This window comes from Bacteroides graminisolvens, from assembly GCF_963666085.1.
GTDB classification, from domain to species: Bacteria; Bacteroidota; Bacteroidia; order Bacteroidales; family Bacteroidaceae; genus Bacteroides; species Bacteroides graminisolvens.
On the sequence record NZ_OY762556.1, the window covers coordinates 2706996 to 2764064 of the forward strand.

The window sequence follows — 57069 nt, forward strand, 5'->3', positions numbered from 1 at the left end:
GAAAAGAGTTGCAGTTTCCATATCGACAGCCATGGCACGAGTTTTTTTAAGATAATCTTTAAAAGTTTCGTCGTGTTCCCAAATGCGTCGGTTGGTTGTATAAACTGTACCGGTCCAGTAATCGCGTGCATAGTCACGTATCGCTGATGACACAGCTCTTTGAAGCATAAATGCCGGTAGCGAAGGAACTTCGGGTGGAAAATAATCGTTTGATGTACCCTCACCCCTTATGGCAGCTATAGGTAGAATCAAATCGCCAATCTTATTTTTTTTATCAATACCTCCACATTTACCCAAGAATAAACATGCTTTTGGGTGAATAGCACCTAGTAAGTCCATAATAATGGCAGCATTGGGGCTACCCATGCCAAAGTTTATAATGGTTATTCCGTCAGCGGTAGCAGAAATCATGTTTGCATCGCGGCCGTAAATCGGTACATTGAATTGCTCTGCAAATATTTCAACATACTTATTAAAGTTGGTCAGTAAGATATATTCTCCGAAATCTTCCAGTTTACGTTTAGTGTAGCGGGGAAGCCAATTCTCTACAATTTCTTGCTTTGTTTTCATAAATTATCCATTAAATTTGTATTTCCATTAAACAGGAACCAATATTTAACATACAAAAATAGTAAATGTTATCATTAAACCTACCTGCTTTTGAAACAAAAATCACTTTGCGCGATGAAAAAAGGGTGATTTTTGATGTAATTCGTAAACGATATGTTGCATTGACCCCCGAAGAGTGGGTCAGACAACACTTTGTGCACTTTCTTATTGATCACAAACAGTATCCATCTGCTTTGTTGGCCAATGAAGTATTGCTGAATTTAAATGGAACAAAAAAAAGATGCGATACTGTATTATACACCCGAGATTTATCTGCTAAGATGATTATTGAATACAAAGCGCCGCATATAGAAATTACCCAATCGGTATTTGATCAAATAACCCGTTACAATATGGTGCTAAAGGTCGATTACCTGATTGTTAGTAATGGAATGCAACATTTCTGTTGCCGGATGGATTATGCCAGTGGGAAATACATCTTCTTGGAAGACATACCCGATTACCCACAGCTATAAAAAGACCCTTATTTAAACCGTTGTGAACAACAAATTTAAATAAGGGTCTAATACCTTATAGATCGGAATTTATTTCTTTCCGGTTTTTTCTATTTTCACTTCAAGATCAATACCTGCCAATTCAGGGTCAATCATGATGCGTCCGCAATATTCGCAAACAATAATTTTCTTACGAGAACGAATATCGAGTTGTCTCTGAGGCGGAATCTTGTTAAAACAACCTCCACAAGCATCACGCTGTACATAAACAACGCCCAAACCGTTACGCGAGTTTTTGCGGATTCTTTTGAAAGATTGAAGCAAGCGAGGTTCAATAATAGTTTCCAGGTTTTTGGCCTTATCTCTTAATTTTTCTTCCTCTTGTTTGGTTTCAGAAATGATCTCATCCAATTCGCTCTTTTTCTGTTCCAAATCTTTTTTTCTTTCATCAAGAACCAGTGAACTATTAGCTAATTCTTCGTTCTTATCTTTTTCTTCAGCAGTGAATTCTTTGATTCTCTTTTCGCAAAGTTCAATTTCAAGCGTTTGGAATTCAATTTCTTTGCTTAAGAAATCATACTCACGGTTGTTGCGTACATTGTCTTGTTGAGATTTGTATTTCTCAACTGCAACCTTAGCTGTTTCAATTTCAATTTTTTTAGCAGCAATAGAAGCTCTCAGTTCATCAATTTCAGACTTGATCTTGTCTATACGCGTACTTAAACCGGCTACCTCGTCTTCCAGATCTTGAACTTCCAGAGGAAGCTCCCCTCTCAATGTTTTGATCTTATCAATTTCAGACAACATAGTCTGCAGTTGAAACAACGTTTTCAATTTCTCTTCAACTGTCAACTCTTTCGGTTCGTTTTTTGCTTCTTTAGCCATATTACTATAAATATTTTATGGGATTTGTATTTACTTTACTAATAAATATCTGATTGTGAGGCATGACCCCTTTCAATATAGACTGAAAAATATCTTTTGTGAATTGCTCACTTTCATAGTGACCTATTTCAGCGATCAGCAAATCTGTTTCATGACCAAAATAATCATGATATTTCATTTCACCGGTTATAAAAACATCCGCTTTATTTTTGATTGCATCTTTTAGTAAAAATGCTCCTGATCCACCACATAACGCTACCGTTTGAATTTCTCTTCCTGCTAACTTGTTGTGCTTCAGGCAACCCACTTCAAATGTTTTCTTTATACGTTTCAAAAAGTCAAGCTCCGTTTCCGGACTAGGCAGCTCTCCTATCACCCCGGCTCCGGCTTGTTGCCAAGCATTGAGCAGTGGGTAAAAATCAAAAGCCGGTTCTTCATACGGGTGATTATTTACGAGTGCTTTTTTCACCTGTTCCATTTTAAAAGAAGGTAAAATAACTTCAATTCTCACCTCGCCTTCCCGATGCATTTCACCTATCGAACCACAGAAAGGATTCGCTCCCTCTTTCGCTCTGAAAGTGCCTTCGCCTTCCAGGTTAAAGCTGCACGAGTCATAATTTCCAATGTTACCACAACCCGCTTCAAATAAAGCATTTCGAAGATTGTCGGCTTTAGCAAATGGAACAAAAGTAACCAACTTAACTAACGAATTCTCTTTTTCAGATAGTATGCGAATGTTTTGTAGCCCTATTTTCTCAGCTATTTTATAATTTACTCCATTGGAGGCATTGTCTAAATTAGTATGAGCCGAATAGATGCAAATATCATTCTTTATTGCCTTCAAAACACAACGCTCCACATAATCCTTTCCCGTTAAAGATTTCAAGCCTTTAAACAACAAAGGATGATGAGAAATAATCAAGTTGCAATCAAAAGCAATAGCTTCGTCAATCACAGCTTCGGTTACGTCCAGACACAACAAAGCCCCTGTTGTTTCCGCATCTGTCAGTCCAATTTGCATGCCGGCATTATCCCATCCGTCTTGCAAAGGCAGAGGCGCGAACCTTTCAAGGGCGCTTACTACTTCCTTAATTTTCATTTTATGGAAAATTTGAAGCAAAGATAATACATATACTGTAATAAACCATCTTTTTGATCAATCATTTTTCTATTGTTAAGTAAAGTCGGCGCTCAATAAGCCGTTTTTAGTGCTTATGAATGAGTGATAACCATAAAAAAACTTATCTTTGCCCTGAAAAATAAATGAATAACAACGATGATACTGAATGAACGTGACACTCGCCATGAGCATGCATTGCAAATTGGCAGACAGATGATGACAGCTGCGCGAACGGCCCCCAAAGGAAAGGGTATTGATATTATTGAAACCGCCCTGATAGAAGGAGAACATATTAAGATCCTTTCGGATGTTATGATTGCTATGGTAGAAGAACATGGCATGAAGTTTTTTCTTCGTGACGCCGACAACATTCTGCAAGCCGAATGCGTTGTGCTTATTGGTACACACGAGAAAGCGCAAGGTTTGAATTGCGGTCATTGCGGTTATGCAACCTGCGAAAGTCGTGACAACGGCGTACCTTGTGCGTTGAACTCCATTGACGTGGGCATTGCAATTGGTTCGGCTTGTGCCACCGCGGCCGATATGCGCGTTGACACCCGAGTGATGTTTTCGGCCGGACTGGCAGCGCAACGGCTCGACTGGCTGAAGGGTTGTAAAATGGTAATGGCCATACCCGTCAGTGCATCGTCAAAGAATCCGTTTTTCGATCGTAAACCTAAAACAACATAATTATGGGCATATTAGTTGGCTATCCCAATATAGGCGGTACCGAAAAAGACTTGCAACTGAATTTCGGATTACCGATTAGTGAGCAAGTAGAAATGCGTACCCCTCACCTTCCCGCTGAGTGGTTTCCGCAGAGCGGAGTTCAGCTTACCTGGCCCCATGCAGGAACCGATTGGGCGTATATGCTGGAAGAAGTACAGCAATGTTTTGTGCAGATAGCCCGCGAAATAGCTTCGCGCGAAAAACTACTGATAGTGACACCTGAACCCGATGAAGTGTTGAAGCAGATTGAGAACCAAGTCAATATGGATCATGTAGTTTTCCTGCAAGCAGAAACGAACGATACCTGGGCTCGTGACCACGGAGCCATTACCATGCTCGATGGTAGTGCGGCTACCCTACTCGATTTTAAGTTTAATGGTTGGGGACTGAAGTTTGCATCCGATAAAGATAATCTGATTACTCTCAAAGCCGTTGAAAAAGGAGTGCTCAAGGGACAATACCAAAACAGACTGGGTTTTGTATTAGAAGGAGGTTCCCTGGAAAGTGACGGTATGGGTACCCTGCTAACTACCTCCGAATGTTTGCTGTCGCCCAATCGAAACGGTCAGATGAACAAGGTAGAAATAGAAGAATACCTTCGCTCCGTATTCCATTTGCAGCAAGTACTGTGGTTGGATCACGGCTATCTGGCAGGTGATGATACCGACAGCCACATTGACACGTTGGCTCGTTTATGCTCACCTACCACAATTGCCTATGTTAAATGCACCGATCCCGAAGATGAACATTTCGAAGCGTTGCAAAAAATGGAAGATCAGCTCAAAACGTTCCGCACATTAAGCGGTGAACCTTACCGGTTACTGGCGTTACCCATGGCCGATAAAATAGTTTTCGATGGCGAGCGCTTACCCGCTACCTATGCTAACTTCCTGATTCTCAATGATGCGGTGCTATACCCCACTTACAATCAGCCACAAAATGATGAATCGGCAGCCCGTGTGCTGCAGCAGGCATTTCCTCAACACGAAATAGTTGGAATTGATTGCACTGCGCTCATCAAACAACACGGTTCGCTTCACTGCGTAACCATGCAATACCCCAAAGGAGTTTTATAATTTCGTAAAAAGAAGACAATGAGAAAAATAGTAACTGGAATCATACAACAGTCAAATACAGCCGATTTACGCACCAATCTCAAAAATCTGGCAGCCAGCATAGCAGAGTGTGCCTCAAAAGGTGCTCAATTAATAGTGTTGCAGGAACTGCATAATTCACTTTACTTTTGCCAGACCGAAAATACGGATCTATTTAACCTGGCCGAACCCATACCCGGTCCGTCTACAGGCTTCTATTCCGAGCTGGCAGCCGCACACAAAGTCGTTCTTGTTACCTCACTTTTTGAGAAACGCGCCCCCGGACTGTATCACAATACGGCGGTTGTTTTTGACACGGATGGCAGCATAGCCGGTAAATATCGTAAAATGCACATCCCTGATGATCCTGCCTATTATGAAAAGTTTTATTTCACCCCCGGAGACATCGGTTTTGAACCCATTCAAACATCGCTGGGCAAGCTGGGCGTTTTGGTGTGCTGGGATCAGTGGTATCCGGAAGCTGCCCGCCTCATGGCATTGAAAGGAGCCGAAATATTGATTTACCCTACAGCCATCGGCTGGGAAAGTTCGGATACGGAAGATGAAAAGTCGCGTCAACTCAATGCGTGGATTATTTCTCAGCGAGCACACGCGGTAGCCAATGGCCTACCGGTTGTTTCGGTGAACCGTGTGGGGCATGAACCCGACCCGTCGGGCCAAACCAATGGCATTCAGTTTTGGGGAAATAGTTTCGTTGCCGGTCCTCAAGGTGAATTCCTGATTCAGGCATCGAATGACAAGAATGAAAACTTATTAGTGGAAATTGATTTGGAACGCTCAGAGAACGTGCGTCGTTGGTGGCCGTTCCTGCGCGACAGGCGTATAGATGAGTACGGTGGACTCACTAAGCGTTTTTTGGATTAAATATTCTCTTCGGTAATTTCCGAAGAAAACCATATTAAAAGAACTCCCGGTAATCAAGGCCTTCTTGAATTACCGGGAGTTTTTATCATTAATATGCTCTGGCAAAGATAACCCTGCAAGCAGACGGCTTGCCCGTTACCATACATTTGCCCGGCGTTTTATCACCATCTAAAGGTATGCAACGAATGGTTGCTTTGGTTTCCTCTTTGATTTTCTCTTCCGTTTCGGTAGTACCATCCCAGTGAGCCAAAATAAAGCCACCTTCTTCAATCTTTTCTTTGAATTCATCGTAAGAATCGACAGTGATAGTATGTGAAGTGCGATAGTCAAGAGCCTTTTGGTAGATATTAGCCTGAATTTCTTCCAGCAAATTCTTAACGTAAGTCTCAATTCCGTCGCAAGATACCGTTTCTTTTTCGAGTGTATCTCTACGCATTACCTCCATGGTATTGTTTTCCAGGTCGCGTGCACCCATTACCAAACGAACAGGTACCCCTTTCAACTCATAGTCGGCAAATTTGAATCCCGGACGCTTGTTATCAGCATTATCATATTTTACTGAAACACCCAATGCTTTCAGACTGCTTACAATACCGGCAACCTTCTCGTTAATCAGGTTCAGTTGTTCCTCGTTTTTGTAGATGGGAACAATAACCACCTGAATGGGTGCCAAGTGCGGAGGCAATACCAAACCGTTATCGTCAGAGTGAGTCATGATAAGTGCTCCCATCAAACGGGTAGAAACCCCCCATGAAGTAGCCCATACATACTCCATTTTATTTTCTTTGTTCACAAACTGAACATCAAAAGCTTTGGCGAAGTTTTGTCCCAAGAAGTGAGACGTACCACTTTGCAGAGCCTTTCCATCTTGCATCATAGCTTCAATGGTGTAAGTGTCTAAAGCGCCGGCAAAACGTTCGTTGGCCGATTTTACACCTTTAACAACCGGTACAGCCATGTATTTCTCAGCAAAATCTGAATAAACATTCAGCATTCTGATAGCTTCCTCTTCTGCCTCTTCGCGGGTAGCGTGTGCGGTGTGTCCTTCCTGCCACAAGAATTCGGACGTACGAAGGAATAAGCGGGTACGCATTTCCCAGCGCATTACATTGGCCCACTGATTACAAAGAATAGGCAGGTCACGGTAAGAGTTGATCCAATTTCTATACGTATTCCAGATAATGGTTTCAGAAGTAGGACGAATAATGAGTTCCTCCTCCAATTTAGCTTCCGGATCAACCACTACCCCTTTTCCGTCGGGAGAGTTTTTGAGACGGTGATGAGTAACCACTGCACATTCTTTGGCAAAACCTTCAACGTGTTCTGCTTCGCGACTCAGGAAAGATTTCGGTATCAGTAGCGGGAAATAAGCATTCACGTGTCCGGTTTCCTTGAACATATCGTCAAGCTGACGTTGAATTTTCTCCCAAATAGCATATCCGTAAGGCTTAATAACCATACATCCACGCACGGCCGACTGCTCTGCTAAGTCGGCTTTCACTACCAAATCATTGTACCACTGCGAATAATTTTCGCTGCGTTTGGTCAAATCTTTCAGTTCTTTTGCCATTTTAATATTGTTATTTCTATTCTTTCATTTTTAATGGATGCAAAAGTACTAAAAAAAGCCATATTAGTCATACTAATACGGCCTTTTTATTTCGTTTGCAAGGTGATAAAGAGCCCTATTAATCTGTTTTGCCAACCATTTTGTGCGGATTAACCCATGCATCGAATTCTTCCGATGTAACTTCGCCCGATTCCAAAGCAGCTTCTTTCAGCGTTTTTCCTTCAGCATAAGCCTTTTGCGCTATGGCGGCGGCTTTGTAATAACCAATTTTAGGGTTGAGAGCAGTAACCAGCATCAATGAATTCTCTAAATGCTTCTCAATGTTTTGCGGAATCGGTTCAATGCCAATGGCACAATGTTCGTTGAAGCTGCGGCACCCTTCTCCTATCAGGCGGGCACTGTGTAAAAAGTTATATATTATAAGCGGTTTGAATACGTTGAGTTCAAAATGTCCGCTGGCCCCTCCAATACTTATGGCCACATCGTTGCCCATTACCTGTGCGGCAATCATGGTAAGCGCTTCACACTGCGTGGGGTTCACTTTTCCGGGCATGATGGAAGAGCCCGGTTCGTTTTCGGGAATGTGTATTTCACCAATTCCACAACGCGGTCCCGAGCTCAGCATGCGGATGTCATTGGCTATTTTCATCAGGCTTACAGCTACCGTCTTCAGTGCTCCGTGCGTTTCGACCATTGCATCGTGACTGGCCAGCGATTCAAATTTGTTGGGTGCAGAAACAAACGGCAGTCGGGTGAGTCCGGCTATCTTTTCCGCTACTTTATCGGCATACCCCTCGGGCGTGTTGATGCCCGTTCCCACGGCTGTACCTCCCAAGGCCAGCTCCACTAAATGCTTCTGAGCATTTCTGATGGTCTGAAGTCCGTAATTTAGCTGAGCCACATAGCCGCTAAACTCCTGTCCCAATGTGATGGGAGTAGCATCCATGAAGTGCGTTCGGCCTATTTTGACTATCTTTTTGAACTCCTCACTCTTAGCCTGCAAAGTATCTCTGAGAGCCTCTATGCCCGGAATGGTAATTTCCTCCAGCATTTTGTAGGCTGCAATGTGCATGGCGGTGGGAAACGTGTCATTAGAAGACTGCGATTTGTTCACGTCGTCGTTGGGCGACAAAACCTTGTGTGCGTCCGTCAGTTGACCGCCCCCAAGCACATGCGCCCTGTTGGCAATCACCTCATTGACATTCATGTTGCTCTGCGTGCCGCTACCCGTTTGCCACACAACAAGTGGAAACTCATGGAGTAATTTACCTTCCATAATCTCGTCGCACACCCGTGCTATCAACTCGGTTTTCTCTACAGGAAGCACACCCAGTTCGCAATTGGTTAAGGCCGCCGCCTTTTTTAAATAGGCGAAAGCTTCAATGACTTCACGCGGCATACGATTGGTTTCTGTGGCAATCTTGAAGTTGTTCACGCTCCTTTGCGTTTGAGCTCCGTAATAAGCATTTACAGGAACCTCAACCTCTCCCATCGTATCTTTTTCTATTCTGTATTCCATACTGATTGATTTAATTTGTTTCTTTTAAGAACAAATTTGGCTTCCCGTTAGTTTTATGTAGAAATTGTTATTTGAATTGCATAAAGATTCATTACAGACCTTTTTATTTTGATTATCAACACGATTTCAAACTATTGCTTTTAAATGGTTTTTGGATACTTGTAAGAGCGATCGATTACATTTGCATCTTGTATATATCTATTGATTTAAACTTAAAATCAGATATTGTCCCGGAATAAGTAGAATGCGACATTTGAGTTTGTAACGCTCTCTCCTCACCCATCTCAAGGGAAGGTGAGTCGCTTAAATTGTATTTTATTTTCGTATCACCAATATGCTATCCATATCCAGCTCCTACCTATGTTACCTACAATAATATTAGAATAGAAACACATGATATAGATATATTTTCTCACTTTAGTTTCCTTTTTAATATTTCAAATATAATTATACACACAAGAATTGAAGCAGAAAATAGCCCCGTTTTCATATATGATGGTACATATTCATTGAAAAAAAATGATGATGTTAATTTTAGAAATCCCACAACATAAAATAAAGTCAGCAGAGTACTAATTATTTTACCACTTTGAATTTTCATCTAACATATCTTTTATAGGAGTTAGCATTATATTCTTTTTATTTTCAAAAATAAGAGGCGTATTACTGCCATCTATATAATAATCGCCATTAACAATATCCGCTTGAGGGTTGATGAGTCCGTTTACGCCTTTATAGATCACATTGCCAATGTAATCCGTTCGCTTGCTGTTCGTGCCGCTCAATTGTTGTACCGTCCCCAATTTACTACAGTTGGCAGTATACGTCTACGTATTTGTTGCCTGTTCCGCCGTATAAACAATTGTGACAGTCTGTGGCAAATTTAACAAATTATGAGTAATACTTGTTATTCTTTTATTTAAATCTCGCGCTAAATTGCCGTTTAAGTCGTAAAAATATTCTTTCGCAGCCGTAGAGTTATTTTTAAAGTTCATTGATGCGGACAAAGTGATGTTTGTTCCTGTATCATCTGTCTTGATAAGTTGATTACCCGGATAACTCATACTTATGTTATCAACTGTACCGAAAGTACTTGTTCCCGTACGACCATTACACATAAGGTTCGTCAGACTCCGATGAACAGAAAGAGAAATCGGAAGTGCCCATTTCATGAACGAATATCGCCTGAGAACCAACTTCTTCGTTGGAAATATTTTTGCGACATGTGCTGCACGGCATAATCTGAGAGGTGATTATTTACGACATTACCCTAAATGAGTTTGTCTGATTTATAATAACTGAAATCTTAAATATTGAAAAGGAATATAACATTTCCAGATATTGTACGTTATAGATACAAAGTGGAATAATAAAGCCACCGTCATAGTGTCAAAATGACAGCGGCTTTGAAAGGAACTCTTTATCGTGTTACTGTACGATGTGAGCCAGAGCATTCACATTTTACTCCACGAGTGTCTGATAAGGCATCCGTTTTATTTGGAGTTTAATCCCCCTTCTTATGAATATGGGGTTTCAAAGATGGTGTATTTCCTGGAGTCTGCTTGTTGTCTCGTTGACGACGGTCAGGTTTTCCTGTGGAAATAGCAGTTCTTTTTGGACCTGGTTTTATGCCCATAATGATTTTTTTATTGGTTAAACAAAGTTAGTTATCACTTATTCTCATTCGCTGTAGAGAATATCTATAAGAGCCAATCGTTTATCATTTCTGATTTTCAGCATAACGAATACCTATGACACCATTACAAATAATGACAAGGTGTATGCCAATGTCTTTATTTCGACAAAATGTCACCCATGTATCCTTCCTAAGTTTTTAAATATATAATAATGAAAATCTGCAGATATGAATAGGACAATTATTTGAATCGAAGTACAAGAGTACGGTGGTAAAGAGTCAAATATCATCAGAGGAGAACGGAACAATCAAATTATGTTTGAGGAGCAGTTTGATTATAAGGACGAAGAAAAGCACTCTTTGCGGTTACACTTGCTTTTAGAAAAATTTCATTGCAAATTTCCCCAATCAGGTCATAGTTTAGGCATTCTATGTATCCGTAAATTATTGAATGATATTACAGAACGCAGCCATATTAAAGCTAATTATCGGGTACGAGAAAAGTAGATATAATAAGAAAACTGGGAGGTGGGGAGCTACGATCAAATGTAGTACGCTACTAACATCCATGTGCCAGACGTAGTGCGCTCAAAACGTGAACCAATGAAAGTTAATCCTATCATATCAAACGTTTATTTATGGACATTTAAAGTGTCCGAATTGCTTTGAGCAGCTCTTTTAATATACCCTCCCAGTTTTTTATTCTTCCTTATTCAATTCATTAGCGCGTCCATCTGCTACTGCTTTCGTTAGATATATTTCTCCTTTAATCGGAATATAGTTACTGTTTTCTTCAGAATATTTAGCAACCTCATACATTCCTAATTGCGTATCAGATGGTTGAGATATATACATTTGAATTTTATTACTCGTAATCATTTTTATTTTGTTTGATGCAAAGATGCGAATTTTCTCACTATCTTTGCATAGTCTTTCGGGGCAAACTTTTGGAAATAATAAGGAAGTGCCTTATACTTGTTGAAATCGTAAAATTATCAAAGAAGTATATATAAGGCAGAGAGGACAGCACATACGGTGGGTTGCCCGTTCTGTGTATATATACGGGTGTTTGGCGATACCTAACGAGTATGTATGGACGGCAGCCCACTTCTTTTATAATAACATTGTCAAACTCTCCTATTGACTACCTGCGGAGAACTCGTTAAAAATTCGCCAAAAATGAAACGAATTTGTTTGTCTTTTGTGTTTCTATTTTTTTTAGGAATGCTGTGTGTGAATGATATGTATGCACAGAAACCACTTACAGCAATGACGAAAAAAGAAATTAATTCCCTTTCTGATGCTCAGATAAAGAAAGGTGTCATTAAGGAGTGGAGTGGTATTTTGACATTTATGATGCGTGGCGTTAAATTCGATGATAAGATTGTTAATGCATTTGCTAAAAACTTTAAAGATGGAGCTTTAACATGGACTAATAAAGGCAAATGGCCAACAGTAGATTATGTTTCAGCAGAGGACTTAGCATCATTTTATAAAATGTGGTATATAGGACGTAACAGCTGTTATAAAGCTGTTATGGAAATCCATAAAAGAACTCGTCCTACTTCTATTGATAGAACAATGTACGATATAATGAACTCTACAGATATTCTTTATCAAAAGCAGCAAGCGGGAGTACTTGACAAAACTCCTCCAGAATGGGTTGATGCTAAGACTATTATTGAATCTATTGAGCCATAGAGTTTAAGCATATTAATTACTAATGGGACAGGAATTTATTGCTGTCTTGTATTGTTATTTATTCCCGTCGATATTGTTCGTATAAGCACTTATTAGCCCCCAAATACGCGCTAAATTTGTTGTGCGCGGAAAGTTTATAGGATGTGCACAGAAAGCAAATACGCTGTGCACATCCTATTTTCTTTTTGTGCGGGGCTTGTCAATAATGGATGCCACGGTAGCATCGCCTGTTACGTTGACGGAAGTGCGAAGCATATCGAGCGGTCTGTCTACACCCAATATCAACGCCAACCCGTCGGCCGGAATACCCACGGACGACAGCACCATGGTTAGTATGACGTAGCTGCCTCCGGGAATGGCCGGTGTACCGATGGATGAAATGGTGGTGAGCAGCACAATGGCAATAAGTTCGCTCCAGCCCAGATGAATGTGCATAACCTGGGCGATGAATACAACCGCTATGGCCTGATAACAACTCGTTCCGTCCATGTTAATGGTTGTTCCAACGGGCAGAACGAAGGAGGTGATTTCTTTTGATATGCCCAAATCCCTTTCGGTTGTTTCCATGTTCAGCGGCAAAGTGGCAGCACTGGAACTGGTTGTAAAGGCCAGCAACTGAACCGGATACATACTGCGAATAAAATGTTTGGTTTGGATTCGTGTAAACAGATGAACCAACAAAGGATAAAACACAAAGATAAGCAGCAACAATCCCGCAATTACCGTAAGGGTGTACATGCCCAATGCTGCGAAAATGCTGAGATTACTTGAGTTATCGGCCACAAGTGCCGCCATGAGAGCAAACACGCCGTAAGGTGCAAAACGAATGATGTAATCCACCATTTTCAGAATAATATCATAAAGCGAATCAACGACTTTTAAGACAGCTTTGGTTTTCTCCTTAGGTAAACTGATGGCTGCTATCCCGAAAAAGATGGCGAAGAAGATAACTTGCAACATTTTACTGTTGTTGCTTGATGCGGCAAAAAGATTATCAGGAACTATGTCGTTTAAGAAAGATAAAGGTCCCTGTTCGCTCGTCGATTCGGCAGCCGACATTTTCTCATTCACCACATGCTGGAAACTTTCTTTCATTTGACTTGCCACGGCAGCATCAACAAAATTACCCGGCTTTACTGACAGCACCAAAGCTAGTCCCACTAATATGGCGCAAACGGTAGTGGTGATATATATAAGAAGAGCTTTCAGTCCGATTTGTGAAAACCGCCGTATGTCTTCAATACCTGTAACACCTTTGATGAGTGAAACCAATACCAGTGGCACGGCAATGAGTTGAAGCATTCGGATGAAGATGTTTCCCCAAGGTTTTATCCACAACTGAACCACCTCTCCTTGCCCGAATGAGATAAAAAGCATGCCGGTTGCTATTCCGGCTATCATGCCAACCAGTATTTTTATGTATAACGGAATGCTTGCTATATTTCCTTTTGGTTTTATTTTCATTCTTTTGCCGATTAAATTGATAGCTATTTATTTTATTGAAAAGCAAATATACACAAATAATGCTTTTTTTAGCAAAACTATCTATGAAAGAGATATTTCTTTTAGCTGCAATGCATTAGGCAATGCCTATTCTTACGCTTGGTAATGTTAATCGTTAACACAAATACCTTGTATTGTTAACAGGATGATAATAGATTTAAACCTTGTTATATTTCCATCTGAAAAGCATCTGTAATTTGCTGATAATCAAATTATGCCTATATTTGAATAGTTTTTTTTCATAGGATTAGATTTTAAGGTTAACAAAAGGATAAGCTGCCCGTGAGGGTGGCTTTTTCTTTTTCTAGTGCTTTATTTGATAATCAAGCATCTTATGTGCCTGGTTTTGGCTGTTTCACATTATAATGCTACATTTACGCCCAAAACAAAATACCATGAATTCTCTACCGGAAATAGAATCGACCTATCGGTCACAGCTGCTAGAAACGCAACAACGCATTGCCTCGGCCAAACAGCAGATATACCGCATTGCTCTTTTACGAATTTCGGTTTTTGCCGGAGGGGTCGTGGCTACAGTGTATGCATGGCCTTTGGGTGCCGTGGTAGTTGTGCCTGTTATGCTGCTTTTTCTTGTTGCCTTTTTATACCTTGTCAAGGTTCACAACCGTTGTTTCTATAAGAAAGATTACCTCGAAAAGAAAGCGGAAGTCAATGCGCAGGAGTTGCAGGCACTTGGCTACGACTTTTCAGCATTCAATGCGGGCGAAGAGTTTATTGACCCGGCGCACAGCTATTCATACGACCTCGATTTGTTTGGTAACTCCTCTCTTTTCCAGTCGCTTAACCGTACGGTGATTCGTCGCGGAGAACTGACTCTGGCCGAGTGGATGAAGCACCCGCTGCTAAAAAAAGAGGCCATCATTAATAGGCAGGAGGCTGTTCAGGAACTGACTGCCAATCGGGTTTTCCGACAGAAATTTCGCGTGCTGGGTTTGCTTTATAAAGGCAAGCTGGCCGATGAGGATGAAATCAGACAATGGGCGCAATCGCCTTCGCGGTATTACCAAAAAAGAGTGCCGAAGCTGCTTTCTGTTTTAATACCTGTGGCTAATGCAATCAGTCTGTCCCTACTCTTGCTAGATGTCATCCCTGCCAGTCTTTTTGTGTTGCAAGTCGTTATTTTTGCGTTGGCAAGTACTATTTATTCCAGAAACATCACCAAAATACAGTCGGTTTACGGTGCGAAGATGCAAATTCTGAACACCTATTCCAAACTGATAGAGCTCATTGAAAATCAATCGTTCCGTACTGCCAATCTTGGCCAACTGCAATTGCGTTTCAAACAAGGCAATCATTCGGCCTGCCTGGCGGTGCATAAATTGAGCAAACTGCTTAACGGACTTGATCAGCGCAACAATATCTTGGTTGCTTTTGTGCTCAACGGACTTATGTTCTGGGAGCTGCGACAGATGATGCGCATCGAGGCATGGAAAGAAGCTCACGCTTCGCAACTGCCCGACTGGCTCGATGCGCTGGGCGAGATGGATGCGTATTGTTCACTGGCCACTTTTGCCTACAATCATCCCGATTATGTGTACCCTCGCGTGGCTGTCGATACGTTTTGCATGAAGGCAACCGCTATGGGGCATCCGCTAATGCGCCGTGACAAATGCGTGCGAAATGATGTGTGCATCACCGCCCAGCCGGCTTTCCTGGTGGTAACAGGTGCCAACATGGCCGGCAAGAGTACGTATCTGCGCACGGTGGGCGTTAACTACCTGATGGCATGTGCCGGTTTCCCTGTGTGGGCCGATGAGATGGAGGTCTACCCCGCCCAACTGGCTACGAGTTTGCGAACAACCGATTCGCTGAATGAAAACGAATCTTATTTCTTTGCAGAGTTGAAGCGCCTGAAAAGCATCATTGATCGTAGGTTGGCGGGCGACGAACTGTTTATCATTCTCGATGAGATACTGAAAGGAACTAACTCTATCGATAAGCAGAAAGGTTCGCTGGCATTGATTAAACAATTTATGACTTTGCAGGTAAACGGCATCATTGCTACGCACGACCTTCAATTAGGGACGTTGGCCGATGTGTATCCGGGACAAATTAAGAACTATTGCTTTGAGGCCGACATAACCCATAATGAATTAACCTTCTCCTATCAAATAAGAGAAGGGGTTGCGCAAAACATGAATGCATGCTTTCTGATGAAAAAGATGGGTATTGCTATCGCTTAATGGACACGAAATGTGCCTTTTTTCGTGGTGCTTGAAAAAGTCCATTGTTGAAATAATGTTTTGCATAAACAGGTGCTTTGTGTTTATAAAATTGACGGTTTACAAATTCCGTATACACCCGGGTGTATACCTCTCCTACACCCGGATCTACAAACTTTATACACCCCCGTGTATAGTACCTGTACACCCGGATGTACACAGCTTTTCCGCACGAGCAAATAAATAGATTAAAACCGCCATTTTTGTTTATATATAATTTGCTATTTACTCTTTCTATATGTAATGTATACTTGAAAAATAAGTGTGATACTTGGTGATACTTGGTGACACTTTTTTTTAGCCAAGTGTCACACATAATAATCTGATTATCAAGTTGTTACAAGGTTGGTGATACTTGGTGATACTTCTTTTTATACTTTTTATGTAGGCGTTGGGCAGCGAAGAATGAAAAAAGGCACTTACAATCACTGTAAATGCCTGATAATCACTTGAGCGGCAAATGGGATTCGAACCCACGACCCTCAGCTTGGGAAGCTGATGCTCTGCCAACTGAGCTACTGCCGCAGCGCTATGTACTCTATTAAAACGATGCAAAGGTAAGTATATATTTGAATTAATACGCATTTTAACCAAAAAAATGCAAGTAAAAATACTACCTTTGCTTCCGATATTAGTAAGATAATACATGAAACAAATCATATTGATAACCGGTGGGGCACGCTCCGGAAAAAGTAAACACGCTGAGAAACTGGCACTTACGTTGTCTGATAATCCGGTCTACTTAGCCACGGCCCGTATTTGGGACGATGAATTCAAGCAACGTGTGCTTCGGCATCAGCGCGACAGGGGACCCGAGTGGACTAATCTGGAGGAGGAAAAGTGGCTCAGCAGTCATTCGCTGACTAACCGAGTGGTACTGATTGATTGTGTGACGCTGTGGTGTACCAATTTCTTTTTTGACCTGCAGGCTGATGTTGACAAGACTTTGCAAGCGGTGAAGGAGGAGTTCGATAAGCTGGTGAGCCAAGAGGCTACTTTTATTTTTGTGACCAACGAAATTGGCATGGGAGCTACTTCGGAAAATGAAATTCAACGGAAATTCACCGACCTGCAAGGGTGGGTAAATCAGTACATTGCTGCACGGGCAGATAAAGTGGTGCTTATGGTGTCGGGCATTCCGGTCAACGTGAAAGAATAATCTATGCAAACTCAAAATAGAACAAGAATGAAAACATTTCAAATTCATAAACCCGACGAAGCAATCCGTCCGCTTTTAATAGACAAAATCAACAACCTGACCAAACCTAAAGGGTCGCTGGGGCGACTGGAGGAACTGGCTTTGCAGGTGGGACTGATTCAGCAATCGCTCGAACCCGCATTACGTAATCCTCAAAATATTATTTTTGCTGCCGATCACGGCATTGTTGACGAAGGGGTGAGCTTTTCACCCAAAGAGGTTACCTGGCAACAAATCAGTAACTTCCTTCGCGGTGGTGCCGGGGTCAACTTCTTCTGTCGTCAGCATGGCTTCGAACTGAAGATTGTAGATGCAGGGGTCGATTATGATTTCCCTGCCGGAAAGGGAATCATCGATTTCAAGGTGCGCAAGGGAACCCGAAACTTTTTGTATGAAGCGGCTATGACTCGTGAGGAGGCCGATTTGTGTATAGAACGTGGTGCGGAAGTAGTGAGACTGTGCCACAGTGAAGGGTGCAATGTCATTAGCTTTGGCGAAATGGGCATTGGTAACACGTCTCCTTCTTCCATGTGGATGTCATGCCTCACGGGAATTCCGTTGGAGCAATGTGTGGGGGCCGGTAGCGGACTAAGCAGTGAGGGGGTGCAACGCAAGTACAGTGTGTTGAAGCAATCGCTTGAACGATATACGGGTAACGGTGCGGCAGAAGATGTGATGTGTTATTTCGGCGGACTGGAAATGGTCATGGCCGTGGGCGCTATGTTGCAGGCGGCGGAACTGAATATGGTTATTTTGGTGGATGGTTTCATTATGACTAACTGTATGCTGATGGCTTCCAAGTTTTATCCTGCCGTACTGAATTATGCCATATTTGGTCATCAGGGTGATGAAACAGGACATAAACTGTTACTTAATGCCATGAATGTTAACCCCTTAATAAACATGGGTTTACGTCTGGGTGAAGGTACTGGTGCTATTTGTGCTTATCCGCTTATTGATTCGGCGGTGAGGATGATTAATGAGATGGATAATTTTGCCCATGCGGCAGTGACTAAATACTTTGAATAATGGGCTATCGGATACTGGCGGCTTTTATCTTCTTCACTCGTTTACCTTTCTGGCGCTTGGCGCAGGTGCCGGCCGAATGTTATAAAACGGTGGTTAACTATTGGCCTTTGGCGGGCTGGTTAACGGGAGGGGTATTGGCGTCGGTGTTGTGGTTGTCGGCTCAAATACTTCCCTACTCCGTGGCTGTCATACTAGCCCTAGCGGGACGGCTATTGCTTACCGGTTGTTTGCATGAAGACGGACTGGCGGATTTCTTCGACGGCTTGGGTGGTGGCACTTCGCGTGAGCGGATTTTGGCCATCATGAAGGATTCGTTTATCGGGAGCTACGGGGTAACGGGGCTCGTTGTTTATTTCGCTTTGCTCTTTTCGCTGTTGCATGCATTACCTCTTCCGTTGGCTTGTGCGGCGGTGCTGGCTGGTGATCCGTGGGGAAAGTTCTCTGCGGCACAGCTCGTCAATTTCTTGCCTTATGCCCGGCGCGAGGAAGACAGTAAAGCGAAGGTGGTGTATAATAAAATGTCGGTAGGGACTTTTATCTTTGCTTTGCTGACCGGCGTCTTGCCCGCTGTTTTGTTTCTGCCTTATCAATATGTAGCAGCCGCACTGTTTTCACTTCTTACGATTGCCTTGCTCATTGTGTTCCTGAAACGGAAGTTACAAGGGTATACGGGCGATTGCTGTGGTGCGGCATTTTTGTTGTGCGAACTGAACTTTTATTTGGGAATAAACATTCTATATCATTACTACGTTGTTTAAGCATTATGGAAATATATCTAATCAGACATACCTCGGTGGATGTACCGCCACACACCTGTTACGGACAAACGGATGTTCCGTTGAAGGATAGTTTTCAAGAAGAGGCAGAAGTCGTTTCCCGGAAAATAAAGGATTTAACGTTCGACGGGGTGTACACCAGTCCGCTGTCTCGTTGTGTGCACTTGGCTAATTATTGCGGATATTCCTCTGCCCTGCGTGACGACCGACTGATGGAAATGAACTTCGGCGAATGGGAAATGAAGCATTACGATGAAATACGTGATCCGCGTTTGCAGGAATGGTATAAAGACTTTATGCACGTAACTGTTCCCGGTGGTGAATCTTTCAAGGATCAATACAAACGTGTAGCCGAGTTTCTGGATGAACTGCGCGTATTGCCTTACGAACGTGTTGCCTTATTTGCTCACGGAGGTGTGTTGATATGCGCACAGGTGTACGCCGGTGTGGTTCCGTTTGAAGAGGCATTCAGTTCTCTTACTCCTTATGGAGGCATTGTGCGTATTAACCTTTGATCACTCCTTTTATTCCTTGCAATTGCTCTCGTCGGACGTGCAACTGTCGCACGTGCCCGAACAGAGGTTACTGCTTTCCATGGCGTCAGTCACGGTGAATGGATGCAATTTGTTTTGCTTGTACAATAGCAGGTTTTGTGTTAAATCTGTTCCACTACTTTTATACACTTGTATGCCGTTCTCAACAAAAAGGTTGAGGGCAAGCAGCTGAATTTGTGAGGTTAGTACAGCCGCTATTCCCATTTCTTTCATCTGTTTGGTAATTTTGCTTCCGGGCGGTATAATGGTGCGCCAGGGAATAAAACAGCAGGTTTCTGCATCAGAGGCCTCGGGATCAAATATGCATACGTGGGTAGTCTTGTTAAATCCTTCGGCAATCAGTTTGTTATCGTATACAGGTATGATCAGTTTCATCTGTTTCTACTATTAGTCCGTTTTTAATTTTGATAATCTCATTGGCCATGCGCCGGGCTTCGGGCAGGTCATGTGTAACCATGATGCTGGTTGAGTTGAGGTATTCGTGCGCCTTGAGTATTTCGCTTTGCAATGCCTCACGCATTTCCTGATCAATGGATGACAGCGGCTCATCGAGCAGTAGTATCTGCGGGGAAGAAGCTAATGCTCTTGCCAATGCTACCCGTTGTTTTTGTCCGCCCGATAGTTTGCCGGGTTTCTGTGTTGCCAGTCCTTTCATTCCGAAAATATCCAGCAGTTCGTTTATATGACTTGGGTTGTGTGCATGTTGCGCATAGCCTATGTTTTGCGCCACCGTCATGTTGGGAAAGAGTGCCAGGTCTTGAAACATGTAGGCGATGCTTCGTTGTTGGGGTTTGAGGTTGATGCGGGCGGTGGAGTCAAACCAAGTTTTGCCGCCTACTCGTATCACTCCTTCGTCGGGTGTGAGTAGTCCGGAAAGTATTCGGAGTAATGTAGTTTTCCCTGATCCCGAATGCCCCACCAAGCAGATAAAGTCGCCGCCGGAAATTTCTCTCCGGATGTTCAGCATGTTTTTGCCTTCGGTAGTGGTCATTTCTTTTCGTACGTCAATGTAGATAGATTCTTTCATGTGTTCAGTTTGTTTTTTTGTTAATACTGTAGATTACCGTCAGTATGACAAATGAAATGAGAAATAGAATCAATGCGTATTGATTGGCGGCACTGTAGTTCAGCGCCTGCACTTCATCATACAGAGCGATAGAGGCTACCCGGGTTTCGCCGGGCATGTTACCGCCTACCATTAAAACGATGCCGAACTCGCCTATGCAATGGGCAAAGGTCATGGCAACTGCCGTGATTACGCTTCCTCGTATGTTGGGCAAAAGCACTTTGAAAAAAGTGGTTGTGGCCGATTTACCCATGGTATATGATGCTTCGCGCAAACTAACGGGTAGTGCGGACAGACCGTTTTGTAAGGGCTGTATCATGTAGGGTAATGAGCAGAGTATGCTGGCAATGAGTATACCGGTGAAGCTGAATGCCAGTCGCACATCAAACCATTCTTCCAGTGTTTTACCAAAGGCATGTTGCGGACTGTAGGCTACTAGTATATAAAATCCCAGTACGGTGGGGGGTAACACCATAGGCATAGAGATCAGGGCTTCTGCAACTGCCTTGAGCCGAAAACGCGAAAATGCCAGAAAATAAGCAATCGGCAGGCCTGTTACCAGCAGAATGATTGTGGTAAGACTTGCCAGTTTTCCGGTTGTAAGTAGTGTGCTTATAAACTCGTTCTCCATATTTGTTGTCGTTATAAATTGAAAAGATATCGACGGGTTAAAAAATTACCGATGTTTGTACAGCCCAAGTAACTCGGATTCGGTGAGGGAACGTTTTAGTTTGTCGGACGTCTTCTTTACTTCGTTGAGCATCTTGATGCTTTCGCGTTCCGTCAGGTTGCAGCCTTTTGATGATAGGAAACTGCACAAGGCCCTACTGCCGCTATGTTTACCGAAAACAAATGGTTCCTCGCTCCTGCCTACACTTAACGCATCAATAATTTGATAGGTGTTTCTGTCGGTTAGCAAGCATTGCGTGTGTATGCCCGATTCGTGACTGATGGCGTATTTGCCCGTAATGGGCTTCATATCAGACAGGCTGCGATTGGAAGCTTGCTGCACAAAAGACGATAGTTCCGTTAGGTATCGGGTTTGAATACCGGTTTCAATACGGGAGCTAAGTTGAAGTGCCATGATGACTTCTTCGAGTACGGCATTTCCCGATCTTTCGCCCAATCCGTTAACAGTTACGCTGGCTGCATCGGCACCCGACAATAAAGCGGCGACCGTATTGGCGGTTGCCATGCCCAAATCGTTGTGTCCGTGAAATTCAAAAGGAACCGCCGGATATTCTTTTTTTAGCTTGCCAAACAGCGATGCAACGCTTAGCGGGTTCAGAATGCCAACCGTATCGGCTATGCGGATGCGTGCTGCTCCGTAAAGCATGGCATGACCAATGAAATCGGTCAGAAAAGAGGGACCGCTTCGGGAAGCATCTTGTGCACCTATTGTTACGTAGTCAAATCGGCCGGCTGCGTAATTGAGCATTTCTTTGAGCTGTGTGATCACCCATATTTCGTTTTTTCCCAAAGCACGCAGGTGAATGGAAGAAACGGGAAACGAGATATGTACACCTTGTACTCCTGTTTCCGCCGCATGGTCAATGTCTTGCGGCAAAGCTCTGCACCAGGCTAGACATTTGAAAGAGAAACCCGCACCAACCAATGTTTTGATGTTTTCCTTTTCTTTTGTTGATATGGCGGGCGTGCCTATTTCTACTTCGGGCACAGCGGCGTTGTGGAGTAAGCCGGCAATCTTCAGCTTCTCTTCCAATGAGAACACTACGCCGGCGGCTTGTTCGCCGTCACGCAGTGTAGTATCAATAATATGTGCTTGGAGAGGTTTCATTCTGAAATCAGGTATTTTTCGCAAGCCTCTCCTTCTTCGAGTGCATCGAGGATCTCGTCTATTGCTTCTTCTGTTTCTACGCAGCCGTACCAGAAGTTATTCGGATGAACAACGATGACCGGTCCCTGCGAGCATAAGTTTAAGCAGCCTGTAGTCGACACAGCCACGTCGAGTCCTCTGTCGTTACATTCTTCCATGATGTATTGCAGCAGAGACGATGCTCCCTTTTTGTTGCAGGCTCCTTGTGCCTCTCCACTCAGTCGGAAAGAGTTGCATACTAGAATGTGGTAATTGGGCTTTTTCATTTTGTCAGATTTTAATTTGTTAGTACTTTATGAATGATAGTGTTGTATGATAGTTTGCCGTGTTGATCAGGCGCAACCTTGTGCGTTTCCGCTACAGCCGCTACCACAGCGAAAAGCATCTGCTTTCTTGATGCTGCGTATGGGCAGGTTATTGTATATCCCATCAAGTCCTTCGTCAATCATTCCGGTCATCTGTACTACACGGATGCCGCATTCTTTGAGAATGAAGCAGGATTCTCTCCGACCCCTGCAACGAGTATGGCACGACAGTCTATCAACAATCTGGCTACATCAATCCATCTCTGATCGCCTCCTCCTTTATCGGGCATTTCACGTTCTTCTACGTATTGGAATCCATTAGGTGTTTGGCGGAAGATGTAAACAGATTTGGCTTCACCAAGATGGAGGTTAACCAGATGTCCTTCGTAAGTTGCCACAGCTACATAAGGTCTGCTTTCTTCCCCTGTTTCAACACTTGATGATACTTGTTGCAGAATGGTATAAGCCTCTTTCATGTCTTGCCCCAAGAGTCCGGCTGCATCGGCCCGGCATCTGGCACAATGTGTCATGATGGGCAGGTGGTGTTTGGCTTCGGCACGTACACGGAAAATCATCTTTTGGTCGGGCTTCGGCATATCTTCAAAATTAGAACCGGCCGTTGGTATCAGTGGCATGCAATTGATGAGGTCTGCTCCCAACCCTTTTACTACCCGGGTCGTTTCGTCAATATGGTGGTCATTGATACCCGGAATAATGATGAAGTTAATTTTCACCGTTATGCCTTTGGCCTTGAGCAAGGGAATGCAAGCCAATTGTTTTTCCAATAACAAGGCGGCGGCCTCTTCTCCCCGATATACTTTCTTGTTGTATCTGACCCAGCGATATATTTTTGAGGTTATATCGGTTCGTACGCCATTGATGGTGAGGGTGACATGTGTTACGTCTAAAGCAGCGATCTCATCAATGTAGGGTTCTAAATTCAGTCCGTTGGTCGACAGGCAGAATATTTTATCCGGGAATTCGGCTTTTACGGCCCGGAGAGTTTTCAGCACTTCGTCGGGGTTAGCAAAAGGGTCACCGGGTCCTGCTATGCCAACTACAGAAATGTTAGGGATGTGCTTATTTAGTTCTTTCAGATAAGTTACCGCCTTAAACGGATCCAGTACGGAAGAGGTTACTCCCGGTCTGCTTTCGTTGACACAATCGTATTTCCGGTTGCAATAGTTGCACTGAATGTTGCATCGGGGGGCAACGGGAAGGTGAACGCGTGCATGTGTATGCCTGGCTTCCACATCGAAACAAGGATGTTTCGCTATATCGTTTTTTGTAATAACTTTAACCATGATTCTTTGTTTTATTAATGATCAATTACATGTATTTGTAGCCGATAGGCGAATGTTCTTGTTTGTATTCCAACAAAGCATTCACTATCCTGTCAAATAATTGCTGGGCACCGGAATAAAAAAGATGTTCCATGCGAGGGCCGCCTACGCGGTCGTGTATGGGAAATCCTACACGAATTAACGGGATGCCTAGTTCGCGTGCAATGTAATACCCTTTGCTGCTTCCAATTAGTAAATCGGGTTTTGTTTCCCGAATTACTTCGCGTATCGATTCAAAATCGGCTCCGTTCATCACTTGTATGTGTGATGTATCTTCGACTACGGCTTCTATCTCTTCTTTTAAAAGACCGCTTTCGCCACCCGAGGCTACGATAACAGGAATAATACCTATTTCGCTCAGGAAAGAAACCAGACCCGACACCATGTCTTCATCACCAATGACAATTGCCTTTTTGCCGAATACATATTTATGCCCGTCGATGTACGAATCTACCAGTCGTCCTCTCTGGAGTTTGTATTTCTCAGTAATCTTCTTACCCGAAATGGTTTCAATGGTTTCAATAAAATGATCTGTCGCATCAATTCCGATAGGCATTCTCATTCTGTGATTGGGTACGTCGCAGTGTTCTTCAAGCCATTCACCGGCAGTGGTGATTGTTTTTGTTTTGCGAATTCGTCCAGTCAATGCTCCCTTGTTGAGTATGGTGCCCAACTCGATGCTGGCTCTGGCACCTCCCGTCATCCTGATGTGATTGAGCGGTGTTCCGCCTTCGGGTACTAAGTGATAATCTTTCCAGAAAGGATTATCGAGCGAGGCGGAATAATCAGGCAGCAAGACGTATTCTATGCCCGATACTGTGAGCATTTCTTTGAGGTTACGTAAGTCGGCCGGCGAAACAAAACCCGGAAAGAGATTGATGTGTGCACCGCTCTTTGTATTTGTGTCGGCTAGTGTTGCTACAGCGGCGTATACTGCTTCGTGAAACCCATCCATGTGGCTACCCTGATAGCTGGGTGTTGAGGCATGAATAAAGACGGGCAGCAGTGGGTTTTCTTCATTTGCTTGTTTGTATTCGGCTACAAGTGCGTTTACATCTTCACCTATTGTTTCGGCCAAACAAGTTGTGGCTATGCCTATTACTTGGGGACTATATTGCCTGATAACATTGTTTATGCCTTCGATAAAATTCCGGTTACCTCCGTAAATAGTGGTTGTTTCACTGAAGTTTGACGAAGCAATGTCCACCGGCTCTTTATAATGGCTTATCATATATCGGCGAATGTAAGTGGCACATCCCTGCGATCCGTGTATCATAGGTACACAACCTTCTATTCCCTTAAATACCACAGAGGCACCTAGTGGTGCGCAAAGTTTGCACGCATTGCGTGAAGAGGCATAGGGCGTTTTTTTATTTTCTGTTGTCGATTGCATAACGTTCTGTTTTTATCTGACATATTTCCAAACCGGACTCATCACGGTTCCGTATACTTCCTTAGCAAAGTTTAGCATGCCTTCGTAACCGGCCAGTGCTTCTTTGCGCTCGTGATTGTGATCACAAAATCCCAATCCGATTTTGTATGCGATGGGGCGCTCTTTTACACCGCCAATAAACAAATCGGCTTGTTTTTCCTTCACAAAGGCAGACAGTTCAACAGGATTTGAGTCGTCAACAACGATGGTGTCTTCGTCACAAAGTTCCTGAATAAGTTTATAATCGTCTTTGTCGCCCGTTTGCGAGCCTACAATTACTGTTTTAACGCCAATTAGTCTCAATGCTTTGACCAACGATATGGCTTTGAAAGCACCACCAACGTAGATTGCTGCCTTTTTCCCGTTCAATGCCTTTTTATAGGGAGCTAAAGCGGGAAGCAGGCGTCCCAATTCTTCTTTAACGATGGTACGGGCTTGCTGAAGCAAATCATCGCTTTGAAAGAAGTTAGCTACTTCATACAATGCGTCACTCATGTCTTCAATACCGAAATAAGATACTCTCATGAAAGGCACACCGTATGTTTCTTTCATCATTTTGGCCAGATGCATCATAGAGCCTGAACACTGAACGACATTTAATGAAGCGCGGTGGGCGTTGCAAATATCATCCACTCTTCCGTCGCCGGTGATAGTTGCATTCACATGAATGCCCATCCGTTTGTAATAGTCGAGCAGAATCCATAACTCACCTGCCAAATTAAAATCACCCAAAATGTTGATTGAGTATTTGGGTATCGGACGGTTTTGTGTGCCTACCAACTGAAAAAGAGATTCACAAGCAATGCGATAGCCGTCTTTTTTTGATCCCTGAAATCCGGGTGCTTGTACCGGAATGACCGGAATTCCTTTTTCCCGGCTCACCTCCTTGCAGACTGCTTCCACATCGTCGCCGATGACTCCAACAATACATGTGGTGTACACAAAAGCAGCTTTTGGCTTGTGTAACTCTATTAATTCATCGAGTGAAGCATGTAACTTAGCAGTTCCCCCAAAAACAACGTCTCTTTCTCTCAAGTCAGTTGAGAAACTGAGCCGGTGCAGTTCCGGTCCCGATGACAGTGATCCTCTGATATCCCAGGTGTAAGCAGCACAACCAATAGGTCCGTGAATTAAATGAAGAGCGTCTGCTATGGGGTAAAGTACCACCCTTGAACCGCAAAAAACGCAGGCTCTTTGACTGACTGAACCTGCCAGACTGGCTTTTTCGCAGGCAATCACTTCGTGTGTATTGCCAACTCTGCCTATTTGATTCTTTCTTTCTTCTAACAGCGTGCTCATATTTCATGTCGTTTATAGAAATATTATAACGCTGCAAAGAGCGCAGCGTTATAATATTCTGTATGTAATTAAAGCTGAAACTCAACCTTTTCCTCGGGAGAGGTACGATCCATGTGATCCATAAATGCATTGAGAATCTGTATCGCCAGATTAGTTGCTCCCACATAACCTGTTTTGGGGAAGAAGTTATGTCCGGGGCGATCGGCAATTGGAAATCCGTAGCGTACAAATGGGAGATCTTCGTCGCGGGCAATGTACTTGCCATACGTGTTACCAATAAGTAAGTCTACTCCTTCTTGCTTGATCCATTGATGCATTTGAAACATATCGGCCAGTTCCCCTCCTTTGAATTTGGCTTCCGGAATGTCTTTCAGAATAACCTTGAGTCTCTCTTCGAAAGGCTTGCCGGGAGTTCCCGATACAACGTAAACCGGACGCATATCCATGCTTACCAGAAATTCGCAAAGTGGAATCAGTGTGTCGGGATCTCCCCACAGAGCCACTCTTTTTCCATATAAATATTTCTGGTTATCGGCTATCAGGTCAATCAAACGTCCTCTTTCTGCCGAGATACTTTCGGGAACCGGTACGTTAGCGTGTCTGCTTAATGCAGTTACAAAACGGTCGGTTGCTTTCAGGCCGATGGGGATGTCTGTTATCTCAAATTTTACTTTGCATTTGTTATCAAGCGCTACACAAGCTGTGTTGGTAGAGTATTCGCCTAAACCGATGGTGAATTTACTATCGCCCGTAGTCTTCAGTTCTTCGGTGGTACAACCGCCTTTGGGATACATTTCATATTTTCCGGTAAGTGGTGTGTCAAGCACATCAGTCATATCGGGAAACATCAATGTTCTCGCTTCCATGACAGAGGCGATGCGCTTGATTTCACGCATATCCGATGGTTCCATCCAACCTGCAACGAGGTTTACCACGTTCCTCTTTTTGAGAGTAGCAGTAGAGAAAAACTTTACCATGGCTGCAACTTGATTTGCATAGCCTGTAATGTGGCTACCCACGTAAGAAGGAGTATTGCAGTATATTACCTGCTTTCCTTCGGGAATTTTCCCTTCTTCAGCGGCTTTCGATACAATCTGTGTGAGGTCGTCGCCAATCGTTTCAGATAAACAAGTGGTGTGCACGGCAATCACCTCCGGTTCGTAAACAGAGAAGATTGTTTCGATGGATTGCACCAAGTTAGCCGATCCTCCGAACACAGAAGATCCCTCTGAAAACGAACTGGTTGAGGCTACGATGGGTTCTTTGAAGTGGCGTGTAAGCGCGCTTCTGTGATAAGAGCAGCAGCCTTGCGAACCGTGACTGTGGGGCAAACATCCGTGTATACCAAAGGCTGCATACATAGCTCCTATTGGCTGACAGGTTTTTGCCGGATTGATAGTCAGTGCTTTTCTATCAATTTCTTTGGCAGTAGTATGTTTTAGTAACATCTTATTCAATATTAAAGTAATCAAACTTAAACGGCTGCATACACCGCTTCTACATATTCTTCACTTTCCCAGGGAGCTTTCATTTCCTTCCAGATACTGCAGCAAGCTATTTGTTCAATGTCTTTGTAGAAGTTTACTGCACCTGCAAAACCGGCATAGGGTCCTCCGGAATCGTAATTGTGAAGTTGCTTGAGAGGTATACCCATTTTCTGTACACAGTATTTTTCTTTAATACCCGCGCAGAATACATCAGGGTGATACTTTTCAATGAGTTTTTCCATTTCGTAATGACTCAGATCATCAATAACCAACGATCCTTTTTTCATTTCAGCCATCATTCCATCGTATCCGTTGAACTCCAAACCTTCAGCTTCAAGTGCTTTTAGTTCTTCTTCTGTTTTGCGAGGTTTATAACGTGTTTCGTCTTTAGTAACGGTAATTTGTTCTATGTTACGACTGTCGGCATCTATCTGTATGCTCGGAATAACGCGTCTTCCTTCGTAGTCATCGCGATGACCGAATTCGTAGCCGGCGCAAAGTGTGGTTATGCCCAATTCGTCAAATAGTTCCTGGTAGTGATGAGCACGAGATCCTCCTACGAAAAGCATGGCTGTTTTGCCATTTGTTTTCAGTTTTGCTTTTTCTCTGGCTTCGATGACCGGAATCATCTCTTCGGCAATAACCTCCTCAATGCGAGCAATCAGTTCAGGATCACCGAAATATTTACCTACTTTTCTTAGTGATTTGGCGCAGGTATCGGCACCGATGAAATTGGATTTCATCCAAGGTATACCAAATGATGTTTCGAGCATTTCGGCCACGTAGTTGATGGAACGGTGGCACATAACCAGATTGAGGTCGGCTGTATGTGCTGTTTCAAACTGTTCTACTGTTGAGTTACCCGACATAGTTGCTACTACCTGAATACCGCATTTGTTAAATAATTCGTCGATAACAAAAGCGTCTCCTCCAATGTTGTATTCTCCTAATACGTTTATTCTGTATTTGTGTGTGGCGTTTACAGTATCATCATTTCCAATGAGATTTCTGAAAAGTTGGTTGTTGGCAATGTGGTGGCCGGCCGATTGAGATACTCCTCTGTATCCTTCGCATGAAAAGCCGAAAATGTTGATGCCGTTACCTATTTCTTCTTTCATCTGGCGGGCAACACGGTGAACGTCATCGCCAATCAATCCTACGGGACAAGTTGAGAAGACGGCTATGGCTTTAGGATGAAACAATTCATAAGCTTCTCGAATGGCATCTTTCAACTTTTGTTCTCCTCCAAAAACGATGTTGGAGTCCTGCATATCAGTCGAAAAGCAGTACGTCATGAAGTTTGGTTCATTTTCTGACGGACGGGTTTGGTTGCGTCTGGTCAACCATGAATAATAGCCGCAGCCTATGGGACCGTGCGTAATATTGATAATATCTCTGGTAGGTCCTAGTACCACCCCTTTACAACCGGCATAGGTACATCCTCTTTGGGTGATTATTCCCGGAATGGTGCGCACGTTCGCTTGAATTTCAGGAATATTATCGGGGTCAGCAACCACAATGGCTTTACTGCGCTTTTTTGCTACCTTTTTGGGGTAGATTTCTATCAGTTCCTCTTTGGCACTTGATAAATCGATATTTAAAATATTTTTTTCCATTGTCTGTCCTCCTCTATTAATCAAGTGTTTTGTCCCCTTTCTCACCAGTACGTATGTGCACTGAATCCGAAGAATCTATCACAAATACTTTCCCGTCACCGCTTTGTCCGGTTTGGTTGGTTTTGATAATTGTTGCTACTGCAAGATCTTTTTTCTCATCGGTCACCATCAGTGTTATCATACGCTTTGATTTGAGGCGAGGCGTTGTTGAAATCAGTTCCTGATGTTCGGGTGCATAAAGTTCTGCTTTCTCCAGATCACCATGTCCTTTTCCCCTTCCTAACACCGGCATTGCTGTGAATGACGGTAGTCCAGCTTCCTGCAAAGCGATTTTTGTTTCCTGCATTTTGGCAATTCGTATGATTGCAAGTATCAGTTTCATAAGCGTTTGTATTATCAGATTTCTTTCTTGCCGTTAGAGATAGTATATGTTTCGGTAACCGGAGTTACGAATATCTTACCGTCTCCAAACTGACCTTTATCGCCCGATCGGGCAGATTCTATGATAGTTTCAATGACAAAATCCTTGTCTTTTTCAGGGATTACGATCATCAACAAATCTTTAGGCAGTTCGTCGTATGTAACATTGCCTACTTTTAATCCGCGCTGTTTACCGCGACCGAATACAGATAATTTTGTTACCGCCGGAAATCCTGCGTTCAACAAGGCGTTCATTACGATGGGTGATTTCTCGGGTCTTACTATAGCTCTTAATAAATACATAATTGTTCCTCCTTAACTTGTTATATTAGTTCATGATACCGAAGCTAACCAGCATGTCTTCTAACTCAGGCATTGTCAAAGGCGTTGGGATGACAAACATATTGTTATCATTTATTTTCTTTGCCAGTGCGCGGTATTCGTCGGCTTGAGGATGCTCGGGTGCATGGTCAATAACTGTTTTTCTATTAATTTCAGCATGTTGAACCATGTTGTCGCGCGGAACAAAATGAATCATTTGCGTACCTAGCTTTCTTGCGAATTCCTGAATCATATTCGATTCGTTATCTACTTTTCGAGAGTTACAAATTAACCCCCCCAAACGAACTGTGCCAACCTTGCCAAATTTTGCAATAGATTTGCAAATGTTATTAGCTGCGTACATGGCCATCATTTCACCGGAGCATACAATGTATACTTCTTGTGCCTTACCATCACGTATCGGCATAGCGAAACCACCGCATACAACATCGCCCAATACATCGTAGAATACATAATCCAAGTGTTTGTCATCGTCGTATGCTCCCAGCTGTTCAAGTAGGTTGATTGATGTGATGATTCCTCGACCTGCGCATCCCACTCCTGGTTCGGGTCCGCCCGATTCCACACAGCTTGTATTGTCAAAGCCGGTTTTCATAACATCGTCTAAATCAACATCCTCCCCTTCGTCACGCAACGTATCCAAAACAGTTTTTTGCGCTAGTCCGTGAAGTAGCAAACGTGTTGAATCGGCTTTGGGATCGCATCCCACTACCATCACTTTTTTCCCCATCTCGGCTAATCCAGCCACTGTGTTTTGAGTAGTAGTACTTTTACCAATACCCCCTTTTCCGTAAATAGCAATCTTTCTCATAATCTAAAACCTTAAAATTATACCATAAAGTTGTTTATTTGGTATTTGTGTTACCATTCTGAACTATATAAAGAGAAAAGTATGCCAAAAAACATGCTTTTTATTGTTTTGTGAGATTAATATGTTTGCTAAATACTTGTACGACAGTGTATTATGAGTTACTAAATACCTATTAATGTGTATTATTCAATAGAATGACTACCTATGAATCACTTCATTTAGGTAGTCATCGGAAAGAAAATTCTACATAAATGTAGTTTTGTTTATTTGGAATAACCATACTTTATCCAAAGTGCATCGTAGTTGTGGCTAATGATGTTCTTCATAAATTTTTCTGCAGCTATATTTCTCGAATTTTTCTTAATTAGCACACATGCCTGTTCAATGGGAGTATACAAATTTTGCGGTACAACATAGCATTTGCCTTTGCCTTTCATTTCTGGTGACATGGCCAGTGATAGTGCGATAAAACCGATCTCTGTATTACCAGTAAATGCATATTGTGCAGCTGCCGAAATGTTGTCTCCATATATAATTTTAGCCTTTACTTCATCATAGATATTCTGCTTTTTTAAGAGCTCAATAGCTCTTTCACCGTAAGGAGCCGTTTCCGGGTTAGCAACTGAGATTCTTTTAACCGCATTGGTTTTCAACACATCCAGCCCTTTTTTCACATCAATAGTGTTGCTCCATACAGCTAATTTGCCATATATATATGTGCTGACTTTACCGTATGTGGCTCCTTTGTTTTGAAGCTTAAGCGGAAAATTTTTGTCGGCCGCCATGAAGAGGTCAAAAGAAGCACCGTTCAAAATTTGCTGTACGAAATTGCCGGAGCTACCGAAGGTGACATCTATTTTAACTCCTGGATTTTCCTTCTCATAAGCTTCTTTTATTTCCATAAATACGTCTCTGAGATTTGCTGCTGCTGCGACTTTGACGCTTTTTTGTGCGTTAGCGAACATACATACAGAGAAAAAGAGTGTTGCTATTAAAATTACTTTTTTCATGACTAATATTTTTAGATTATAATTTTAGTTTAAACATATCGGGTTTGATGGTGAGTGAAATATAAGCCCACCCCGGAGTGCGACAAGCTGCTGAAGACGATTTTAGTTTTAAGAACCGGCTGTTGTTATTCAGAAAGTAACTTCCCCAGCCTCCTTCAACAGAAACACAATCATTCATTTTATAAGAAAGTTTAATGTCCACTTCGCTACCTAATGATTTACCTTGTGAAGCTCCGTTGTATTCAATGTCTTTTACGGTTTTAAATAAGTGATAGCCTACCTCATACCCCCATTTTTTTATAATGCTCCCGCCTACCTGACCGTACACATCCAGTAAGCCCTGAGTAGGCAGATTAGCTGTCCAATAATCCATATAACCATTAAAACTATGTGGCGCACCATATAACCAGTTGAATGTTTTGCTTTTCGATGAATTGCTCGAACCGCCTCCCGAATAACGATCAGCTCCTGCCGTGAGTATGAATTGAGGCATAAATGCATAATTGGCTTTTAATGCTAACAGAGAGGCATTCAATCTTTTTGTGGCGGATGTTTTTCCAAATTGGAAATAAGCGGTCGCAAACAAGTCGAGCGGAAAATCTTTCTTTAAAAACTTAATATTTCCACCGGCCGTGTATCGATGATACATGGATACTTTATTACCGTAAGTACTGCTTCCGTTTGCATCTGTACTTGTTTTCTGGAAACCTTCGTCGAGCGCTAAAGCAGTGAGCGACAAGTTGGGCATAAGTGGTTTTGATATCCAAATATACCCCAGATATCTGTATTTTGTGGCTCCTGAATACATTGATTCTTTTGATATAGCTTTGTCATTATTATATGCTAATCCCAAATGAGCCGCTCCGATATGCTCTAGTTCATACTTGAATACTACAACATCATGCGAGTTTCCGGTGTTACTCCAGTTTGATGCTGAAAAAATACGGTTGTCATCGTATTTGAGTGCCTGCCTGCCTATAACAACCGATCCGCCGGGACAAAGCAGTACATCTGCCCATGCTTCGTAAACAGATAAAGAGCCCGACGAAGATACAGCTTCCGAGTTGGTTCCGGTTTCTCCTAAAGTGCGTGAGTCTTGCACCGTTATACCCGTTTTGAGGTAACTGTTTTTAAAACCCACCGTTAACCGAGTACGTTGTAATATGAAACCACCGGGATCAGTATTCTCCGCATTGGGTGAGCCATAGCCATTACGATACTCTGCTCTGGGCCTTAATTCAATGCCCACACTCATCTCTTGTGCATTGATATTCGTTATTGATATGCACAATAACGAAAATGCTGCAATAGTTTTGCCTGTTTTACTTACGTTCTTCATACCTTAATTATTAAAAGTGAATACAATGTTACGTGTTTATTTGAGCTTGATAGTTTACCGTTATCTCTCAATAAGATAACGGTTTTAAAAAAAATAGCAGAAAGATTTCTGCCTAATCGTTACAATAAACAAGAATCCAAATTGGCATTTAAGCCAACTAATTCTTTCACGAACTTGCTATGCAATTCTTCATATATCTTAATTAACTCGTACCCATAAGCGCCTACCCTACATCCACCACCATCTTTTCCCCCTTTGTATCTAATCAGAATAGGAATTGGTGAGTTACGATTCATCTTATCGGCAATGCTCCAGGCCTGTTGATAGGAAATATGACATTTTTTGGCCGCAGCATTAATTGATCCTTCAGATATGAGAGCTTTGAGCAGTGTATATTGAAGTTGCCCGAAGAATTGTTCCTCGTTTTTGTATATGGCAAAAGTTCCCTTTACTTCAAACATATTTTTTCTCCTACTTTCTTTAATCGAATCTCGTTACTGTATCTATCAATTATTGTGCCAGAATTTATAAGTTATTAATAATCAGTCAGTTAGCAATTTGGGGCATTGCGAATGCCAGACCTAAATGTAGTGATTCGGTGCAATAATTACATTATTGTGTTTATCTGTATAGTCAATTTAATGCTTTATGTTCTATTTATATGTTATTTTGATTGTTGATATTAATTTTATTGTTTTAAATTGGTATTAAATAAAAATAAAAACTACCTTTGCGATATTACGATAACACAAATAAAAATATATATTATATGGCAATGCTTCGAACATGCCCGATGTGCGAACAAGACTGTGAAGCAAAACGGGAACTTGATTTTCTTATGGAGATAGGAAACGAGCTATCCAAAAGCACGGTAGATTTAAACGGCATCATTAAACAGTTAAAAAGACAGTTAAATGCTACGTGCGTTATTCTCACCTTATTGAACCGTAATACAAACAAACTATTTGTGGAAGAGTCATTCGGCCCTTTTGATCAGGATTTTAGCAAGCTGACTTATGAGTTGGGTGAAGGTATCATTGGCTATGTGGTGCAAACCGGAGAACCTAAGGTTATACGGAGCATTTCCGAGTCAAAAGAGTTTTTAAACAAGTTACATTTTCCCTTGAAAGCCAATAATCGGGATATATCTTTTATTTGCATTCCCGTGAGGGAAAAAGGAAAAGTCATTGGAACACTCAGTGCACATAAAGTCTATTTTGGAGCACCCGATTTTAAAAACAATGTGCAACTTCTTACTATAGTGAGTTCCATGATTGCCCGTACAGCTCGTAGACGTTACGAAACTCGTGAAGAAATTGAATCACTTAAAAAAGAAAACAACAAGCTCCGCCAAGTAATTACCGATCAATCGTTTCCTAATATAGAAGGCAATTCAGGAAAGCTTAAAGAAGTTTTTTCGTTGATACAAAGTGTGTCGTCCACTTCAACAACTGTTTTATTACGCGGTGAGAGTGGTGTTGGAAAAGAACTCGTTGCAGATGCCATTCATTACAACAGCACTCGTAAAACAAAGGCTTATATTAAAGTCAATTGTGCCGCTTTGCCAGAAAGTCTCATTGAAAGCGAACTCTTCGGTCATGAGAAAGGAGCCTTTACAGGTGCTGATTCCCAACGTGTAGGGCGTTTTGAAGCGGCTAACGGAGGTACCATTTTCTTAGATGAATTTGGAGACATCCCTGCCAATGTTCAGGTTAAGCTATTACGAGTTATTCAACAGAGGGAAATTGAACGTTTAGGAAGTACTAAACCTATCAAGATTGATGTGCGAATTATCTGTGCAACTAATAAAAATCTTGAAAAAATGATAGAAGAAGGTCATTTTCGTGAAGATTTATACTACAGAATCAATGTATTTCCCGTTTATATACCACCTTTGCGTGAGCGTTTGCATGATATACCGGCTCTGGCGGATCATTTCATTGCTCGTTTTAATGAGAAGAATAGCCGAAATATTAAGCGTATTACGGCCTCGGCCATTGATTGCTTAATGGTTTATCACTGGCCTGGCAACATTCGCGAGTTGGAAAATTGCATAGAAAGGGCTTGTATATTGAGTACGGATGATGTGATTCATACCTATAATTTGCCTCCTACATTGCAAAACGCTGTATCAAGTGAAACAAAATCAAACGGTACGTTAGATACCATTTTAGGTAAGATAGAGAAGCAGGTTATTCAAGACACACTGCTGGCTACCGGGGGTAACTTGGTGAAAGCTGCCGCTCAATTGGGAATTACGGAAAGAATTATGGGTCTTCGCATACGTAGGTATGCAATTGATCCCAAACGATTTAAATACAATAACAACAATGGAAATCAAGATTGAACAACCAGATTTGGAATTATGTGATTTTACTAATCCACAGCATTGTGCTGCCTTATGTGATTTGATTAATGAGTACATCACTCATCCTATGGGAGGAGGTGAACCGTTATCTGATTCACAAAAACTCCGTTTGCTCGACGGATTGGAGTCTCATCCCAAAGCCATCACTTTGTTCGTGCTGAATGATGGAGCAATTGCGGGGATATTGAATGCATTTGTCAATTTTTCAACATTCAAATGCAAGCCGATGATTAATGTACATGATGTTTTTGTGAGTGATGAGTACCGGGGGAAAGGCTTAGGGCGTAAACTTATTCAAGGTATTATTGAGATAGGTAAAAGCTTGTCGTGTGGAAAAATAACGCTAGAAGTAAGAGTTGATAACCCTACAGCTCAGAATCTGTATAAATCGGAAGGATTTGAAGAAGGTAACGATCCTATGTACTTCTGGACCAGGCCTTTATAATTGAATAACTATCAACACAAAATAAATACACGTAATGAAAGAAACTGTAGAATCTATTTGGCAAGAACAGGCAATCACCTTGCTTGCCGAAGCACAAGGCTTCATGAAGCCGTTGGAGCAACATTTAGTTCGCCCCAGTCGTTTTGATAACACTTTGTTATTTAACCTAGTTGTAATGAGTTTTGAGAAGCTGTTTGTAGCTTTATTAGCTCATTATGAAGTAGAGGCTCTTCATCACACTCCTTTGGCATTGTTCAAGGAGGCACGAGACATGGATAAAGGGCTAACTGATGAAATGCGCGAAACTGCACGACTCATTGCTTCGCATGAGTCTATTTGTTCGCTTGATGACAAAGGATATACCACTCCTTCTAACGATGAGTTGATATGGATCATTAAAGGATTGATTGAGATGAAGCGTTACATTGAGTACAAAATCAATACCTGAACGAGTAATACCATCAGTAATTCGGCCAGCCGGTTAACGCGGATGGCCGTTTTCATATCCGCTGTGGTAAGTTCACGTTCATTGTGTCCGATGTAAGGTTTGTGAACCAGCTCTCCGAAATAATGATGTGATCCGCCGAACTGACAATTTAATATGCCTGCCAATGCTGCTTCGGGATATCCGGAGTTGGGACTAGCATGGGCTGCTCCGTATTGTCTTACAAAAGCGTGAAGCGAAAAGCGGCCGCTTACCAATATCATTAAAATGGCAGTGAGCCTGGCAGGAATGTAATTGGCGGCATCATCCATTCGGGCTGCAATCCGTCCAAACGAATTGTATCGTTCATTGCGGTAACCAATCATTGAATCAAGTGTATTGATCATTTTGTAAGCCATCATGCCGGGTACGCCCAACAGTAAGTACCAAAAGAGCGGTGCGATGACTCCGTCGCTTAAATTTTCCGCTAGCGTCTCCAGTGCTGCAGTGCGAACTTCTTGCGCCGTTAACTCCTCCGTATTGCGTCCAACGATGCGGGCAACCTGTTTTCTTCCTTCGTCAAGCGAACGGTCAACAGCCTCAAATACTCCGCGTACTTCGCGAATTAATGTGGTTCCGGCCAAACAAAAGAAAACCAATATGGCACCGGTAATCCATGCTAAATAACCGTTAATAGCTGCGGTAGCAGACATCAGCAGGTACGTGATGCTAAAAATGAGTAATACCAATCCGATGGATAGAATCCCTCCTTTTAGCAAGCGGTGATTTCCATTATTTAATTTCTTTTCTCCCCAGGAGATTAATTTCCCAAAACCCACAACCGGGTGCGGAAGATAAGCCGGATCGCCCCATATTTTATCGGGTAACCATCCGCTGAAGATAACAAAGAGCCCGCCCCAGCAGGTATACATAAATAGATAAAGTCCCGATGCTTCCATCATAATAGATTTAGTTTTTAGTAAGGTAACAGTCAATGGCACTAACCAATGCATTGTTTTGCTCAGGCGTTTGTGCCGCTATACGAATAAAAGAGTCATCTAACCCTTCAAAGTTAGAAGCATTGCGTATCAGCATCCCATGCTCTTTCGCTAAGTAATCCTTTAACGCAGAAGCTTTTCCTATGCGTAATTTGGCTAACAGATAGTGCGTATCAGTAGGCCACACATCAAAACAGCCTGTCTTTTGCAGAAGAGTAGCCAATCGATCTGTTTCCAGCAAATACTCTTCAATGTTCAAGAGGTTATCCGTTTTGTTCAGCAAGTATTTGCCGGCTTCAATGGCCAAAGCGTTGACCGACCACGGCATGCGTTTCATGCGAATTCGTTGCAAGAGAGCCGATGAAGCGGTGACATAGCCCAATCGTAAACCCGGAATAGAAAATCGTTTGGTCAGCGAATGAAGCAAAATCACGTTAGGGAACTCTGCTGCTTCGGAGGCAGATAGTAGGGGTTTCAAGGTAAAATCTTCGTAAGATTGGTCAATAACAAAACAGATATCGCTGTGTTTACTGATTAAAGCAGTCAGTTCTGCTTTATCAAATACCTTGCCCGTAGGATTGTTGGGGTTACATAGCCAAAGCATTTCTAAGCTATTGGGCAGTGCTTGTAACGAATAGAGAGAGGTTACCCGGTGCTGATGCATGCAGCAGGCATCGGCATATTCGCTGAAGGTAGGCATCACAATACCTGAGCGACATCCTGCAAAAGCCTGCGCAACAAGATAGATAGCCTCTGTGGCACCGTTAGTTACACATACCTCCTCTTTTTGCAACCCATACTTTTGCGCCATTAATGCCTCAAGCGTATACGGTTCCGGTTCCGGATACGACGCAATTACCTCCATGTGCTCCGAAAGATGTTGCTTCAGTCCGTGCAAATCAGCCCCATAAAAAGCATTCGAGCTAAAGTTGGCTGTTATTTTTTGTTCGTAAAGATATAAATCGTCTCCGTGTCCGTTAATCATTGCTCTTCATTAATTGATAGATAACATCCATATTCACATGGTTTCTCACATGATCTGCCAATTTATTGTACTGTTCCTCTTTGAACGATGCAAAATCAAATTCTTTGTGTTCCATTTTACCGGCAAAAGGTTTTAGCAGGAAATCAATAAAAGCCCCATTATCGAGTATACCGTGAATGTATGTGCCCATGCAGCGCTCATTCACAAAACAGCCATCTGCTTGTCCGTCGCTGATGCTGTTTAGCGGAATAACCTCAGCTGCTTCGGATGTTACGGTGTTGCCCATGTGAATTTCGTATCCGTGGCATACAACATTCGAGTCGAGAAAATTAAAATCTACCTGACGGGTAATCTTTTCGCCTAGCATGGTAGTGCTTACGGGTAGTAAACCCAATCCAGGAAGCCGGATAATTTCTCCTTCCACTCCTTCCGGATCACAAACCTCCATGCCCATAATTTGGTATCCACCACATATTCCCATAACGGTAGCTCCTTCTCTATAGGCTTTTACAATGGTTTGTGCCACCCCGTTTCGCCTGAGCTCATAGAGATCGGCCAATGTACTTTTTGTTCCCGGAATCAGAATAATATCAGCTTTCTGAAGTTCATCTGTGTTGTTGGTATAAAACAAATGAACTCTGGGGTCACGCTCCAATACGTTGAAATCAGTGAAGTTTGATAAGTGTCGCAGTAATACCACGGCAATGTTCACCTTGCCTGCTTCTGCTTGCCTGTTTTTTGTTTGCAGGGCCACAGAATCTTCTTCTTCAATATAAATATCTTTGTAGTAGGGAACAACACCCACTACGGGTACGTTGCATAGTTTTTCAAGCATTTCGACACCCGACTGAAAAAGTCGTATATCTCCTCTGAATTTATTAATGAGTATACCTTTTATCAGTTTCCGTTCCTCTTCATTAAGCAACATGATGGAGCCGTAAACACTGGCAAACACCCCTCCACGGTCAATGTCGGCTACTAGTATTACATTTGCCTGAGCATGACGGGCCATGGGCAGATTCACCAAGTCACTATCACGCAGGTTGATTTCAGATATACTCCCCGCTCCTTCCATTACGATGGGATTATATGCTTGCGCCAAGCGATCGAACGCATCGCAAACTTCTTTTCGCAGTTCTTCTCGTCCTTCTTTTCGAAAATATTCATAGGCACTGCGATTACCAATGGGTTTGCCATGAAGCACTATCTGCGAGGTGTGATCCGACGATGGCTTCAGTAACAAAGGGTTCATGTCGGTATGACAAGCAATACCCGCTGCCTCGGCTTGTACGGCTTGTGCACGACCAATTTCCAGTCCGGCAGGCGTTACATACGAGTTGAGTGCCATGTTTTGCGCTTTGAAAGGTGCCGGATGGTAGCCGTCTTGCAAAAATATGCGGCAAAAAGCGGCAGCAATGATACTCTTTCCTACGTCACTGCCCGTACCGGCAAACATCAAAGGTTTTAGTGATTCGTTGTTACTCATCTGTTCTTATTTCGTCTTTATGGAGCAACAAAGTTAGAAAAAAACAAGGTAACAGTTCTAAATACTTGCTAAAAAACATTTTTAGAGTTATGTTGTGCAAAACATAAATTGCTGTTTTTGTGTTATATAACCAGTTTTTTAATTTTAAAGTAATTAGATGTTATGTCATTAATAGAAGATTTACAGTGGCGCTATGCCACAAAGAAATTCGATTCAACCAAAAAAGTTTCTCAATCAGATATAGATAAATTGGTAGAAGCAGCTCGTTTGGCGCCTACCTCATCCGGACTTCAGCCTTTTCGTGTGTTGGTAGTCAGCAATCAGGAGTTGAAAGACAAAATGGTGCCTATTGCTATGAACCAACAACAAGTGGCCGACTGCTCTCATGTCCTGGTGTTTGCGGCATGGAACAGGTATTCTGCCGAACGTATTGATTCCATTTACGACTTCACGACAGAAGAAAGAGGATTGGCAAAAGGTTTCTTCGGTGCGTACACTGATAAGCTAAAGTCTATTTATCTGCCACAAGAGGAAAAGGAAAACTTTGAACATATTGCCCGCCAAACATATATTGCTTTGGCTTTGGTTATGGCGCAGGCTGCCGAGTTGAAGATTGATTCTACTCCTATGGAAGGGTTTTATAACGATCAGCTCGACGAGTTGCTAAACCTTTCTTCCCTCGGATTGAAAAGTGTAAGCATCTTGCCCGTAGGTTACCGTGATGCTTCGGCTGATTGGTTGGTTAATATGAAGAAAGTTCGTTTGCCCAAGGAAGAATTTGCTATTGAAATAAAGTAACTAAGGTATACATTCTTCAATTTTATAAAAATAAAGGCTGCCCCTGCAATAGCAAGAGGCAGCCTTTATTTTTTGTAAAACGATCCAAAGTTAGGTCTTTGGTTTAAAGCAAAAAAAATGGCTACCCATCACGGGCAACCAATCTTTGTTAACCTTAAATCTAATACTATGAAAAACACAGTACAAAGTTACGTGTTGAGATCTTATTTGCAAATTATGCAGGATAAAAATATTGCTTTATAACATGGTTTAATATTTTAGGTGTTTCGTTAACGTTTAAGGGAATATTATTGTTGCTTATCTAAATCAATTGTGTAATCAAAATGTTCTACTAGATAGTGATGATGAGTTACAAATACAATCGTAATTTCATTTTTTAATTTCAGTAGGCAGGCAATTATGATACGTTCATTTTCAGCATCTAGTGACGATGTAGCTTCATCAAGAAGTAGTAATTTGGGTTTTCTAAGTATGGCTCTTGCAAGGGCCATACGTTGTCTTTCACCTCCAGAAAAATAAAACTGATAATTGGCAATAAAAGTATCTAACCCTTCATTTTGCTTCATCACTAAATCATAGGCATTTACTTGCTTTAAAACTGCCATGATTTCGTCATCATCTAAATTATGTGTTGAATCCCATACCAAATTCTCTCTGATAGTACCATCAATAAAAAAAGAATCTTGCGGTAGATATCCTATTCCTTCTCTCCAAGAAACTTGTCTAGACTCTGTAAGCGTACGACCATCGATTTTTATTTCTCCCTTGTCTGGACTTTGCAATCCGGTCAATAAATCAATAAAAGTTGTTTTTCCTGTTCCCGAAGCGCCTAAAATGCCAGTTAATTTATAAGCCGGTATTTTAGTATTAAAGTTAATAAATAGAGGCTCTTTGTAGCCAAAGCATAGATCAATGATTGCTATTTCTTTATTTAACTCTATATCTTCTGATCTTTCAAAGAGCATACTATTGATATGTCTTGTTGTTAAATCTTTATCAAGACTAAGTACCATTTTTACGGAAGCCACATTAGCATACAACATATTTACATCATTATTGATGCTTATGAACTGAGGGAATATTCTACTAAATAACAAAATAATAATTAAAAGCATTGTAAATGGTAATTCTACATAGTTATATGCAAAGTACACTACACAAATAAGAGATAAAATTCCACTGAACATAAACCATAAATTGGAAGCTGCCTTATTATAAATTTGCTTTTTTTGGAATATAAGCATTTGTTGGTTTGATTCATCAAATTTATTAATGTAAAAGGCCTCCGATTGATGTACCTTTGCCATTTTTACAGTAGTCCAAAAATCATCTATCCGTTTAAGCATACTTCTGAATGCCATAATATTGGCACTACCCAATTTTTTTGCTTGATTAAGATATCCTCTTAATATAAAAATGGTAAAAAGTCCCAGCATCACAACAAATGAGGTAAACTGAATGGATATGGTAAGAGCAATGACTAAATGAGCTATAATGAATAAAGATTTGATAGCTAGGCTTAAATAAAAGTAATAATAGGTACTCATTTTAGGAATTTCAGTTGTGAGGATTTGTATATGACTGTGTTTGCTCCTACTATTGATAAATTGCCATTGACAGTTTATTATTTTTCTGAAAAGGTTTTGACGTACTTCATAAGAAAAACTTTGCTGGTAGGTACTTTGTGTTACTGACTGGTAGTAATTAAGTATAGCTACAAATATTAATATTAAAGCGAAAAAAATCAGTATATTCACCATGTTAAGGCTTATACCCAAATGGTGCATAGTTGAGTTTAGCAAGGACACCCACTTATTATCTATTTTATCAGCAGATTGAGGTTCGATGAAAGTTAATAATGGTATTAATAACACAAGAGATATACCTTGAAATAGAGATTGTACGATGGTTATAAAAAAGACTGTTAATAATTTAATCGGATTATGATTAAAGAATAACGCGAAACTTCTTAAGATAAAGTGTTTATTTAACATGTAAAATCCTCCTTTTGAAAAAGCTGTATGGGCGATATATATAATACATAGCTGCTGTTGAAAAATCCCTATCAAGGATATCATTTTGCCTTATAAATAAGTTACAGATACGCCTTATTTTATATGATATATTAGGAAAAAGAGAAGCCACATAAACAGCGTTTCTCCAAATCTCTGATACATTAAGTGTGGTAATATCCTTTTTATTTATAAACGTCTGAGGATATGAAATTAAGATATTAGAAATGCTACCTTTTGGAGCAAAAGAAATTTCTTTTCCAAAGTATTTTAGTAGTAATTTGTTTGTTTGCATTACTATTTTTTCGGCGTGTAACTGATGCACTAACTGCATAAATAAACTTGTGTTAATGTTCTCCATTGGATATTCGTTAATATCCACAAGCCATTTTAAACGACTCCAACCATGTTTTGCTCCATGAATCATCAGATATAATAATTCAAGTTCATTGCTTAATACGACAAAATTTCTGTCTGCAAAATATATATTTGTTTGATTACTTACTACGATAGCGGCCAGTTTTTCTTGCTTAATAGGAACTTCGTTTAGTATTGTCCAGTGCAGCTCAACACAGAAATGTAAGCTTTTGCTATACAGGGACGTATGATGAAGACATTTTCTTAATAATCTTCGTCGCATGTCTTGTTTGGGCCATTCCATTCCGTCGCTTATGGTAAAACCTGCTTCTTTTAACAATTCTATTATAAAATCAAGTTCATCAAAGTTAATAACTAAATCTATATCATGAGAAAAACGTACTGCTGCATCACCATAAAGTTTGTATGATAATAGTGGCCCTTTAATACACATAAACGAAATTTTATTTTCACGGAGTAAATCTGTAACATACAGAAAATTCTTCACTGAAACCAGTAAGCTCATTTTTTCTTGCAAATATAGGGATCCACTATTTACTTTAAACCATTTATCAATTTGTTGATGGCTTAAGCGATGCCTTTCAGAGAGTATTTGGCGAGTATAATCCATTAGTATTAGGAGGATTAGTTAATATTAGGCAAATATATTATTATTAATTATTACTTCGTATGAATACTAAATAAAAAATGAGCATACAATCAACCTTTATGGTTGCTATTTTTAAAAACGCCAACAACAAGTAAGAACGTTAATTATGATTAAATAGCAAAACAAATACCCTTTCTTTATCTGCATTTATTTAAAATTATATGATTTTTGCTATTGTTATTTGCGACATATCAAAGTGTCGCTATTATTCATCTTAAATTCTATTTCTTATGGATTCATCATTTATTGGAGAAATTAGGGCGTTTCCCTACACTTTTGTGCCGCAAGGTTGGGTAGAATGCAATGGTCAAGAATTGCCAGTTGGTCAGTATCCGGCGTTGTATTCAATCATTGGAATTCGTTACGGTGGAACTCCTAATGTCAAGTTTAATGTTCCTAACTTTCAAAGAGCTGCTTTGGTTGGGGTTGGAAGTGTACCCGGCGACACTGTCAATTATGCTTTGGGTAATTATCGTTATGGAGCTGAGTCAGTGACGTTAACTACACCTAACTTACCGTCTCACAACCACGGTTTTATTGGAAAAGCAGGCGCAGACGCTTCGAGAACAGCAGCAGCTGGAACTGATAATCAATCGTATCTCTCAAACATCACTTATCAAAGGCCCGGAGTAGATATTAAGCCACAATTAGCTACTGCATATCTTGATACGTCAACTAATCCTGTATCTCTTCATGCAAATACAATCACTCCAAGTAACGGAAATTACAACGGAAATTTACCTCATGAGAATCGCTCACCATTCCTGGCAATTCGCTATTGCATTTGCGCTGATGGTGAAAGTTATCCTGTAAGACCTTAATTAAAAAATAATAATATGGACAATTATTTAGGTGAAATTAGAACATTCGCTTTCGGAATAGTCCCGAGAGGATGGCATTTGTGTGATGGAACACTGCTTAATATACAGCAAAATGCAGCATTATATAGTTTAATAGGTCCCACTTTTGGCGGCGATGGTAGGGCAACTTTTGCATTGCCGGATTTAAGAGGAAGAACCATTGTTGCAAGTGATTATACTCCCAATTACGTACAGGGCACATCGGGAGGAAGTGAATCTGTGAAGTTGACAAATGCTCAAACCAATCACACTCACTATATGCAGGTTGAAAATGCTCCTGGTAATACGGTAATTCCTACCAATATATTAGCAATACCCGATGTGGCTGCTATTCAGTCTGAAGTAATAAACATCTATTCCACGCCGATTTCGGTTCCAAGTGTTTCTTTAAATGCTGCAACGATTGCTATGGAGGGCAGTGATGGTGGGCATAATAATATGCAGCCGTTTTTAGTTTTAAATTATTGTATAGCAATTTCTGGAGTCTATCCTCCCAGACCATATTAACGATAACCATTTAAAATAAATATTATGGATGCATATATAGGCGAAATACGTACCTTTTCAGGTAACTATGCCCCAGAAGGATGGCATATATGTGATGGAACACAGCTTACTATTCAAGGAAATGAAATGTTGTACAGTTTAATAGGTACTACTTTTGGTGGTGATGGCAGAACCCAATTTGGGTTACCCGATTTAAGAGGGCGCATGGCGATCTCTCAAGGAACTGGTACCGCTTTGACTGACCGTACCTTGGGCCAGTCTGGTGGTAACGAGAGTGTACAACTTGTTACTCCCGATATGCCAGTACACAATCATCTGGTGAAGGTTGATACTGCAGATGGCTCTGTTGCAACGCCTTCTACAGGTACTTTTTTGGGAAAGATGATTTCTCCGGAAGCCACCGTGTTGGGATACCTACCGGGTTCAAGTATTACTCCCAGAAGTATAGAATTAGATAATACTAGTACTATTGCCACTACTGGAGGTAATGTACCTCATAATAACATTATGCCTTCTATGGCTATTACCTACATTATTTGTACAACTCAGGGAATCTATCCAACTCCAGGTTAGTTATGCGTATAGGAATCATATCAGATGCTGAATCTTTTATGCCATTGGCAGGAGCACTTGTTTCACAAAAAATACAGGTGCTCCTGTTTTACTCTCCCAATGCGGACACATACATCAATCAAAAAGTTGATACTTTTGCTAAACAGTTTCGTTTGCCCGTGACTACTGAGAGTAATAAAGATACGGATATATATAATTGGCTATGGCAAAATAAATTAGAGGTTTGTTTTATTATAGGATATAATAGATTGCTTGTTTTAGATAAACTGAACGGTCTTTCCACCAAGTTATTTAATATTCACTTCGGCTCTCTTCCTTCCTTTAGAGGTCCTAGCCCTCTGTTCTGGCAGTTGAAAAAGGGAGGTGATCAGTTAGGATTATGTATACATCAACTGAATGATAAATTTGATAGCGGTGCTATCTATTGGATGAAAGAGATACCCAATCTTCCACATTATAACTTTAAGTTTGTTTCATACATTTTTAGTCAACTATGTGTTGAGGGTGCATTCTTTATTCTTCAATGTCTTTTTAATAACATTCCTTTGGTTGAGATAAAAAGAGAGGGACAAATCTCAGCTTATCAAAAACGTCCTACTTTGGCAGATGTATCAATCGATTGGAATCAGATGACAGCAAGTGAAATTTGTCATTTGATAAAAGCCTGTAATCCATGGAATAAAGGAGCCATTACTTTTTGGAAGAAGCAAGAAATAAAATTGATGGATGCCAGAGTTATAGGAAGCGGAGATGAGCAGCCCGGCATCATTATTTCCACAGATGATAAACTACAAATAGTCTCTGCTGACAAAAAAGTCTTAGAAGTCAGTATGCTTTTTTATATGGATTCATATCGGTCTGCATATCAATTAAAGGAATTAGGCTTTGCTTCGGGGGATGCTTTTGAGTCTCACTTGTCGTTTATGTAGCTTTTTATGCAGCATAACCACTTTTTTTAGCAGGATAACCTTGCTTTTCTAAATATAATTTATACTTTTACTGCGATTTATAACTTTAAAAACAAATAAAGCTATGGAAGAAAAATTAGAAGAAAAAAAAGAGTGGATTACACCAGAAATTATCGATTTGGATGTGGAGAAGACTAGTAAGATTTTTCACACTCAAGATGTAAGTAGTGCAGGACCTAGCTAGTAAGCGATCTCTGTTAAACTTATTTTTTATTTTGAACTTATTAAAAAATGGAATTAAAGGCTCCGATCAACAATGTTACTATTCGTGTGGTTACTAGTTCACCTAGCTTGAAGGAGCCACCAATTTGCCAAAAGCGTATATGGTGTGCGAATGAAAATGAACTAACGCTGCAAATAGAGCATATTGCTTCCTATAAAATTCAGGATGGTACCAAAGTTGATGTATATCCGCATCCGGATTCGGATGCGGATTCCATTCAATTGTTTTTAAATGGTTCTGTATTAGGGAGCGTTCTGCATCAAAGAAAAATTTTGCCATTTCATGGCAGTTCTTTTTTCTATAAAAATAAAGGGGTATTGATTAGTGGAAATTCTGGTGCCGGTAAATCATCGGTAGTGGCTGCTTTTTGCAGTAAAGAAGGTCTCTTTGTTAATGATGACATAACACCTGTCTATTTTAATAATGGTAATGTATCAATAATGCCAATTAAAACGAGAATAAAGTTGTGGGATGATGCAATAAATTTGCTTGGAATAGATAGAAATGCCCTGAAAACAATCAGACCCTTAATGGAAAAATATTATGTATCTGAATTTGCTAAACAAGAGGTGATTAACCCCATATTAAACACTTTTATTCTTCTTCGCGTACATCACGAAAGCCAGTTTCAACAGGAAAGACCAGAAGGAATTCAAAAATTCAACTATTTGCGTGAAAATATATATCGGAAGATATATCTCAAAGGTATGCCTGAAACTGAAAAGTATTATTTTACTCAACTAATTAAAATGGCAAATATATTGGATGTTGTTGTCGTTTATCGTCCAAAGTTTAGTAATGCTATTGAAACTATGGAATATATCCGCGAACACGTTCTACTATGAAAAATATAGTATGGCTGGCCTCTTATCCTAAATCCGGTAATACTTGGTTTCGTATGTTTCTCGCGAACTATTTGGCTAATACACAAACTCCGTTGCCTTTTACAGATATTACTGACGCTTCAATAGCGAGTAGTGCCGTTGACTTTGAGGAGCAAATAGGCTTAAACCCTTTTGAACTGACTCCGGACGAAGTTGATTTATATCGTCCTGAATTATATTATATCTTATCAGAGGAATATGCTGAATCTGTACAATACAAAAAGGTGCACGATGCTTATACATATAATAATGATAGGGTATCGATATTTTCTTCTGAGGTAACGAGGGCAGCTGTTTATTTTGTGAGAAACCCTTTAGATGTCTGTGTATCCTATGCCAATCATTCCGCTTCTAATATAGCGAAAACAGTCGAGTTTATTCAAAATAAAATAGCAACAACTGCTGGACATAGAACGGGACAATTAAGACAGATTCTATTATCATGGCAGGAACATTATTTTAGCTGGAGTAAACAAAAAGAATTTCCTGTTTATATTGTTCGGTATGAAGATATGAAGCGAGCGCCCATGGAAGCTTTTGGAGGTATTATTCACTTTCTAGGTTTGGAATATGAAGAAGAAAGACTGTATCGTGCTATTATCAACAGTGATTTTAAGTTGCTTCAGCAAATGGAGAAAGAAGGTGGATTTAAAGAAAAAACACAAAAATGTGAACGTTTTTTCTGGAAAGGCACCATCGGTAATTATAAAAACCACCTTTCTGAAGAACAGATACAGAATATTATCAATGCTAACTTTCAGGCTATGCTTGAGCTCGGTTACATTGATGCAAATGGGAAATTAACTTTATAGATAATATTATATGGAAAAGTATTATAGAAATCAAAATATCATTGATGGGGAATTAGATAACTATCAGGTCATGATGCATCTTGAAAAAGGCAAATATTTCGGTTTAAACCCAATTGGTAAAAGAATATGGGAATTATTGGTTATCCCTCATTCTTTTCAGGAAATAACGGATGTTTTATTGTCTGAATACAATGTGAGTACTGATGTGTGTATAAAAGAGGTAAAAGCCTTTATGGAGAAGGCAACTCAATGGGGAGTAATAGAGAAAAGTGAAGTACCTTTATAAATTTGCTCGAATCAGCTTTATGGAGAAGCTTTTCTTACTAGAAGCAATATATTATCTCCTTTATTTTAAGACATATCTTTGCTTTCGTTCCTTTCACTCCTGCGTAAAAAAAATAAAAATACGAGATATAGAAATGAAGCCTGATATAGAACTTCTCAAAAGAATTAAAGTAGCTGTCAGAAGAGGAAATAAATTAGCTATTTGGAATAATAAATGCTTGGTATGTTCGCTAGCTGCCCGAAAAATGCTTGAAAAAAGAAGTATCAGCTCTACTCTCCATTTAGGTGTGCGTTACGCTAACGAACATAAGATGGAAGCTCACGCTTGGCTAACTGTGGGGGACTTTTATATGACTCCCAATACGGATAACTCATTCAAATTCAAAGAAATTCATCAATTATAAACACGTTCAAGCATGGGATTTATTTTTGGGATTATCAACGTTGATAAGACACTTGTTAAAGAGAAAGATGTATACACACTTGGTAATGCAGTAAAATGGGATGGTTTTGCTGAAAAAATAGTGATGGGTGATACTTACGGAGTTGGTTATTGTTGGAATACATCTAGAAATCCTAAAGCGGGTATTTATCAAAATGAAAATTTAACAGTGGTATGCGATGCCCGCATTTATAATCAAGAAGAGTTATTAGCCCAAGGAATTAATTGCGCGAATCCTGAGACCATGTTTGCAAATGCATATCAGAAGTGGGGCGAACGATGTGCCGACAGATTTAATGGAGATTTTTCAGTGGTTATTATTGATCACCAACAACGAAAAGTCGTTTTATTTCGCGACCACATTGGGGTTCGTCCTTTGTGCTATGCAATGTCTGGACAAAAACTTATATTTGCCTCGCACGAGTTTGGTATTGGAAAATCACGACTTATACCAAATAAATTTTCAGAGAAATATTTTCTAAAGGATGTTTCATCTTTCTTCAATAAAGACTACAGACTGACATTTTTTAGAGCTATTCGTAAGGTTATACCAGGAAGTGTTCTATCTGTTACATCTACATCCATTCAAGTTGATATGTATTGGCGTCCGAGAATAAAGAAAAATAAGAAATTAGCTTTGACAAGTACGGTTGAACAATTACGTGAGCATTTGATAAAGGCTACTATAAGACGTATGGAACCCGGAATAATCGGTACACACCTAAGTGGAGGTCTTGATTCGTCTGGCGTAGCTGCAATATTGGCTGATAATATAGATAACAAAAACAGATTAATTGCTTATTCATGGTCTCCGGATGAAGGTGACATAGAAGTTGGGGGTACTAATGAGAAGGGAATGATTGATGATTTTGTTGAGAAAAAAAAAGTTAATATTCGTTATTCTTCTGTTACCGAATCAGTATCCTCTTCTTCTTTCTTTAGTGAACCTGAGTTTGAGAGAATGAATATTGAATTGCCTACTATGAAAATGGCGCAGAAAGATAATATATCAGTTTTATTTAGCGGATGGGGCGGTGATGAGTTTGTTTCGCTAAGTTTGCGGGGAGCTATCAATCATATTGTGTTACGATTTAAGTTGCTAGACCTTTATCGTTGGATTAGATATTTTGGTATAAAAAGTACGCTGTATAGAGTTTGGAACGAGGTTATGCCATTAATACTTCCTTCTTTCTTATGTGACAAGAGAATAAGGCAAGCTAAATTAGTACGTTTTTTTAGTGCTTTTTTTGTGGTAAGGCATATTCCCTCCTTTTTCTTAAACTATAAAAAATGTATTTTCGGCTGGGGTAACAGAACCGGTTTTATGCTTCGGCTTTTACGTAATTATCATCTTCCGGAACGTATGGATTCTTGGACGTTGTACGGCGAAAGATACGGGATTGAATATAAATATCCTCTGCTAGATAAAGAATTGTTGGAATTTTGGTTTACTGTACCAGTGAAATATACCTATCAAACAATGATTCCCAGGTATTTATACCGTGAGGCAATGAACGGAATTTTACCGGATATGATTCGTACGAGATCTAATAAACATGAAGATTTTTTGGCTAATCGTAATAAATTAAGAAGAAAAGAGTTTATTCAAGAAATGGTTCAAATGAATAGTACATTGAATATCAATACTAGTTTTGACTTTATTAAAAGTGATGTAATAAAAGATATACTGGAACAATGGGAGCTATCTGAGAGGGATCAGCTATTTACTTATGCTAGTATCAGCCAACTCTTCAGATACCATGCCCTATACCAAAAGTACATTTCTCCGCAACCGCAACCCGAGAAGTCAGATGACGCCGAGCAGAAAGTTTAATACTTTCTCTGACGATTCTTCTTGTGTTTCTTGAGTTGTATTTACATGAAGCGTAGGCTTTAAGGGTGCCTCATAAGGAGCATCTATACCGGTTAATCCTTTAAAAGCTCCTGCTGCATGTTTGGCATACAATCCTTTGGGATCTCGTTGCATGCAACTTTCAATGTCAGCATCAACATATACTTCTGTGTAGTAGGATCCTATGACGTGGGCTGCTTCTTCCCTATCCTTTTGGTACGGAGAAATGAAAGCCGCAATAACAACCAATCCTGCATCGTTCATGAGTTTAGCAACTTCGGCAGCTCTGCGTATGTTTTCACATCGGTCTTCGGGAGAAAATCCTAAATCAGAGTTGAGTCCCTGTCGAAGGTTATCCCCATCTAAGATATACGAAAGAACGCCCCGTTCAAGTAATTTGGCTTCGAGTATCTTGGCAATGGTGGATTTCCCCGAACCACTTAATCCGGTCAACCAAAGAGTTGCCGGTTTATGCCCCAACATTTTTATTCTTTGATCAGTAGTAACGAAGCTAACTTCTTTTGAAAGATTTTGGCCTTTCTGTGCGTTGTTTATTTGCTTCAACTCAATGACACCTCCCCCACTTGTTGCATTTGTATCTCTGCTAATGAGTATGAAAGCCCCCATTTCTTTATTATCTGTGAATGAGTCGCAGATTAAAGGTCGTTGCGATAACAATTCTACTTTACCGATATCATTGAGTGAGAGTTCATCTGCTTTTATATGGGTTAATTCATTGATGTTATATTTGTAGTAAATGGATTTTATACGTACAGGTACACATTGTGCGTTGCATTTAAGCAAATATTCATTGTTGCATTTCATCGGTTCTTCATCCATCCAAACAATGGTGGTGTCGAACTTATTGGTTACCGTTGGAAGATTATCCGGCTTTGCCAATATTGTTCCTCTAGAAATATCAATTTCGTTTTCAATAGTCAGTACTACAGGCATACCCGGAAAGGCCTTACTTCTGTACCCGTCATACGTTTTCAGGTCTTTTATGCGAGTGTGTTTGCCGGAAGGAAGAACTACAATCTCGTCGCCTTCATGCACTACTCCCGATGCAACACTGCCTGCGTATCCTCTGAAGTCAGAATTAGGTCGTATAACGTACTGAACCGGAAAACGCAAGCCGGTCAAATTACTTTCACCTGTCAACTTTACATTCTCTAGAAAACTTAATAAAGGCTCACCTGTATACCATGACATCCGTTCTGCTTTAGTCACCACGTTCTCACCTGTTAGTGCCGAGATGGGTATAAACTCTATGGAGCTAATGGATAATTTAGAAGAAAAATCCAGATACTCTTCACAGATTTGCTGAAATACCGATTTACTGTAATCTACCAAATCCATTTTATTGATTACCACCACAATGTTTTGTATACCCATAATAGTTGCAATCAGACTATGTCTTCTTGTCTGCGCCTGTACTCCATTGCGGGCATCAATTAATATAAGAGCCATTTCGCAATGAGAAGCCCCGGTAGCCATGTTTCGGGTATACTGCTCATGACCGGGGGCGTCGCAGATGATAAAACTCTTTTTTTCTGTAGAGAAGTATCGGTAGGCAACATCTATGGTAATACCTTGCTCCCGTTCAGCTCTCAAACCATCAGTCAACAGCGATAAGTCAATTTCATTTTCTGTGGTATTAAAAACCTTGGAATCCTGGTATATGGATTCTAAGTGATCCCGATATATTAAATGCGAGTCATATAGTAAACGCCCTATCAGAGTCGATTTACCATCGTCAACACTACCGGCTACCAATAAACGGAGCATTTCTTTTTTCTCGTGTCTTTTCAGGTAGGTAGATAAATCTTGCGTAATCAGGTCTTGTTCTCTGACAATATAATCAATCGTTTGTTTATTCATTTGTAACGGTATTAAAAATAACCTTCTCTTTTTTTCTCTTCCATGCTTGCTTTGCCGTCAAAATCAATCAGTCGCCCTTGTCGTTCTGAAGTATTAACCAACAACATCTCTCGGACAATTTCGTCAATGGTTTCAGCGTCCGACTCTATTGCTCCTGTAAGTGGGTAGCAACCCAATGTACGAAAGCGTACTTTTTTGTATTTAACAACTTCGTCGGGTCTTAGTTTCATGCGTTCATCGTCTACCATAATAAGCATTCCGTCTCTTTCAACAACCGGACGAACCGTGGCAAAATAGAGTGGTACTATGGGAATTTTTTCTATTTGTATGTACCTCCAAATATCTAATTCCGTCCAGTTTGATAATGGAAATACACGTATGGATTCTCCCTTTTTTATCCGTGTATTGTATACATTCCATAGTTCCGGACGTTGATTCTTGGGATCCCATTGATGAAACTCATCCCGAAAACTGAATATTCGCTCTTTGGCTCTTGACTTTTCTTCGTCTCGGCGTGCTCCGCCAAATGCCGCATCAAAATGGTACTTATTCAGTGCCATTTTCAAAGCATCGGTTTTCATGATGCGTGTATGCATCTCTGATCCGTGCGTGAAAGGATTGATGTTCTGTTGTAGCCCCACGGGATTCGTGAACACAATCAAATCTAAGCCTATTTTGGTTTTCATACGCTCCCGGAAATCAATCATTTCTTTAAACTTCCAAGTCGTATCGACATGTAGCAACGGAAAAGGTATTTTGTCGGGGTAGAAAGCTTTTTGGGCCAACCTTAACATCACAGATGAGTCTTTGCCGATTGAGTAGAGCATCACCGGACGTTCAAACTCTGCTGCAACTTCGCGGATAATGTGAATGGCTTCAGCCTCCAGTTGCTTGATATGTAACATGGTGTGATTCATATTCATAGATTTATTTAATGAGAAACTTCCAAAGGGTTAAACATCCAAGCAAAAGTGTTGCCCAGCCAATACCTTTTCTAAGGGTATTTTCGGGAAGTATTTTAATAGTTTTTGCAGCAGGTATAACGCTTAATACAGATCCTAAACAAAGTGGTATTACGTAGAAATAGTTCAGAGTTCCCCCCAATGCGAAATAAGTCAATAATCCTACTAAACAGGTAAATCCTTCGCAGAGCGAAGTAACTACAATGGCCTGTTTGTCGGATATACCGGCGGTAATTTGTCCACCCGTAAGCAGTGGCCCGTATCCTCCACCTGATAGGCCTTTGTTGAACGCTGCGACCGTGCCAAGTGCCATTAGTTTTAATTTGCTGAAAGAAATTTGTTTGCCCCCATTGAAGTAAAAACTATACGTTATGTATAGGCCTATGGCTATAATCATTAGGCCGATATACAAGTTGGCGTATTGTTGTGCGATGCCTAAAAAATAAGAACCTAACAACGTGGCAATTATTACACCTAAAACAGAAGGTATTGCGAGATACAAAAATGCTGTTCTAATCTTTTTATCACTAATTAAATCGACATTTCCTTCCTTATGGTGCCTGATTCCGGCAAAGAACCCAGATAATAGTTCTGCAAATAAAATGGCGGGCACTATGTCTATTCTCACAGCACCCAAAGTTAATAGCAAAGGGGTAAGCGTTGTTCCGTAGCCCATACCCAGAGAACTGTCAATGTATTCGCAAAATGCAGATATAGCAAAGAGCAGAAAAATGATGATATATTCGGGCGGACCAATATGTTTGATATCGCTATTTGAGAAAAACAGAATTATAAGGCAGGCTATAATTAAGCAAAGCAGCCAAAGAAAAGAGGTTTTTTTGCTCCTGTCCATAAAGATTTATCCGGTTATTAATGGTATGTTTGTTTGACTTAATTTGTATGGCGTAAAGTTAATGCAATAATTTGAATTAATAAAACAATTATATGATTAATTATTAAATTAACTTTTGAGGGGCAATTATTTCGTTGCAGAGTGTTTTGCAGCTAGAGTTGTGAATGACAGTGACAATCGTCGAAATTATGTGTATGATCTGTGCGAGGGCTCGGCGAGCTTTCTTTAAGCCCAGACGAAACATGCTAAATGGCTGATAATCAGCTTTTGTTGTTATGCGTGTGCAATGCCATTATAGAGAGAGAGTATCATAGATACTCATAGCATCAAGTCTGAGCTATCATTTGGGGCTGATAGCCCAGACAAATTCTTTGGGTTATGAGCTATATACCTCGTGCCCTCCCGTCCATATAGCTCATGAGCACGGGCTATATATCTTACGACCCTTGGGGTATATAGCCCGTGACCTCTGAGGTATATAGCTAAGCGGTTATAATGGCTGAAAGGCTTGTTCAGAAGCCGTTGGCTTATGTTTTCGACTTGCGTTTGTAGGCAAATGCCTGCCAACGTTCTTCGGGTAGGTTTTGCTGTTGCATCTCGTAGCGGGCCATCACGAACAGCAAGTCAGACAGGCGATTCATGAAGCGCAGTATTTCGCCCGGTAGTTCATCCTGCCTGTTCAGTGTCCACAAGCGTCTTTCTGCCCTGCGGGCCACGGTGCGGGCAAACTGCAACTGCGCCGATGGCATTGTGCCTCCGGGCAAAACGAAGTAGTCGTTGTCGCGCAGCAACTCTTTCAACCGCTCAATTTCCTGTTCGCAGCGGATGGTCATGTCATCCGGAATTTGATTGGGATTCTCGTGTCGGATAGCTGCCGGAGTGGCTACGTGACTCATTACCACCATCAATTCCCGCTGAATGGTGTGCAGCGTATCCTGAAATTCATGATGGGGTGACAGTAAAGACCGCACGATGCCCAAAACGGCATTCAGCTCGTCCAGACAGCCATTGGCTTCAATGCGAATATCATCCTTCTCAACCCGGGTGCCACCGTGAATTCCGGTGCGTCCCTTATCGCCTCCTTTGGTGTATATCTTGCTCATTTTATGCAGATTAGGTTATTTCCATAAATCGAAAATGCACTGCTCGCCCCAGTACAGGTGCGTGTAGCCGGCGATAACGTTTTTGTAGCGTATCAGCGCTGTGTCTACCGGCGTGTTTCGGGCCGAATAAAGCTGGCAGTCACTCTCCATGGGGTTGCGCAGGCTTGAATAGTGAAACTCATGTCCGCGCCATGTTACGCCGTTGTACTCGCCCATCCGGTAGCCCAAGTGAAGTTTCATGTTCTCCATGGTGGCTTCCTGGTCTAAAACCCCCGCCATGGGGTACGAAATGCCATCCATGCCCGTTATGGAGTTGCACAGGTACATCATCCCTCCGCACTCAGCCAAAACCCGTCCGCCCGAAAGCGCGTAATCCCTAATGGACTGAATCATGCTTTTATTTGCGCTCAGTGGGCTTAAAAAGAATTCCGGGTATCCTCCTGGCAGATAGAGGAGATCTGCGCTTAGAGGAACGGAAAAGTGCCTTAGCGGGCTAAAGAACTCCACG

Annotated in this window: 59 protein-coding genes and 1 tRNA gene (2 of these 60 running past the window's edge); 23 read left to right on the top strand and 37 right to left on the bottom strand. The window is 41.1% G+C overall.

What is annotated here, in order from left to right:
• Window positions 1-570: the 5' portion of an AMP nucleosidase gene (locus tag ACKPCE_RS11475; protein WP_319505285.1), read on the bottom strand. Its footprint begins 207 nt before the window's first position; only the first 570 of its 777 coding nucleotides appear in the window; its start codon is at window positions 568-570; its stop codon lies off the left edge, out of view.
• Between the two features lie 65 nt (window positions 571-635).
• Between ACKPCE_RS11475 and ACKPCE_RS11480 the strand changes: the two genes are divergently transcribed.
• Entirely contained in the window at window positions 636-1085 is a 450-nt protein-coding gene (locus tag ACKPCE_RS11480) for a type I restriction enzyme HsdR N-terminal domain-containing protein (RefSeq protein WP_319505286.1), read from the top strand.
• Between the two features lie 69 nt (window positions 1086-1154).
• Here the strand turns inward: ACKPCE_RS11480 and ACKPCE_RS11485 are convergent, their stop codons facing one another.
• Window positions 1155-1949 (bottom strand): zinc ribbon domain-containing protein, encoded by a 795-nt coding sequence (locus ACKPCE_RS11485; protein ID WP_276991107.1) that lies wholly within the window; start codon window positions 1947-1949, stop codon window positions 1155-1157.
• Window positions 1950-1953: 4 nt separating this feature from the next.
• A complete protein-coding gene (locus ACKPCE_RS11490; protein WP_319505287.1) occupies window positions 1954-3048 on the bottom strand; it encodes a Nif3-like dinuclear metal center hexameric protein in 1095 nt (364 codons plus the stop codon).
• A gap of 177 nt (window positions 3049-3225) precedes the next feature.
• Here ACKPCE_RS11490 and ACKPCE_RS11495 point away from each other — a divergent pair, with 177 nt between their 5' ends.
• From ACKPCE_RS11495 to ACKPCE_RS11505, 3 genes are read left to right on the top strand one after another with little or no spacing between them, the layout of a single operon-like run.
• Window positions 3226-3759 carry a ferredoxin domain-containing protein gene (locus ACKPCE_RS11495; RefSeq protein WP_276991110.1) on the top strand — a complete coding sequence of 178 codons (534 nt, stop codon included), beginning with the start codon at window positions 3226-3228 and terminating at the stop codon, window positions 3757-3759.
• 2 nt (window positions 3760-3761) lie between these two features.
• On the top strand, window positions 3762-4874 hold the full coding sequence (locus ACKPCE_RS11500) for an agmatine deiminase family protein (protein WP_276991112.1): 1113 nt from the start codon (window positions 3762-3764) through the stop codon (window positions 4872-4874).
• An 18-nt stretch (window positions 4875-4892) separates the two neighbouring features.
• Window positions 4893-5777: a carbon-nitrogen hydrolase gene (locus tag ACKPCE_RS11505; RefSeq protein ID WP_319505288.1), complete on the top strand. Its 885-nt coding sequence runs from the start codon at window positions 4893-4895 to the stop codon at window positions 5775-5777.
• A gap of 88 nt (window positions 5778-5865) precedes the next feature.
• Here the strand turns inward: ACKPCE_RS11505 and proS are convergent, their stop codons facing one another.
• The 5 genes from proS to ACKPCE_RS11530 all read right to left on the bottom strand — a co-directional run bounded on the left by proS (window position 5866) and on the right by ACKPCE_RS11530 (window position 11381).
• A complete protein-coding gene (gene proS / locus ACKPCE_RS11510; RefSeq protein WP_319505289.1) occupies window positions 5866-7347 on the bottom strand; it encodes a proline--tRNA ligase in 1482 nt (493 codons plus the stop codon).
• 118 nt (window positions 7348-7465) lie between these two features.
• A complete protein-coding gene (fumC, locus tag ACKPCE_RS11515; RefSeq protein WP_319505290.1) occupies window positions 7466-8866 on the bottom strand; it encodes a class II fumarate hydratase in 1401 nt (466 codons plus the stop codon).
• A gap of 581 nt (window positions 8867-9447) precedes the next feature.
• Entirely contained in the window at window positions 9448-9669 is a 222-nt protein-coding gene (locus ACKPCE_RS11520) for a hypothetical protein (protein WP_319505291.1), read from the bottom strand.
• 24 nt (window positions 9670-9693) lie between these two features.
• A complete protein-coding gene (locus ACKPCE_RS11525; protein WP_319505292.1) occupies window positions 9694-10038 on the bottom strand; it encodes a hypothetical protein in 345 nt (114 codons plus the stop codon).
• 1163 nt (window positions 10039-11201) lie between these two features.
• Window positions 11202-11381: a hypothetical protein gene (locus ACKPCE_RS11530; protein WP_319505293.1), complete on the bottom strand. Its 180-nt coding sequence runs from the start codon at window positions 11379-11381 to the stop codon at window positions 11202-11204.
• Window positions 11382-11681: 300 nt separating this feature from the next.
• On the opposite strand from ACKPCE_RS11530, the gene ACKPCE_RS11535 reads away from it, so the two are divergent.
• Window positions 11682-12203 carry a hypothetical protein gene (locus tag ACKPCE_RS11535; RefSeq protein WP_319505294.1) on the top strand — a complete coding sequence of 174 codons (522 nt, stop codon included), beginning with the start codon at window positions 11682-11684 and terminating at the stop codon, window positions 12201-12203.
• 174 nt (window positions 12204-12377) lie between these two features.
• On the opposite strand, the gene ACKPCE_RS11540 is transcribed toward ACKPCE_RS11535, so the two are convergent.
• Entirely contained in the window at window positions 12378-13667 is a 1290-nt protein-coding gene (locus tag ACKPCE_RS11540; protein WP_319505295.1) for a dicarboxylate/amino acid:cation symporter, read from the bottom strand.
• A 434-nt stretch (window positions 13668-14101) separates the two neighbouring features.
• On the opposite strand from ACKPCE_RS11540, the gene ACKPCE_RS11545 reads away from it, so the two are divergent.
• The gene (locus tag ACKPCE_RS11545) at window positions 14102-15910 is read left to right on the top strand and encodes a MutS-related protein (RefSeq protein ID WP_319505296.1); all 1809 of its coding nucleotides are present in this window, start codon (window positions 14102-14104) and stop codon (window positions 15908-15910) included.
• A gap of 491 nt (window positions 15911-16401) precedes the next feature.
• Here the strand turns inward: ACKPCE_RS11545 and ACKPCE_RS11550 are convergent.
• Window positions 16402-16474 (bottom strand) — tRNA-Gly (locus ACKPCE_RS11550).
• A gap of 121 nt (window positions 16475-16595) precedes the next feature.
• On the opposite strand from ACKPCE_RS11550, the gene cobU reads away from it, so the two are divergent.
• From cobU to cobC, 4 genes are read left to right on the top strand one after another with little or no spacing between them, the layout of a single operon-like run.
• Window positions 16596-17108: a bifunctional adenosylcobinamide kinase/adenosylcobinamide-phosphate guanylyltransferase gene (gene cobU, locus ACKPCE_RS11555; RefSeq protein WP_319505297.1), complete on the top strand. Its 513-nt coding sequence runs from the start codon at window positions 16596-16598 to the stop codon at window positions 17106-17108.
• 27 nt (window positions 17109-17135) lie between these two features.
• Entirely contained in the window at window positions 17136-18176 is a 1041-nt protein-coding gene (gene cobT / locus ACKPCE_RS11560) for a nicotinate-nucleotide--dimethylbenzimidazole phosphoribosyltransferase (RefSeq protein WP_277638277.1), read from the top strand.
• A complete protein-coding gene (cobS, locus tag ACKPCE_RS11565) occupies window positions 18176-18934 on the top strand; it encodes an adenosylcobinamide-GDP ribazoletransferase (RefSeq protein WP_034782503.1) in 759 nt (252 codons plus the stop codon). The genes cobT and cobS overlap by 1 nt, the downstream gene beginning before the upstream one ends.
• 5 nt (window positions 18935-18939) lie before the next feature.
• Window positions 18940-19467, top strand: coding sequence for an alpha-ribazole phosphatase (gene cobC, locus ACKPCE_RS11570; RefSeq protein ID WP_277638278.1), 528 nt, complete (start codon window positions 18940-18942; stop codon window positions 19465-19467).
• A 9-nt stretch (window positions 19468-19476) separates the two neighbouring features.
• On the opposite strand, the gene ACKPCE_RS11575 is transcribed toward cobC, so the two are convergent.
• From ACKPCE_RS11575 to ACKPCE_RS11655, 17 genes are all read right to left on the bottom strand, one after another.
• Window positions 19477-19881, bottom strand: coding sequence for a NifB/NifX family molybdenum-iron cluster-binding protein (locus tag ACKPCE_RS11575; RefSeq protein WP_024995536.1), 405 nt, complete (start codon window positions 19879-19881; stop codon window positions 19477-19479).
• Window positions 19853-20533, bottom strand: a complete 681-nt coding sequence (locus ACKPCE_RS11580) for an ABC transporter ATP-binding protein (RefSeq protein ID WP_319505298.1) — start codon at window positions 20531-20533, stop codon at window positions 19853-19855. Before ACKPCE_RS11580 ends, ACKPCE_RS11575 begins: the two co-directional genes overlap by 29 nt.
• 4 nt (window positions 20534-20537) lie before the next feature.
• Complete coding sequence (gene modB / locus ACKPCE_RS11585) at window positions 20538-21203, bottom strand: molybdate ABC transporter permease subunit (protein ID WP_027318273.1); 666 nt, start codon at window positions 21201-21203, stop codon at window positions 20538-20540.
• A 45-nt stretch (window positions 21204-21248) separates the two neighbouring features.
• Window positions 21249-22370, bottom strand: a complete 1122-nt coding sequence (locus ACKPCE_RS11590) for a hydroxymethylglutaryl-CoA lyase-like TIM-barrel protein (protein WP_319505299.1) — start codon at window positions 22368-22370, stop codon at window positions 21249-21251.
• Window positions 22367-22675 carry a (2Fe-2S) ferredoxin domain-containing protein gene (locus ACKPCE_RS11595; RefSeq protein WP_024995539.1) on the bottom strand — a complete coding sequence of 103 codons (309 nt, stop codon included), beginning with the start codon at window positions 22673-22675 and terminating at the stop codon, window positions 22367-22369. Before ACKPCE_RS11595 ends, ACKPCE_RS11590 begins: the two co-directional genes overlap by 4 nt.
• 66 nt (window positions 22676-22741) lie before the next feature.
• Window positions 22742-22867: a hypothetical protein gene (locus ACKPCE_RS11600; RefSeq protein WP_319505300.1), complete on the bottom strand. Its 126-nt coding sequence runs from the start codon at window positions 22865-22867 to the stop codon at window positions 22742-22744.
• A gap of 5 nt (window positions 22868-22872) precedes the next feature.
• Window positions 22873-24018: a nitrogenase cofactor biosynthesis protein NifB gene (gene nifB, locus ACKPCE_RS11605; protein ID WP_319505301.1), complete on the bottom strand. Its 1146-nt coding sequence runs from the start codon at window positions 24016-24018 to the stop codon at window positions 22873-22875.
• Between the two features lie 25 nt (window positions 24019-24043).
• A complete protein-coding gene (locus ACKPCE_RS11610; RefSeq protein ID WP_319505302.1) occupies window positions 24044-25450 on the bottom strand; it encodes a nitrogenase component 1 in 1407 nt (468 codons plus the stop codon).
• A 12-nt stretch (window positions 25451-25462) separates the two neighbouring features.
• A complete protein-coding gene (gene nifE, locus ACKPCE_RS11615; RefSeq protein WP_276992176.1) occupies window positions 25463-26788 on the bottom strand; it encodes a nitrogenase iron-molybdenum cofactor biosynthesis protein NifE in 1326 nt (441 codons plus the stop codon).
• A gap of 68 nt (window positions 26789-26856) precedes the next feature.
• A complete protein-coding gene (locus ACKPCE_RS11620; RefSeq protein WP_319505303.1) occupies window positions 26857-28236 on the bottom strand; it encodes a nitrogenase component 1 in 1380 nt (459 codons plus the stop codon).
• A gap of 26 nt (window positions 28237-28262) precedes the next feature.
• Complete coding sequence (gene nifD / locus ACKPCE_RS11625; RefSeq protein ID WP_319505304.1) at window positions 28263-29891, bottom strand: nitrogenase molybdenum-iron protein alpha chain; 1629 nt, start codon at window positions 29889-29891, stop codon at window positions 28263-28265.
• A 16-nt stretch (window positions 29892-29907) separates the two neighbouring features.
• Complete coding sequence (locus tag ACKPCE_RS11630) at window positions 29908-30273, bottom strand: P-II family nitrogen regulator (RefSeq protein WP_319505305.1); 366 nt, start codon at window positions 30271-30273, stop codon at window positions 29908-29910.
• A 14-nt stretch (window positions 30274-30287) separates the two neighbouring features.
• On the bottom strand, window positions 30288-30614 hold the full coding sequence (locus ACKPCE_RS11635) for a P-II family nitrogen regulator (RefSeq protein ID WP_027318274.1): 327 nt from the start codon (window positions 30612-30614) through the stop codon (window positions 30288-30290).
• 25 nt (window positions 30615-30639) lie between these two features.
• Entirely contained in the window at window positions 30640-31464 is an 825-nt protein-coding gene (gene nifH, locus ACKPCE_RS11640; protein WP_024995546.1) for a nitrogenase iron protein, read from the bottom strand.
• 263 nt (window positions 31465-31727) lie between these two features.
• A complete protein-coding gene (modA, locus tag ACKPCE_RS11645; RefSeq protein WP_319505306.1) occupies window positions 31728-32474 on the bottom strand; it encodes a molybdate ABC transporter substrate-binding protein in 747 nt (248 codons plus the stop codon).
• Between the two features lie 16 nt (window positions 32475-32490).
• Window positions 32491-33813: an alginate export family protein gene (locus tag ACKPCE_RS11650; protein ID WP_319505307.1), complete on the bottom strand. Its 1323-nt coding sequence runs from the start codon at window positions 33811-33813 to the stop codon at window positions 32491-32493.
• A gap of 119 nt (window positions 33814-33932) precedes the next feature.
• Window positions 33933-34274 carry a winged helix-turn-helix domain-containing protein gene (locus ACKPCE_RS11655; RefSeq protein WP_034782641.1) on the bottom strand — a complete coding sequence of 114 codons (342 nt, stop codon included), beginning with the start codon at window positions 34272-34274 and terminating at the stop codon, window positions 33933-33935.
• A gap of 308 nt (window positions 34275-34582) precedes the next feature.
• Between ACKPCE_RS11655 and ACKPCE_RS11660 the strand changes: the two genes are divergently transcribed.
• From ACKPCE_RS11660 to ACKPCE_RS11670, 3 genes are read left to right on the top strand one after another with little or no spacing between them, the layout of a single operon-like run.
• Window positions 34583-36160, top strand: coding sequence for a sigma-54 interaction domain-containing protein (locus ACKPCE_RS11660; RefSeq protein WP_319505308.1), 1578 nt, complete (start codon window positions 34583-34585; stop codon window positions 36158-36160).
• Entirely contained in the window at window positions 36144-36626 is a 483-nt protein-coding gene (locus ACKPCE_RS11665) for a GNAT family N-acetyltransferase (RefSeq protein ID WP_319505309.1), read from the top strand. The genes ACKPCE_RS11660 and ACKPCE_RS11665 overlap by 17 nt, the downstream gene beginning before the upstream one ends.
• 34 nt (window positions 36627-36660) lie before the next feature.
• A complete protein-coding gene (locus tag ACKPCE_RS11670) occupies window positions 36661-37074 on the top strand; it encodes a hypothetical protein (RefSeq protein WP_308765415.1) in 414 nt (137 codons plus the stop codon).
• Here the strand turns inward: ACKPCE_RS11670 and cbiB are convergent.
• The 3 genes from cbiB to ACKPCE_RS11685 are packed head-to-tail and all read right to left on the bottom strand — an operon-like array spanning window position 37047 to window position 40519.
• Window positions 37047-37982: an adenosylcobinamide-phosphate synthase CbiB gene (gene cbiB, locus ACKPCE_RS11675; protein ID WP_319505961.1), complete on the bottom strand. Its 936-nt coding sequence runs from the start codon at window positions 37980-37982 to the stop codon at window positions 37047-37049. The two genes, ACKPCE_RS11670 and cbiB, sit on opposite strands and share 28 nt — an antisense overlap.
• Window positions 37983-38019: 37 nt before the next feature.
• A complete protein-coding gene (locus ACKPCE_RS11680; RefSeq protein WP_319505310.1) occupies window positions 38020-39033 on the bottom strand; it encodes a threonine-phosphate decarboxylase in 1014 nt (337 codons plus the stop codon).
• Entirely contained in the window at window positions 39026-40519 is a 1494-nt protein-coding gene (locus ACKPCE_RS11685; RefSeq protein ID WP_319505311.1) for a cobyric acid synthase, read from the bottom strand. The genes ACKPCE_RS11680 and ACKPCE_RS11685 overlap by 8 nt, the downstream gene beginning before the upstream one ends.
• Before the next feature lie 162 nt (window positions 40520-40681).
• On the opposite strand from ACKPCE_RS11685, the gene ACKPCE_RS11690 reads away from it, so the two are divergent.
• The gene (locus ACKPCE_RS11690; RefSeq protein ID WP_319505312.1) at window positions 40682-41317 is read left to right on the top strand and encodes an NAD(P)H-dependent oxidoreductase; all 636 of its coding nucleotides are present in this window, start codon (window positions 40682-40684) and stop codon (window positions 41315-41317) included.
• 287 nt (window positions 41318-41604) lie between these two features.
• Here the strand turns inward: ACKPCE_RS11690 and ACKPCE_RS11695 are convergent, their stop codons facing one another.
• Complete coding sequence (locus ACKPCE_RS11695) at window positions 41605-43311, bottom strand: ATP-binding cassette domain-containing protein (RefSeq protein WP_319505313.1); 1707 nt, start codon at window positions 43309-43311, stop codon at window positions 41605-41607.
• Window positions 43301-44317, bottom strand: coding sequence for a nucleotidyltransferase family protein (locus tag ACKPCE_RS11700; protein ID WP_319505314.1), 1017 nt, complete (start codon window positions 44315-44317; stop codon window positions 43301-43303). Before ACKPCE_RS11700 ends, ACKPCE_RS11695 begins: the two co-directional genes overlap by 11 nt.
• 269 nt (window positions 44318-44586) lie before the next feature.
• On the opposite strand from ACKPCE_RS11700, the gene ACKPCE_RS11705 reads away from it, so the two are divergent.
• From ACKPCE_RS11705 to ACKPCE_RS11745, 9 genes are all read left to right on the top strand, one after another.
• Window positions 44587-45177 (top strand): phage tail protein, encoded by a 591-nt coding sequence (locus ACKPCE_RS11705; protein ID WP_319505315.1) that lies wholly within the window; start codon window positions 44587-44589, stop codon window positions 45175-45177.
• A gap of 15 nt (window positions 45178-45192) precedes the next feature.
• Window positions 45193-45723, top strand: a complete 531-nt coding sequence (locus tag ACKPCE_RS11710) for a phage tail protein (protein ID WP_319505316.1) — start codon at window positions 45193-45195, stop codon at window positions 45721-45723.
• Between the two features lie 24 nt (window positions 45724-45747).
• Entirely contained in the window at window positions 45748-46296 is a 549-nt protein-coding gene (locus ACKPCE_RS11715) for a phage tail protein (protein WP_319505317.1), read from the top strand.
• Window positions 46297-46334: 38 nt separating this feature from the next.
• Window positions 46335-47225, top strand: coding sequence for a formyltransferase family protein (locus tag ACKPCE_RS11720; protein ID WP_319505318.1), 891 nt, complete (start codon window positions 46335-46337; stop codon window positions 47223-47225).
• Window positions 47226-47495: 270 nt separating this feature from the next.
• Window positions 47496-48332, top strand: a complete 837-nt coding sequence (locus tag ACKPCE_RS11725) for a hypothetical protein (protein WP_319505319.1) — start codon at window positions 47496-47498, stop codon at window positions 48330-48332.
• Window positions 48329-49183, top strand: coding sequence for a sulfotransferase domain-containing protein (locus tag ACKPCE_RS11730; RefSeq protein ID WP_319505320.1), 855 nt, complete (start codon window positions 48329-48331; stop codon window positions 49181-49183). The genes ACKPCE_RS11725 and ACKPCE_RS11730 overlap by 4 nt, the downstream gene beginning before the upstream one ends.
• A 10-nt stretch (window positions 49184-49193) precedes the next feature.
• Window positions 49194-49469: a PqqD family protein gene (locus tag ACKPCE_RS11735; protein WP_319505321.1), complete on the top strand. Its 276-nt coding sequence runs from the start codon at window positions 49194-49196 to the stop codon at window positions 49467-49469.
• A gap of 19 nt (window positions 49470-49488) precedes the next feature.
• Complete coding sequence (locus ACKPCE_RS11740) at window positions 49489-49872, top strand: lasso peptide biosynthesis B2 protein (RefSeq protein WP_319505322.1); 384 nt, start codon at window positions 49489-49491, stop codon at window positions 49870-49872.
• A gap of 12 nt (window positions 49873-49884) precedes the next feature.
• Window positions 49885-51744 (top strand): asparagine synthase-related protein, encoded by a 1860-nt coding sequence (locus ACKPCE_RS11745; RefSeq protein WP_319505323.1) that lies wholly within the window; start codon window positions 49885-49887, stop codon window positions 51742-51744.
• Here ACKPCE_RS11745 and cysN read toward each other — a convergent pair.
• The 5 genes from cysN to ACKPCE_RS11770 form a co-directional block, all read right to left on the bottom strand.
• A complete protein-coding gene (cysN, locus tag ACKPCE_RS11750) occupies window positions 51718-53643 on the bottom strand; it encodes a sulfate adenylyltransferase subunit CysN (RefSeq protein ID WP_319505324.1) in 1926 nt (641 codons plus the stop codon). The two genes, ACKPCE_RS11745 and cysN, sit on opposite strands and share 27 nt — an antisense overlap.
• An 11-nt stretch (window positions 53644-53654) precedes the next feature.
• Window positions 53655-54566 (bottom strand): sulfate adenylyltransferase subunit CysD, encoded by a 912-nt coding sequence (cysD, locus tag ACKPCE_RS11755; RefSeq protein WP_319505325.1) that lies wholly within the window; start codon window positions 54564-54566, stop codon window positions 53655-53657.
• Between the two features lie 4 nt (window positions 54567-54570).
• On the bottom strand, window positions 54571-55458 hold the full coding sequence (locus tag ACKPCE_RS11760) for a sulfite exporter TauE/SafE family protein (protein ID WP_319505326.1): 888 nt from the start codon (window positions 55456-55458) through the stop codon (window positions 54571-54573).
• A gap of 527 nt (window positions 55459-55985) precedes the next feature.
• Complete coding sequence (locus tag ACKPCE_RS11765) at window positions 55986-56561, bottom strand: cob(I)yrinic acid a,c-diamide adenosyltransferase (protein WP_319505327.1); 576 nt, start codon at window positions 56559-56561, stop codon at window positions 55986-55988.
• A gap of 15 nt (window positions 56562-56576) precedes the next feature.
• Window positions 56577-57069 carry the end of a cobyrinic acid a,c-diamide synthase CobB gene (locus ACKPCE_RS11770; protein ID WP_319505328.1) on the bottom strand. The gene runs 809 nt beyond the window's last position, so only the last 493 of its 1302 coding nucleotides appear in the window; its start codon lies off the right edge, out of view; its stop codon occupies window positions 56577-56579.

What these genes read in the sequence shown, in the direction of transcription:
- ACKPCE_RS11480 (WP_319505286.1), top strand. Translation starts at nt 636, where the DNA reads ATGTTATCATTAAACCTACCTGCTTTTGAAACAAAAATCACTTTGCGC.
- ACKPCE_RS11485 (WP_276991107.1), bottom strand. Translation starts at nt 1,949, where the DNA reads ATGGCTAAAGAAGCAAAAAACGAACCGAAAGAGTTGACAGTTGAAGAG.
- ACKPCE_RS11490 (WP_319505287.1), bottom strand. Translation starts at nt 3,048, where the DNA reads ATGAAAATTAAGGAAGTAGTAAGCGCCCTTGAAAGGTTCGCGCCTCTG.
- ACKPCE_RS11495 (WP_276991110.1), top strand. Translation starts at nt 3,226, where the DNA reads ATGATACTGAATGAACGTGACACTCGCCATGAGCATGCATTGCAAATT.
- ACKPCE_RS11500 (WP_276991112.1), top strand. Translation starts at nt 3,762, where the DNA reads ATGGGCATATTAGTTGGCTATCCCAATATAGGCGGTACCGAAAAAGAC.
- ACKPCE_RS11505 (WP_319505288.1), top strand. Translation starts at nt 4,893, where the DNA reads ATGAGAAAAATAGTAACTGGAATCATACAACAGTCAAATACAGCCGAT.
- proS (WP_319505289.1), bottom strand. Translation starts at nt 7,347, where the DNA reads ATGGCAAAAGAACTGAAAGATTTGACCAAACGCAGCGAAAATTATTCG.
- fumC (WP_319505290.1), bottom strand. Translation starts at nt 8,866, where the DNA reads ATGGAATACAGAATAGAAAAAGATACGATGGGAGAGGTTGAGGTTCCT.
- ACKPCE_RS11525 (WP_319505292.1), bottom strand. Translation starts at nt 10,038, where the DNA reads ATGAAATGGGCACTTCCGATTTCTCTTTCTGTTCATCGGAGTCTGACG.
- ACKPCE_RS11530 (WP_319505293.1), bottom strand. Translation starts at nt 11,381, where the DNA reads ATGATTACGAGTAATAAAATTCAAATGTATATATCTCAACCATCTGAT.
- ACKPCE_RS11535 (WP_319505294.1), top strand. Translation starts at nt 11,682, where the DNA reads ATGAAACGAATTTGTTTGTCTTTTGTGTTTCTATTTTTTTTAGGAATG.
- ACKPCE_RS11540 (WP_319505295.1), bottom strand. Translation starts at nt 13,667, where the DNA reads ATGAAAATAAAACCAAAAGGAAATATAGCAAGCATTCCGTTATACATA.
- ACKPCE_RS11545 (WP_319505296.1), top strand. Translation starts at nt 14,102, where the DNA reads ATGAATTCTCTACCGGAAATAGAATCGACCTATCGGTCACAGCTGCTA.
- cobU (WP_319505297.1), top strand. Translation starts at nt 16,596, where the DNA reads ATGAAACAAATCATATTGATAACCGGTGGGGCACGCTCCGGAAAAAGT.
- cobT (WP_277638277.1), top strand. Translation starts at nt 17,136, where the DNA reads ATGAAAACATTTCAAATTCATAAACCCGACGAAGCAATCCGTCCGCTT.
- cobS (WP_034782503.1), top strand. Translation starts at nt 18,176, where the DNA reads ATGGGCTATCGGATACTGGCGGCTTTTATCTTCTTCACTCGTTTACCT.
- cobC (WP_277638278.1), top strand. Translation starts at nt 18,940, where the DNA reads ATGGAAATATATCTAATCAGACATACCTCGGTGGATGTACCGCCACAC.
- ACKPCE_RS11575 (WP_024995536.1), bottom strand. Translation starts at nt 19,881, where the DNA reads ATGAAACTGATCATACCTGTATACGATAACAAACTGATTGCCGAAGGA.
- ACKPCE_RS11580 (WP_319505298.1), bottom strand. Translation starts at nt 20,533, where the DNA reads ATGAAAGAATCTATCTACATTGACGTACGAAAAGAAATGACCACTACC.
- modB (WP_027318273.1), bottom strand. Translation starts at nt 21,203, where the DNA reads ATGGAGAACGAGTTTATAAGCACACTACTTACAACCGGAAAACTGGCA.
- ACKPCE_RS11590 (WP_319505299.1), bottom strand. Translation starts at nt 22,370, where the DNA reads ATGAAACCTCTCCAAGCACATATTATTGATACTACACTGCGTGACGGC.
- ACKPCE_RS11595 (WP_024995539.1), bottom strand. Translation starts at nt 22,675, where the DNA reads ATGAAAAAGCCCAATTACCACATTCTAGTATGCAACTCTTTCCGACTG.
- ACKPCE_RS11600 (WP_319505300.1), bottom strand. Translation starts at nt 22,867, where the DNA reads ATGACCGGAATGATTGACGAAGGACTTGATGGGATATACAATAACCTG.
- nifB (WP_319505301.1), bottom strand. Translation starts at nt 24,018, where the DNA reads ATGGTTAAAGTTATTACAAAAAACGATATAGCGAAACATCCTTGTTTC.
- ACKPCE_RS11610 (WP_319505302.1), bottom strand. Translation starts at nt 25,450, where the DNA reads ATGCAATCGACAACAGAAAATAAAAAAACGCCCTATGCCTCTTCACGC.
- nifE (WP_276992176.1), bottom strand. Translation starts at nt 26,788, where the DNA reads ATGAGCACGCTGTTAGAAGAAAGAAAGAATCAAATAGGCAGAGTTGGC.
- ACKPCE_RS11620 (WP_319505303.1), bottom strand. Translation starts at nt 28,236, where the DNA reads ATGTTACTAAAACATACTACTGCCAAAGAAATTGATAGAAAAGCACTG.
- nifD (WP_319505304.1), bottom strand. Translation starts at nt 29,891, where the DNA reads ATGGAAAAAAATATTTTAAATATCGATTTATCAAGTGCCAAAGAGGAA.
- ACKPCE_RS11630 (WP_319505305.1), bottom strand. Translation starts at nt 30,273, where the DNA reads ATGAAACTGATACTTGCAATCATACGAATTGCCAAAATGCAGGAAACA.
- ACKPCE_RS11635 (WP_027318274.1), bottom strand. Translation starts at nt 30,614, where the DNA reads ATGTATTTATTAAGAGCTATAGTAAGACCCGAGAAATCACCCATCGTA.
- nifH (WP_024995546.1), bottom strand. Translation starts at nt 31,464, where the DNA reads ATGAGAAAGATTGCTATTTACGGAAAAGGGGGTATTGGTAAAAGTACT.
- modA (WP_319505306.1), bottom strand. Translation starts at nt 32,474, where the DNA reads ATGAAAAAAGTAATTTTAATAGCAACACTCTTTTTCTCTGTATGTATG.
- ACKPCE_RS11650 (WP_319505307.1), bottom strand. Translation starts at nt 33,813, where the DNA reads ATGAAGAACGTAAGTAAAACAGGCAAAACTATTGCAGCATTTTCGTTA.
- ACKPCE_RS11655 (WP_034782641.1), bottom strand. Translation starts at nt 34,274, where the DNA reads ATGTTTGAAGTAAAGGGAACTTTTGCCATATACAAAAACGAGGAACAA.
- ACKPCE_RS11660 (WP_319505308.1), top strand. Translation starts at nt 34,583, where the DNA reads ATGGCAATGCTTCGAACATGCCCGATGTGCGAACAAGACTGTGAAGCA.
- ACKPCE_RS11665 (WP_319505309.1), top strand. Translation starts at nt 36,144, where the DNA reads ATGGAAATCAAGATTGAACAACCAGATTTGGAATTATGTGATTTTACT.
- ACKPCE_RS11670 (WP_308765415.1), top strand. Translation starts at nt 36,661, where the DNA reads ATGAAAGAAACTGTAGAATCTATTTGGCAAGAACAGGCAATCACCTTG.
- cbiB (WP_319505961.1), bottom strand. Translation starts at nt 37,982, where the DNA reads ATGTATACCTGCTGGGGCGGGCTCTTTGTTATCTTCAGCGGATGGTTA.
- ACKPCE_RS11680 (WP_319505310.1), bottom strand. Translation starts at nt 39,033, where the DNA reads ATGATTAACGGACACGGAGACGATTTATATCTTTACGAACAAAAAATA.
- ACKPCE_RS11685 (WP_319505311.1), bottom strand. Translation starts at nt 40,519, where the DNA reads ATGAGTAACAACGAATCACTAAAACCTTTGATGTTTGCCGGTACGGGC.
- ACKPCE_RS11690 (WP_319505312.1), top strand. Translation starts at nt 40,682, where the DNA reads ATGTCATTAATAGAAGATTTACAGTGGCGCTATGCCACAAAGAAATTC.
- ACKPCE_RS11695 (WP_319505313.1), bottom strand. Translation starts at nt 43,311, where the DNA reads ATGTTAAATAAACACTTTATCTTAAGAAGTTTCGCGTTATTCTTTAAT.
- ACKPCE_RS11700 (WP_319505314.1), bottom strand. Translation starts at nt 44,317, where the DNA reads ATGGATTATACTCGCCAAATACTCTCTGAAAGGCATCGCTTAAGCCAT.
- ACKPCE_RS11705 (WP_319505315.1), top strand. Translation starts at nt 44,587, where the DNA reads ATGGATTCATCATTTATTGGAGAAATTAGGGCGTTTCCCTACACTTTT.
- ACKPCE_RS11710 (WP_319505316.1), top strand. Translation starts at nt 45,193, where the DNA reads ATGGACAATTATTTAGGTGAAATTAGAACATTCGCTTTCGGAATAGTC.
- ACKPCE_RS11715 (WP_319505317.1), top strand. Translation starts at nt 45,748, where the DNA reads ATGGATGCATATATAGGCGAAATACGTACCTTTTCAGGTAACTATGCC.
- ACKPCE_RS11720 (WP_319505318.1), top strand. Translation starts at nt 46,335, where the DNA reads ATGCCATTGGCAGGAGCACTTGTTTCACAAAAAATACAGGTGCTCCTG.
- ACKPCE_RS11725 (WP_319505319.1), top strand. Translation starts at nt 47,496, where the DNA reads ATGGAATTAAAGGCTCCGATCAACAATGTTACTATTCGTGTGGTTACT.
- ACKPCE_RS11730 (WP_319505320.1), top strand. Translation starts at nt 48,329, where the DNA reads ATGAAAAATATAGTATGGCTGGCCTCTTATCCTAAATCCGGTAATACT.
- ACKPCE_RS11735 (WP_319505321.1), top strand. Translation starts at nt 49,194, where the DNA reads ATGGAAAAGTATTATAGAAATCAAAATATCATTGATGGGGAATTAGAT.
- ACKPCE_RS11740 (WP_319505322.1), top strand. Translation starts at nt 49,489, where the DNA reads ATGGAGAAGCTTTTCTTACTAGAAGCAATATATTATCTCCTTTATTTT.
- ACKPCE_RS11745 (WP_319505323.1), top strand. Translation starts at nt 49,885, where the DNA reads ATGGGATTTATTTTTGGGATTATCAACGTTGATAAGACACTTGTTAAA.
- cysN (WP_319505324.1), bottom strand. Translation starts at nt 53,643, where the DNA reads ATGAATAAACAAACGATTGATTATATTGTCAGAGAACAAGACCTGATT.
- cysD (WP_319505325.1), bottom strand. Translation starts at nt 54,566, where the DNA reads ATGAATATGAATCACACCATGTTACATATCAAGCAACTGGAGGCTGAA.
- ACKPCE_RS11760 (WP_319505326.1), bottom strand. Translation starts at nt 55,458, where the DNA reads ATGGACAGGAGCAAAAAAACCTCTTTTCTTTGGCTGCTTTGCTTAATT.
- ACKPCE_RS11765 (WP_319505327.1), bottom strand. Translation starts at nt 56,561, where the DNA reads ATGAGCAAGATATACACCAAAGGAGGCGATAAGGGACGCACCGGAATT.